The 53,088-nt window shown below is 72.6% G+C and carries 50 protein-coding genes and 4 pseudogenes (1 of these 54 running past the window's edge); 30 read left to right on the forward strand and 24 right to left on the reverse strand.

Annotation, left to right across the window (positions count from 1 at the left end; genetic code table 11):
* Together RM590_RS06215 and RM590_RS06220 are read right to left on the reverse strand one after the other, a co-directional pair.
* Positions 1 to 260, reverse strand: partial view of a VOC family protein gene (locus RM590_RS06215; RefSeq protein ID WP_311703347.1) — the 5' portion only. The gene continues 145 nt to the left of window position 1, outside the view; the window shows 260 of its 405 coding nt (coding positions 1-260); it begins with the start codon at positions 258 to 260; the stop codon falls past the left edge of the window.
* Between the two features lie 42 nt (positions 261 to 302).
* On the reverse strand, positions 303 to 992 hold the full coding sequence (locus tag RM590_RS06220) for an HAD family hydrolase (protein WP_311703348.1): 690 nt from the start codon (positions 990 to 992) through the stop codon (positions 303 to 305).
* Positions 993 to 1,253: 261 nt separating this feature from the next.
* Here RM590_RS06220 and RM590_RS06225 point away from each other — a divergent pair, with 261 nt between their 5' ends.
* On the forward strand, positions 1,254 to 1,478 hold the full coding sequence (locus tag RM590_RS06225; RefSeq protein ID WP_311703349.1) for a hypothetical protein: 225 nt from the start codon (positions 1,254 to 1,256) through the stop codon (positions 1,476 to 1,478).
* A 12-nt stretch (positions 1,479 to 1,490) separates the two neighbouring features.
* Here RM590_RS06225 and paaN read toward each other — a convergent pair whose 3' ends face one another.
* Positions 1,491 to 3,134 carry a phenylacetic acid degradation protein PaaN gene (gene paaN, locus RM590_RS06230; RefSeq protein ID WP_311703350.1) on the reverse strand — a complete coding sequence of 548 codons (1,644 nt, stop codon included), beginning with the start codon at positions 3,132 to 3,134 and terminating at the stop codon, positions 1,491 to 1,493.
* A 67-nt stretch (positions 3,135 to 3,201) separates the two neighbouring features.
* Between paaN and RM590_RS06235 the strand changes: the two are divergent.
* Together RM590_RS06235 and RM590_RS06240 are read left to right on the forward strand one after the other, a co-directional pair.
* A pseudogene (locus RM590_RS06235) lies at positions 3,202 to 3,783 on the forward strand (TetR/AcrR family transcriptional regulator); the annotation flags it as partial.
* Between the two features lie 125 nt (positions 3,784 to 3,908).
* A complete protein-coding gene (locus RM590_RS06240; RefSeq protein ID WP_311703351.1) occupies positions 3,909 to 5,078 on the forward strand; it encodes a nitric oxide synthase oxygenase in 1,170 nt (389 codons plus the stop codon).
* Here RM590_RS06240 and RM590_RS06245 read toward each other — a convergent pair.
* Positions 5,062 to 5,679: a dihydrofolate reductase family protein gene (locus RM590_RS06245; RefSeq protein ID WP_311703352.1), complete on the reverse strand. Its 618-nt coding sequence runs from the start codon at positions 5,677 to 5,679 to the stop codon at positions 5,062 to 5,064. The two genes, RM590_RS06240 and RM590_RS06245, sit on opposite strands and share 17 nt — an antisense overlap.
* Positions 5,680 to 5,764: 85 nt before the next feature.
* The gene (locus tag RM590_RS06250) at positions 5,765 to 6,250 is read right to left on the reverse strand and encodes an Lrp/AsnC family transcriptional regulator (RefSeq protein WP_311703418.1); all 486 of its coding nucleotides are present in this window, start codon (positions 6,248 to 6,250) and stop codon (positions 5,765 to 5,767) included.
* A gap of 140 nt (positions 6,251 to 6,390) precedes the next feature.
* Between RM590_RS06250 and RM590_RS06255 the strand changes: the two genes are divergently transcribed.
* The 8 genes from RM590_RS06255 to RM590_RS06290 are packed head-to-tail and all read left to right on the forward strand — an operon-like array spanning position 6,391 to position 14,110.
* Complete coding sequence (locus tag RM590_RS06255) at positions 6,391 to 7,461, forward strand: thiamine pyrophosphate-dependent dehydrogenase E1 component subunit alpha (protein WP_394813796.1); 1,071 nt, start codon at positions 6,391 to 6,393, stop codon at positions 7,459 to 7,461.
* A 5-nt stretch (positions 7,462 to 7,466) separates the two neighbouring features.
* Positions 7,467 to 8,426, forward strand: a complete 960-nt coding sequence (locus tag RM590_RS06260) for an alpha-ketoacid dehydrogenase subunit beta (RefSeq protein ID WP_311703419.1) — start codon at positions 7,467 to 7,469, stop codon at positions 8,424 to 8,426.
* Positions 8,423 to 9,601, forward strand: a complete 1,179-nt coding sequence (locus tag RM590_RS06265) for a dihydrolipoamide acetyltransferase family protein (RefSeq protein WP_311703354.1) — start codon at positions 8,423 to 8,425, stop codon at positions 9,599 to 9,601. Before RM590_RS06260 ends, RM590_RS06265 begins: the two co-directional genes overlap by 4 nt.
* A gap of 53 nt (positions 9,602 to 9,654) precedes the next feature.
* On the forward strand, positions 9,655 to 10,494 hold the full coding sequence (locus tag RM590_RS06270; RefSeq protein WP_311703355.1) for an NTP transferase domain-containing protein: 840 nt from the start codon (positions 9,655 to 9,657) through the stop codon (positions 10,492 to 10,494).
* Positions 10,491 to 11,777: a molybdopterin molybdotransferase MoeA gene (locus tag RM590_RS06275; protein WP_311703356.1), complete on the forward strand. Its 1,287-nt coding sequence runs from the start codon at positions 10,491 to 10,493 to the stop codon at positions 11,775 to 11,777. The genes RM590_RS06270 and RM590_RS06275 overlap by 4 nt, the downstream gene beginning before the upstream one ends.
* Positions 11,774 to 12,892, forward strand: coding sequence for a potassium channel family protein (locus tag RM590_RS06280; protein ID WP_311703357.1), 1,119 nt, complete (start codon positions 11,774 to 11,776; stop codon positions 12,890 to 12,892). The genes RM590_RS06275 and RM590_RS06280 overlap by 4 nt, the downstream gene beginning before the upstream one ends.
* A 4-nt stretch (positions 12,893 to 12,896) precedes the next feature.
* Entirely contained in the window at positions 12,897 to 13,766 is an 870-nt protein-coding gene (locus RM590_RS06285) for a phosphotransferase family protein (protein WP_311703358.1), read from the forward strand.
* Between the two features lie 38 nt (positions 13,767 to 13,804).
* The gene (locus tag RM590_RS06290) at positions 13,805 to 14,110 is read left to right on the forward strand and encodes a TFIIB-type zinc ribbon-containing protein (RefSeq protein ID WP_311703359.1); all 306 of its coding nucleotides are present in this window, start codon (positions 13,805 to 13,807) and stop codon (positions 14,108 to 14,110) included.
* 86 nt (positions 14,111 to 14,196) lie between these two features.
* Here the strand turns inward: RM590_RS06290 and RM590_RS06295 are convergent, their stop codons facing one another.
* Both RM590_RS06295 and RM590_RS06300 read right to left on the reverse strand, forming a co-directional pair.
* Positions 14,197 to 14,421: a DUF397 domain-containing protein gene (locus RM590_RS06295; protein WP_311703360.1), complete on the reverse strand. Its 225-nt coding sequence runs from the start codon at positions 14,419 to 14,421 to the stop codon at positions 14,197 to 14,199.
* Complete coding sequence (locus RM590_RS06300; protein ID WP_311703361.1) at positions 14,418 to 15,242, reverse strand: helix-turn-helix domain-containing protein; 825 nt, start codon at positions 15,240 to 15,242, stop codon at positions 14,418 to 14,420. The genes RM590_RS06295 and RM590_RS06300 overlap by 4 nt, the downstream gene beginning before the upstream one ends.
* A gap of 208 nt (positions 15,243 to 15,450) precedes the next feature.
* Between RM590_RS06300 and RM590_RS06305 the strand changes: the two genes are divergently transcribed.
* The 7 genes from RM590_RS06305 (at position 15,451) to RM590_RS06335 (ending at position 22,393) form a co-directional block, all read left to right on the forward strand.
* The gene (locus RM590_RS06305) at positions 15,451 to 15,798 is read left to right on the forward strand and encodes a hypothetical protein (protein WP_311703362.1); all 348 of its coding nucleotides are present in this window, start codon (positions 15,451 to 15,453) and stop codon (positions 15,796 to 15,798) included.
* 31 nt (positions 15,799 to 15,829) lie between these two features.
* The gene (locus RM590_RS06310; protein ID WP_311703363.1) at positions 15,830 to 16,792 is read left to right on the forward strand and encodes an NAD(P)H-quinone oxidoreductase; all 963 of its coding nucleotides are present in this window, start codon (positions 15,830 to 15,832) and stop codon (positions 16,790 to 16,792) included.
* 110 nt (positions 16,793 to 16,902) lie between these two features.
* Positions 16,903 to 17,277 (forward strand): hypothetical protein, encoded by a 375-nt coding sequence (locus RM590_RS06315; protein WP_311703364.1) that lies wholly within the window; start codon positions 16,903 to 16,905, stop codon positions 17,275 to 17,277.
* Between the two features lie 211 nt (positions 17,278 to 17,488).
* Positions 17,489 to 18,106: a PadR family transcriptional regulator gene (locus tag RM590_RS06320; protein WP_311703365.1), complete on the forward strand. Its 618-nt coding sequence runs from the start codon at positions 17,489 to 17,491 to the stop codon at positions 18,104 to 18,106.
* Complete coding sequence (locus RM590_RS06325) at positions 18,103 to 18,837, forward strand: ABC transporter ATP-binding protein (RefSeq protein ID WP_311703366.1); 735 nt, start codon at positions 18,103 to 18,105, stop codon at positions 18,835 to 18,837. The genes RM590_RS06320 and RM590_RS06325 overlap by 4 nt, the downstream gene beginning before the upstream one ends.
* 115 nt (positions 18,838 to 18,952) lie before the next feature.
* On the forward strand, positions 18,953 to 21,805 hold the full coding sequence (locus tag RM590_RS06330; protein WP_311703367.1) for an ABC transporter permease: 2,853 nt from the start codon (positions 18,953 to 18,955) through the stop codon (positions 21,803 to 21,805).
* Between the two features lie 21 nt (positions 21,806 to 21,826).
* Positions 21,827 to 22,393, forward strand: coding sequence for a bacterial proteasome activator family protein (locus RM590_RS06335; protein WP_311703368.1), 567 nt, complete (start codon positions 21,827 to 21,829; stop codon positions 22,391 to 22,393).
* A gap of 107 nt (positions 22,394 to 22,500) precedes the next feature.
* Here RM590_RS06335 and RM590_RS06340 read toward each other — a convergent pair whose 3' ends face one another.
* The 3 genes from RM590_RS06340 to pdhA are packed head-to-tail and all read right to left on the reverse strand — an operon-like array spanning position 22,501 to position 26,064.
* Complete coding sequence (locus tag RM590_RS06340) at positions 22,501 to 23,886, reverse strand: dihydrolipoamide acetyltransferase family protein (protein WP_311703369.1); 1,386 nt, start codon at positions 23,884 to 23,886, stop codon at positions 22,501 to 22,503.
* Positions 23,887 to 23,912: 26 nt separating this feature from the next.
* Complete coding sequence (locus tag RM590_RS06345) at positions 23,913 to 24,893, reverse strand: alpha-ketoacid dehydrogenase subunit beta (protein ID WP_311703370.1); 981 nt, start codon at positions 24,891 to 24,893, stop codon at positions 23,913 to 23,915.
* A 1-nt stretch (position 24,894) separates the two neighbouring features.
* Positions 24,895 to 26,064, reverse strand: coding sequence for a pyruvate dehydrogenase (acetyl-transferring) E1 component subunit alpha (gene pdhA / locus RM590_RS06350; protein WP_311703371.1), 1,170 nt, complete (start codon positions 26,062 to 26,064; stop codon positions 24,895 to 24,897).
* A 378-nt stretch (positions 26,065 to 26,442) separates the two neighbouring features.
* Here pdhA and RM590_RS06355 point away from each other — a divergent pair, with 378 nt between their 5' ends.
* Positions 26,443 to 27,114: a response regulator transcription factor gene (locus RM590_RS06355; protein WP_311703372.1), complete on the forward strand. Its 672-nt coding sequence runs from the start codon at positions 26,443 to 26,445 to the stop codon at positions 27,112 to 27,114.
* A gap of 86 nt (positions 27,115 to 27,200) precedes the next feature.
* Positions 27,201 to 27,506 carry a pyridoxamine 5'-phosphate oxidase family protein gene (locus RM590_RS06360; RefSeq protein WP_311703373.1) on the forward strand — a complete coding sequence of 102 codons (306 nt, stop codon included), beginning with the start codon at positions 27,201 to 27,203 and terminating at the stop codon, positions 27,504 to 27,506.
* Between the two features lie 224 nt (positions 27,507 to 27,730).
* Here the strand turns inward: RM590_RS06360 and RM590_RS06365 are convergent, their stop codons facing one another.
* Both RM590_RS06365 and RM590_RS06370 read right to left on the reverse strand, forming a co-directional pair.
* Positions 27,731 to 28,777, reverse strand: coding sequence for a phosphotransferase (locus RM590_RS06365; protein WP_311703374.1), 1,047 nt, complete (start codon positions 28,775 to 28,777; stop codon positions 27,731 to 27,733).
* Complete coding sequence (locus RM590_RS06370) at positions 28,761 to 30,404, reverse strand: protein kinase domain-containing protein (protein ID WP_311703375.1); 1,644 nt, start codon at positions 30,402 to 30,404, stop codon at positions 28,761 to 28,763. Before RM590_RS06370 ends, RM590_RS06365 begins: the two co-directional genes overlap by 17 nt.
* 224 nt (positions 30,405 to 30,628) lie before the next feature.
* On the opposite strand from RM590_RS06370, the gene RM590_RS06375 reads away from it, so the two are divergent.
* On the forward strand, positions 30,629 to 32,296 hold the full coding sequence (locus tag RM590_RS06375; RefSeq protein WP_311703376.1) for a protein kinase domain-containing protein: 1,668 nt from the start codon (positions 30,629 to 30,631) through the stop codon (positions 32,294 to 32,296).
* Positions 32,297 to 32,345: 49 nt separating this feature from the next.
* On the opposite strand, the gene RM590_RS06380 is transcribed toward RM590_RS06375, so the two are convergent.
* The 7 genes from RM590_RS06380 to RM590_RS06410 form a co-directional block, all read right to left on the reverse strand.
* Positions 32,346 to 33,170 (reverse strand): maleylpyruvate isomerase family mycothiol-dependent enzyme, encoded by an 825-nt coding sequence (locus tag RM590_RS06380; RefSeq protein ID WP_311703377.1) that lies wholly within the window; start codon positions 33,168 to 33,170, stop codon positions 32,346 to 32,348.
* A 250-nt stretch (positions 33,171 to 33,420) separates the two neighbouring features.
* Positions 33,421 to 34,701 carry a M18 family aminopeptidase gene (locus RM590_RS06385; protein WP_311703378.1) on the reverse strand — a complete coding sequence of 427 codons (1,281 nt, stop codon included), beginning with the start codon at positions 34,699 to 34,701 and terminating at the stop codon, positions 33,421 to 33,423.
* Positions 34,702 to 34,723: 22 nt separating this feature from the next.
* Positions 34,724 to 35,578: a tetratricopeptide repeat protein gene (locus RM590_RS06390; protein ID WP_311703379.1), complete on the reverse strand. Its 855-nt coding sequence runs from the start codon at positions 35,576 to 35,578 to the stop codon at positions 34,724 to 34,726.
* Entirely contained in the window at positions 35,505 to 37,112 is a 1,608-nt protein-coding gene (locus tag RM590_RS06395; RefSeq protein ID WP_311703380.1) for an ATP-binding protein, read from the reverse strand. Before RM590_RS06395 ends, RM590_RS06390 begins: the two co-directional genes overlap by 74 nt.
* Positions 37,113 to 37,742: a DUF6879 family protein gene (locus RM590_RS06400; RefSeq protein WP_311703381.1), complete on the reverse strand. Its 630-nt coding sequence runs from the start codon at positions 37,740 to 37,742 to the stop codon at positions 37,113 to 37,115.
* Positions 37,735 to 38,004 carry a hypothetical protein gene (locus RM590_RS06405; protein ID WP_311703420.1) on the reverse strand — a complete coding sequence of 90 codons (270 nt, stop codon included), beginning with the start codon at positions 38,002 to 38,004 and terminating at the stop codon, positions 37,735 to 37,737. The genes RM590_RS06400 and RM590_RS06405 overlap by 8 nt, the downstream gene beginning before the upstream one ends.
* Before the next feature lie 169 nt (positions 38,005 to 38,173).
* On the reverse strand, positions 38,174 to 40,003 hold the full coding sequence (locus RM590_RS06410; protein WP_311703421.1) for an acyl-CoA dehydrogenase: 1,830 nt from the start codon (positions 40,001 to 40,003) through the stop codon (positions 38,174 to 38,176).
* Between the two features lie 112 nt (positions 40,004 to 40,115).
* Here RM590_RS06410 and RM590_RS06415 point away from each other — a divergent pair, with 112 nt between their 5' ends.
* Positions 40,116 to 40,613: an SseB family protein gene (locus RM590_RS06415; protein ID WP_311703382.1), complete on the forward strand. Its 498-nt coding sequence runs from the start codon at positions 40,116 to 40,118 to the stop codon at positions 40,611 to 40,613.
* Positions 40,614 to 40,685: 72 nt separating this feature from the next.
* Positions 40,686 to 41,642 (forward strand): pirin family protein, encoded by a 957-nt coding sequence (locus tag RM590_RS06420; protein WP_311703383.1) that lies wholly within the window; start codon positions 40,686 to 40,688, stop codon positions 41,640 to 41,642.
* Between the two features lie 19 nt (positions 41,643 to 41,661).
* On the opposite strand, the gene RM590_RS06425 is transcribed toward RM590_RS06420, so the two are convergent.
* Positions 41,662 to 43,758 (reverse strand): SpoIIE family protein phosphatase, encoded by a 2,097-nt coding sequence (locus RM590_RS06425; protein ID WP_311703384.1) that lies wholly within the window; start codon positions 43,756 to 43,758, stop codon positions 41,662 to 41,664.
* A 103-nt stretch (positions 43,759 to 43,861) separates the two neighbouring features.
* Here RM590_RS06425 and aspS point away from each other — a divergent pair, with 103 nt between their 5' ends.
* A complete protein-coding gene (gene aspS / locus RM590_RS06430) occupies positions 43,862 to 45,637 on the forward strand; it encodes an aspartate--tRNA ligase (RefSeq protein WP_311703385.1) in 1,776 nt (591 codons plus the stop codon).
* Positions 45,638 to 45,649: 12 nt separating this feature from the next.
* On the opposite strand, the gene RM590_RS06435 is transcribed toward aspS, so the two are convergent.
* Positions 45,650 to 46,498, reverse strand: a complete 849-nt coding sequence (locus RM590_RS06435) for an NAD(P)H-binding protein (RefSeq protein WP_311703386.1) — start codon at positions 46,496 to 46,498, stop codon at positions 45,650 to 45,652.
* Positions 46,499 to 46,579: 81 nt separating this feature from the next.
* Here RM590_RS06435 and RM590_RS06440 point away from each other — a divergent pair, with 81 nt between their 5' ends.
* A complete protein-coding gene (locus tag RM590_RS06440; RefSeq protein WP_311703387.1) occupies positions 46,580 to 47,497 on the forward strand; it encodes an AraC family transcriptional regulator in 918 nt (305 codons plus the stop codon).
* A gap of 362 nt (positions 47,498 to 47,859) precedes the next feature.
* Here the strand turns inward: RM590_RS06440 and RM590_RS06445 are convergent, their stop codons facing one another.
* Positions 47,860 to 48,381 (reverse strand): SgcJ/EcaC family oxidoreductase, encoded by a 522-nt coding sequence (locus tag RM590_RS06445; protein ID WP_311703388.1) that lies wholly within the window; start codon positions 48,379 to 48,381, stop codon positions 47,860 to 47,862.
* 90 nt (positions 48,382 to 48,471) lie between these two features.
* Positions 48,472 to 49,011, reverse strand: a complete 540-nt coding sequence (locus RM590_RS06450; RefSeq protein WP_311703389.1) for a tellurite resistance TerB family protein — start codon at positions 49,009 to 49,011, stop codon at positions 48,472 to 48,474.
* Between the two features lie 201 nt (positions 49,012 to 49,212).
* Between RM590_RS06450 and RM590_RS06455 the strand changes: the two genes are divergently transcribed.
* Positions 49,213 to 49,992 carry a class I SAM-dependent methyltransferase gene (locus tag RM590_RS06455; protein ID WP_311703390.1) on the forward strand — a complete coding sequence of 260 codons (780 nt, stop codon included), beginning with the start codon at positions 49,213 to 49,215 and terminating at the stop codon, positions 49,990 to 49,992.
* Here the strand turns inward: RM590_RS06455 and RM590_RS06460 are convergent.
* Positions 49,991 to 50,422, reverse strand: a pseudogene (locus RM590_RS06460) (protein kinase domain-containing protein); the annotation flags it as partial. The gene RM590_RS06455 and the pseudogene RM590_RS06460 sit on opposite strands and share 2 nt — an antisense overlap.
* Positions 50,423 to 50,561: 139 nt before the next feature.
* Between RM590_RS06460 and RM590_RS06465 the strand changes: the two are divergent.
* From RM590_RS06465 to RM590_RS36215, 4 genes and pseudogenes are all read left to right on the forward strand, one after another.
* On the forward strand, positions 50,562 to 50,786 hold the full coding sequence (locus RM590_RS06465) for a FitA-like ribbon-helix-helix domain-containing protein (protein WP_311703391.1): 225 nt from the start codon (positions 50,562 to 50,564) through the stop codon (positions 50,784 to 50,786).
* Entirely contained in the window at positions 50,783 to 51,181 is a 399-nt protein-coding gene (locus RM590_RS06470; protein WP_311703392.1) for a type II toxin-antitoxin system VapC family toxin, read from the forward strand. Before RM590_RS06465 ends, RM590_RS06470 begins: the two co-directional genes overlap by 4 nt.
* A 160-nt stretch (positions 51,182 to 51,341) precedes the next feature.
* Positions 51,342 to 51,860 (forward strand): annotated as a pseudogene (locus tag RM590_RS06475) (IS701 family transposase); the annotation flags it as partial.
* A gap of 522 nt (positions 51,861 to 52,382) precedes the next feature.
* Positions 52,383 to 52,823 (forward strand): annotated as a pseudogene (locus RM590_RS36215) (transposase); the annotation flags it as partial.
* Positions 52,824 to 53,088 lie beyond the last annotated feature (265 nt).

A 53,088-nucleotide genomic window follows, 5' to 3' on the forward strand; every position in this document is an offset into this window, starting at 1 on the left:
TCCTCGCCGAGGTAGACGACGAGCAGGTCCTCCGGGGTGGGGGCGGGCTCGGTCGGGTGGGCGCCCTCGGCCACCAGCTCCAGATGCCAGCCGGCGTCCGGCCAGCCGACCATCAGCAGCGCGTGCTCGCCGGGGGTGCCGTCCCAGTCGTGCCGGTAGAGCACGGTGAGGCCCAGCCCGCCGACCCAGAACCGCTCGGCGGCGGCCAGGTCGCGCGACGGCCGGGCGATGCGGATGTGTGCCTTGCTGTCCGCGGGCATGTGAAGCTCCCCTCGACGCGGTGTTCTCGTCGGTCGCTCAACTCACCGGACCGGCGCGGAATTCCCCGGCCGGCCCTCCGCCGCGTTCAGCTCCTCGACGCGGTCCGGGAGCTGCCGCAGCCCGTCGATCACCAGCGTGGGCAGCGCCGCGGCGTCCGGGGCGTTGTCCTGGATCAGCGCCCAGGGGCCGCGCCGGATGAGCGCGGTGCGCAGGCCCACGGCGGCGGCGGGCCGGATGTCGGTGTCCAGCCGGTCGCCCACGTACAGGATCTCCTGCGGCGCCAGGCCGACCAGTTCCACCAGCAGCTCGAAGAACCGCGGGTCCGGCTTCTCCACTCCCCAGTCGTACGAGGTCGCGACCACGTCGAGATAGCCCGTGAACTGGGTGCGCAGGATCTTCGTGGTGGCCTTCGACTGGTTGGCCGCGATGCCCAGCGTCAGGCCCGCGTCGCGCAGCAGCTTGATGGTGATCCGCACGTCGGGGTACAGGTCGTTCTCGCCGAACCACTCCGGATCGCCGATGTCGTCCCGCTTCTCGCGCTCCGCGTCGTGGTCGAAGCTGCCGTGGAAGAGGTGGAAGATCTCGTAGGGGTCGCGCCCCTGGGCGATCAGCGCGCCGAACCGCGCCGAGAACGTGTGCCGGGGCACGCCCAGCCAGTCCGCCCAGCCGCCCCACTCGCGGCTCTCGTCCACCAGACACTCGCCCACGTCGAACATGACGGCTCGAATCATGCGCGGCAGCGTAGGACGCGGCCCGGGGTCCGCGCCGCCCGCCGTCCCCGGTACGGGCGACGCGCGGGCAAAACGGGGACAGCGGCCCGGCCGGTGCGGCATAGTGCCCCAACGCGCTCGAACGGATGCGCCTTTCTCACCGCCGCGGCGTCCCCCGATTGAGTTTTTCGTTGCGCAATGCGGTGGAAACACGCGACCGGCCGACATCGGGACCCTCCACAGTGGTGTCCGAGAAGACGGACGGACTTCGAGGGAGCCGTGATGTCCTGGGCCGACGGCGCGTGCGTGGTCGATACGCGGACCGGCAGGGTGGGCAGGGTCGGGGGGCGGACGGGCCCCCGGCTCCATCTGCGTCCGCTCGGCGGCGGCCGGCCGTGGGACTGCCCGCACGAGGCGGTGCGCGCCGCCACCGAGTGGGAGCAGCGCAACGCGGACGTGCTGGAGGCGACCCGGCGGTTCTGGCGGCCGCCCGCCCGCCGGGCCTGAGCCGGAAGCGGTCTACGCCGGCCGGCGGATCTCCACCGTGGTGAAGCGGGGCGCGACATAGGCGGCGTCCACGAGCGCCGCGTTGGCCGCCGGGTTGCCGCCGGAGCCGTGCAGGTCGGCGAAGGCCGCGGTCTGGTTGATGTAGACGCCGCCCGTGAGGTTGAGCGAGAGCTGTGCGCTGGTGTCGAGGCAGACCTCGGTCAGCTCGGCCGCGACCGACGGCGACGTCGTGTGGCCCAGCACGGTCATCGCGCCCCGTTCGGTCAGGGTGCGGCGCAGCACCGCCAGGGCCTCGGCGGTGGAGTCCACCGCCAGGGCGTAACTCACCGGCCCGAAGCACTCGCCCCGCCACACCGGCGCGGTCGCCGGGTCGGCGGCGTCCAGCCGGACGATCAGCGGGGTGCGGACGGTGGCCCCGGGGAACTCGGGGTGCGGCAGCGACCGGGAGGCGAGCGCGATCTCGCCGGACCGCTCGGCGGCGGCCAGTCGGTCCAGCACGCCGGGGTTCACGATGGCGCCCAGCAGCGCCACGGCCCGCTTCTCGTCGGCCAGCAGCCGGGTCACGGCGGCGGCAAGGTCGGCGACGACCTCGTCGAAGGACCGGTGCCCGGTGTCGGTCTCGATCCCGCCGCGCGGGATCAGCAGGTTCTGCGGGGTGGTGCACATCTGCCCGCTGTAGAGCGAGAGGGAGAACGCCAGGTTGGCGAGCATCCCGGCGTAGTCGTCGGTGGAGTCGACGAGGACCGTGTTGACGCCGGACTTCTCGGTGAAGACCCGCGCCTGCCGGGCGTGCGTCTCCAGCCAGTCGCCGAACGCGGCGGAGCCGGTGTAGTCGATGAGGCGGATCTCCTCGCGCAGCGCCAGGGTGCGCGCGATGCCCTCGCCGTCCCGTTCGGCGGCCAGCGCCACCAGGTTGGGGTCGAAGCCGGCCTCGGCCAGCGTCTCGCGCGCGACGCGCACGGTCAGCGCGAGCGGCAGCACGGCGCGCGGGTGGGGCTTGACCAGCACCGGGTTGCCGGTGGCCAGGGAGGCGAAGAGGCCGGGGTAGCCGTTCCAGGTGGGGAAGGTGTTGCAGCCGATGAGCAACGAGATCCCGCGCGGCACCGGCACGAACTCCAGGGCCAGCCGCAGCGGTTCGCGCTTGCCCTGGGGCTTGGTCCACTCCGCGCGCGCCGGCGTGCGCGTCTGCTCCGCGTAGGCGTGCGCCACGGCCTCCAGCGCCCGGTCCTGCGCGTGCGGCCCGCCCGCCTGGAACGCCATCCCGTACGCCTGCCCCGTCGTGTGCATCACGGCCCGCGCGAACTCCGGGCTGCGCGCGTTGATCCGGCGCAGGATCTCCAGACAGGTCAACGCCCGCGTCTCGGCGCCGGCCGCCCGCCAGCCCGGCAGCGCCGCGCGCATCGCGGGCAGCAGCACGTCGGGGTCCGCGTGCGGGTAGTCGATGCCGAGGGGGAAGCCGTAGGGCGAGACCTCGCCGCCCGTCCGGCCGTCGGTGCCGGGCTGGTCGAGCTCGAAGGGGCGGTCGCGCAGCGCCGCGAACGCGGCCTCGCCGTCGTCCTCGTAGGCCCGGGGGAGTTCGGGGTGGGGAGACCAGTACGCCCGGCTGCGGATGGTCCGGACGGCGGTGTCCAGCGTTTCGCGGTGCGATGTGACCATGGCACGATAGTGCTGCCGAACGAACGGTCGGTGCAAGACCGCCGCAGACACGCACGGAACGGGGACCATGGCAGGCAAACGGGACGCCTACACGCCGGAGAGCCTGCTGGCGGTGGCGGTCGAGGTGTTCAACGAACGCGGCTACGACGGCACGTCGATGGAGCACCTGGCCCGGGCCGCGGGCATCTCCAAGTCCTCCATCTACCACCATGTGCCCGGCAAGGAGGACCTGTTGCGGCGCGCCGTCAGCCACGCGCTGGACGGCCTGTCGGCGGTGCTGGCAGAGCCCGCCGCGGTCAGCGGCCCGGCCGTCGCGCGGCTGGAGCACGTCGTGCGGCGCACCGCCGAGGTGCTGATGGAGCGGCTGCCCTATGTGACCCTGCTGCTGCGCGTGCGCGGCAACACCGACACGGAACGCTGGGCGCTGCGCCGCCGCCGGGAGTTCGACCACCGGGTGGCCGCGCTGGTGGGCGACGCGGTCGCCGAGGGCGATCTGCGGCCGGGCGTGGATCCCCGGCTGGCGACCCGGCTGCTGTTCGGCATGATCAACTCGCTGGTGGAGTGGTATCGGCCACAGCCCGGCGGCCCCCGGGTCTCGGCCGAGGTGGTCGAAGCCGTGCTTTCCACCGCATTCGACGGGCTGCGCGTCCCGGGCCGGTCCCCGGCGGCCCCGGGGCCGGTGCCGTCATCAACTACCCTGACCCGCAGTGGGGGTGACTCAGCAGCGCGAGAAACGCACGAGACGCAAGCGAGCACGTAGACCCCGGGATGCCCATGAACCCCCACCGATCCACCCCCGGTACCCGCCCGACGACTCGCTGGCGGCCGCCCGACTGGGGTGAGGCGGAGGCGTTCATCCGGCAGTTCCACGCCGAACAGCCCGACCAGCCCGTCCCGTTGACGACCCGGCTGCGGCAGATCCGGGAGCACCTGGAGCACACCGGCACCTACCGGCACACCACCGCCGAGCTGGAGTTCGGCGCCCGGGTGGCCTGGCGCAACTCCAGCCGCTGCATAGGCCGGCTGTACTGGAAGAGCCTGCGCGTCCTGGACCGGCGCACGGCCGTCACCGCCGACGAGATCCACGGCCACCTCTGCGACCATCTGCGGCTGGCCACCAACTCCGGCCGCATCCGCCCGGTGATCTCCGTCTTCGCCCCGGCCACCCCGTACCGCGACGCGCCCCGGGTGTGGAACAGCCAGCTCATCCGCTACGCCGGCTACCGCGCCCTGGACGGCACCCCGATCGGCGACCAGGGCCAGCTCGGGTTCACCGACGCGGTGCGCCGCCTGGGCTGGCAGGCGCCGGGCGGGTGGTTCGACGTCCTGCCGCTGGTCATCCAGACGCACGGCGACAAGCCGCAGCTCTACGACGTGCCGCGCGACCTCGTGCTCGAAGTGCCGCTCAGCCACCCGAACGAGCCGCGCTTCGCCGCGCTCGGCCTGCGCTGGCACGCCGTGCCCGCCATCTCCCAGATGCGGCTCACCATCGGCGGCATCGACTACCCGCTGGCCCCGTTCAACGGCTGGTACATGGGCACCGAGATCGGCGCCCGCAACCTCGTGGACCCCGGCCGCTACCACCTGCTGCCGCTGATCGCCGAGCTGCTGGGCCTGGACACCAGCAGCGAGACGACGCTGTGGCGGGACCGCGCGCTGGTCGAGCTCAACGTCGCGGTGCTGCACTCGTTCCAGGCGGCGGGCGTCAAGATCAGCGACCACCACACCGAGTCCCGCCGCTTCCTCACGCATCTGGCCCGGGAAAAAGAGCAGGGGCGGATCGTCCCCGCCGACTGGAGCTGGATCGTGCCGCCCGTCTCCGGCGGGCTGACCCCGGTCTACCACCGGTACTACGACGAGGCCGACCTGCGCCCCAACTTCTACCTCGACGAGGACGCCCGGGCGCTGGGCGAGGGGCGCTGCCCGGTCAGCCGGGCTCCGTGAACGAGCCGTGCCCCGGCTTGCCCGCCGGCTCGTACACATGCACAACGACGCCCGAGGCGGTCGTCGCGGTGTCCGTCAGCCGCAGCGCCACGTCCGTGCCGCCCTCCGGGAACAGCTTTTTGCCGCCGCCCAGCACCACGGGGTGGATCAGCAGCCGCAGCTCGTCGATGAGGCCGTGCCCCAGCAGGGACTGCGCCAGCGTCCCGCTGCCGTGGATCTGGAGCTCCCGCCCCGGCCGCCGCTTCAGCTCGGCGACGGCCGCCGGCACGTCCTCGCCCAGCACCGTCGTGTTCGCCCAGTCCGGCTTGTCGAGCGTCCGGGAGGCCACGTACTTCGGCAGCGAGTTGAGCGGGCCGGCGATCGGGTCCTCCGGGTCGGTGACGCGCGGCCAGTACCCCGCGAAGATGTCATACGTCCGGCGGCCCAGCAGGAACGCGTCCGCCCGCTCGAACCAGCCCGCCACCAGGCGGCCGAAGTCGTCGTCCGCGTAGGGGAACACCCAGCCGCCGTGCGCGAACCCGCCACTGGTGTCCTCGTCCGGCGCGCCGGGGCCCTGCACGACCCCGTCCAGCGACAGGAACTCCGTCAGCGTCAGCCTCATGATCCGTCTCCCGTTCCGCGCGCTTCCGTGCGCGTTGTCCCGAATCCCCCGGTACGCCAGTGCCGACCGGACCGGGCGCGGAAACTCATCGGTCCGGCGGCAGATCCCGTTCCTCGAAGACCAGCAGGGTGCGGGTGCTCAGGACCTCCGGCATCCCCTGGATCCGGGTCAGCACCAGCTCCCGCAGCGCCCGGTTGTCGGCGGTGTGGACCAGCAGCAGAACGTCGAAGTCCCCGCTGACCAGGGCGATATGGGCCGCCCCCGGCAGCGCCTCCAGCTTGGCGCGCACCGTGCGCCAACTGTCCTGCACGATCTTCAGCGTGATGTACGCCGACGCCCCCTGGCCGGCCCGCTCGTGGTCCACCCGGGCGGTGAAGCCGCGGATCACGCCCTCCTCGATCAGCCGGTTGATCCGGGCGTAGGCGTTGGCCCGGGATATGTGCACCTGTTCGGCCACCGAACGGATCGACGCGCGGCCGTCCGCGCGCAGCAGCCGCAGAATCGCGGCGTCTATCGGATCGAGCGGCCGAACGGGCTGCGCCGGGCGCGAAGTCAACTGGTCCTCCGGCATGGGCGACAACCTCCCCTCCCTGGACATCCTGCCCCCATATCACGGCAAATCAGACCACCTGTCCACAGGCTCGCGCGACCCGTAGCCAAGCTGCGCCATCAACCGAACAATCGGTAGGGAGCCCGCTCGCCCGCGAGGAGGTGCCCGCCGTGACCGTGTCGCAGTTGTCGGTCGACCCCGCCGTCGCCCTGCTGCCGGAGCCCGAGCCGCACCGGCTGCTGGGCTCGGTGCCCCCCGATCCGGTGCTCTGGCCCCGGCTCCACCGCGAACTGGTGCGCGGGCGCCGCTACAACGCCCAGGCCACCGCGCTCACCCGGCAGGGCCGGCTCGCCGTCTACCCGTCCTCCACCGGCCAGGAGGCGTGCCAGGTCGCCGCCGGCCTCGCGCTCGGCCCGCGCGACTGGCTCTTCCCCAGCTACCGCGACACCCTCGCCGCCGTCGTCCGCGGCCTGCCACCGGCCGCCGCCCTCGGCCTGCTGCGCGGCGACTGGCACACCGGCTACGACCCGCGCGCCCACCGCGTCGCCCCGCTGTGCACCCCGCTGGCCACCCAGCTCCCGCACGCCGTCGGCCTCGCCCACGCCGCCCGGCTGCGCGGCGACGACGTCGCCGTCCTCGGCCTCGTCGGCGACGGCGGGACCTCCGAGGGCGACTTCCACGAGGCGCTGAACTTCGCCGCCGTCTGGCGCGCCCCCGTCGTCTTCCTGGTGCAGAACAACGGCTACGCCATCTCCGTACCACTCGCCAAGCAGACCGCCGCCCCCACCCTCGCCCACAAGGCCATCGGCTACGGCATGCCCGGGCGGCTCGTGGACGGCCAGGACGCGCCCGCCGTCCACGACGTGCTGACCCGGGCGCTGGCGCGGGCCCGGGCCGGCGAGGGCCCCACCCTGGTGGAGGCCGTCACCTACCGCCTCGACGCGCACACCAACGCCGACGACGCGACCCGTTACCGCGCCGAGGACGAGGTCGCCGCCTGGCGCGCCCGCGACCCGCTGGACCTGCTGGAACGGGAGCTGCGCCGGGCCGGCCTGCTCACCGACGAGGGCGCCGCCGACGCCCGCGCCGAGGCCGAACGCACCGCCGCCGAGCTGCGCGAGGCCCTGGGCGCCGACCCCGCGCTGCGCCCCGCCGACCTGTTCGCCCATGTCTACGCCACCCCCACCCCGCAACTCGCCGAGCAGGCCAGGCAGTTCGGGGAGGCGCCGTGATCACCATGGCCCAGGCCCTCAACCGCGCGCTGCGCGACGCGCTCACCGAGGACCCCGCCGTCCACCTGCTCGGCGAGGACATCGGCGCGCTCGGCGGCGTCTTCCGCGTCACCGACGGGCTGGCCGCCGAGTTCGGCGAGGAGCGCTGCACCGACACCCCGCTGGCCGAGGCCGGCATCCTGGGCACCGCCACCGGCATGGCGATGTACGGACTGCGGCCGGTCGTCGAGATGCAGTTCGACGCGTTCGCCTACCCCGCGTTCGAGCAACTTGTCTCCCACGTCGCGCGCATGCGCAACCGCACCCGCGGCACCCTGCCCATGCCGCTCACCGTCCGCATCCCCTACGGCGGCGGCATCGGCGGCGTCGAGCACCACAGCGACTCCTCCGAGACGTACTACATGGCCACCCCCGGGCTGCACGTGGTCGCCCCGGCCACCGTCGCCGACGCCTACGGCCTGCTGCGGCAGGCCATCGCCTCCGACGACCCGGTCGTCTTCCTCGAACCCAAGCGCCTGTACTGGAGCAAGGGCGAACCGGCCGCCGAAGTACCGCCGTTGGGGCGGGCGGTGGTCGTCAGGCCGGGCGCCGACGCCACCCTCATCACCTATGGCCCCGCCGTGCCGGTCTGCCTCGCCGCGGCCGACGCCGCCCGTTCGGCCGGCTACGACCTGGGCGTCGTCGACCTGCGCGGTCTGGTCCCGTTCGACGACGCGACGGTCTGCTCGGAGGTGCGCCGCACCGGGCGCGCCGTCGTCGTCCACGAGGCGGCCGGCTTCGCCGGGCCCGGCGCCGAGATCGCCGCCCGCGTCACCGAGCGCTGCTTCCACTACCTGCGCGCCCCCGTGCTGCGCGTGACCGGCTTCGACATCCCCTATCCGCCGCCGCTGCTCGAACAGCACCATCTGCCCGACGCGGACCGCGTCCTGGCCGCGGTCTCCCGGCTCCAGTGGGACCTCGTATGACGACCGCGCGCGAATTCAGGCTGCCCGACCTCGGCGAGGGACTGACCGGGGCGGAGATCGTCCGCTGGCTGGTCAAGGTCGGCGACTCCGTGGCCGTGGACCAGCCCGTCGTGGAGGTGGAGACCGCCAAGGCGCAGGTCGAGGTGCCCTGCCCGTGGGCGGGCACCGTCGCCGCCCGGTTCGGCGCCCCCGGCGAGGAGATCCCCGTCGGCGGCCCGTTGATCCACATCGCCACCGAGGCGGACGCGAACACCGCCACGCCCGTTCTGGTGGGCTACGGCCCGTCCCCCGAACCCCGGCCCCCGGCGCTTTCCCCCACCCGCGAGGACACGGTCGCCCCCTCGCGCGCGGCGCCGGGGACCGGCCCCTCCCCCGACGAGCCGGTCCCCGTGGCCTCCCCGCTCGTGCGGCGGCTGGCCCGGGAACGCGGCGTCGACCCCCGCCGGATCACCGGCACCGGCCCCGGCGGGCTGGTGAGCCGCGCGGACGTCGAACGGGCCGCCGCCGCCGACCGCGTTCCGCTCACGGGCGTCCCGGCCGCCATGGCCGACAACGTGACCCGCGCCCACGCCGAGATCCCCGCCGCCACCTGCTGGGTGGACGCCGACGCCACCGAACTCCTGGCCGCCCGCCGCGCCACCGGGCTGCCCCTGCTGGCCCTCCTCGCCCGCGTCTGCCTCGCCGCGCTCACCCAACACCCCGGGCTCAACGCCTCGCTGGACGCCGACGCCCGGGAGATCGTCCGGCACCGCGCCGTGCACCTCGGGCTCGCCACCCAGACCGACCGCGGCACGCTCGTTCCCGTGCTGCGCGACGCCGGGTCGCTGCCCGGCCACCGGCTCGCCGAGGAGCTGACCCGGCTCACCGAGCGGGCCCGCGCCGCCGCCCTGCCGCCCGCCGACCTCACCGGCGCCACGTTCACCCTCAACAACTACGGGGTCTTCGGCGTGGACGGCTCCACCCCGCTGCTCCAGCCGCCCGGCGGCGCCATGCTCGGCGTCGGCCGCGTCACCGAGAAGCCCTGGGCCCACGACGGCCGGCTCGCGCTGCGGCACGTCGTCCAGCTCTCGCTCACCTTCGACCACCGTGTCTGCGACGGCGGCACCGCCGGCGGCTACCTGCGCGACGTCGTCGACCGTGTCGAACAGCCACTCCTCCTGCTCCGCGATCTTTAGCACCCCTACCGGGACGGCCTGTGCCGGTGCCTCCGGGCGGGTACCGTTCCCGCATGGCAGACTTCGACGCCGTCGTCCTGGCCGGCGGCGCCGCCCGGCGCCTCGGCGGGGCCGACAAGCCCGCCGTGCGCGTCGGCGCCCGCACCCTGCTCGACCGGGTGCTCGCCGCGTGTCCCGACGCCGCCACCACCGTGGTCGTCGGCCCGCGCCGGCCCACCGCCCGGCCCGTTTCCTGGACCGCCGAGGACCCGCCCGGCGGCGGCCCGCTGGCCGCCCTCGACGCGGGCATGCGGCACACCTCCCGCCCCCTGGTCGCGGTGCTCGCCGCCGACCTGCCGTTCCTCACACCCGGCGCGCTGCACCGCCTGCTGGCCGTGCCGCCCGGCGCCGACGGCGCGCTCCTGCACGACGACGAGGGCCGCGACCAGCCGCTCACCGCCGTCTACCGGGCCGAGCCGCTGCGCCGTGAACTCGCCCTGCTCACCGCCGAGTACGGCACCCTCGCCGGACTCCCCCTGAAACTGCTGCTCGGTGACCTGACCCTGCACCGGCTGCCCGCCCCCCGCGGCCTGGACTGCGACACCTGGGCGGACATCGCCGCGGCCCGTGCCCGGATCAGGGACCATGGGGGGGTGTTGGATGAATGGATTGCCGCGGTCAAGACCGAACTGGGCGTCGACCCCGACGTGGACACCGGCGTGCTGCTCGACGCCGCCCGCGACGCCGCGCACGCGGTGGCCCGCCCGGCGGCCCCGCTGACCACGTTCCTCATCGGATACGCGGCGGCCCTGCACGACATGTCCCCCGCCGAGGCCGCCCGCAGGATCTCCGCCCTCGCGGAGGCCTGGCGGCAGGAGGAACAACCGGCGGAGCAACGGGACGAGCCGGCATGATCGACGAGTTCGACGACGCGCTCGCCCTGGCCAACGGCCCCCAGCCCACCGCCCCCCGCGACCCCGCACCGGCGGCCCCCGCCCCCCGCCCCGCGCCGCCCGTGCAGGCCGCGCACATCGCCCCCGACTGGGACACCGCCCGCGCCACCGCGCACCGCGCCGTCCGGCCGCTCGCCCCGCGCCGGCTGCCGCTGGACCTGGCCCTCGGCCACACCCTCGCCGCGCCGCTGACCGCCCTCACCGACCTGCCGGCGTTCGACACCTCCGCCATGGACGGCTGGGCCGTGGCCGGCCCCGGCCCCTGGCGGCTGGCCGACGACGGCCCCGGCGCGCTGGCCGGCCGCCCCGCCGCCCGCCCGCTGACCGACGGCGAGGCGGTGCCCATCGCCACCGGCGCCCGCGTCCCCGAGGGCGCCACCGCCGTGCTGCGCGCCGAACGCGGCACGTCCGCCGGCCGCCGCCTCACCGGGCCCAACCCGCAGCCCGGCGCCGACATCCGGCCCCGCGGCCAGGAGTGCCGCACCGGCACCGAGTTGCTGCCCGCGCGCACCCCGCTGACCCCCGTCACGCTCGGCCTGGCCGCCGCCGCGGGCTACGACCAGCTCCCCGTCCGCCCCCGGCCGCGCGCCGAGGTGCTGATCCTCGGCGACGAGCTGCTGTTCCGCGGCCTGCCCCACGACGGCCGCATCCGCGACGCGCTCGGCCCCATGACCGGCCCCTGGCTGACCGCGCTCGGCGCCCAGGTCATGGTCACCCGCCGGCTCGGCGACGACGCCGAGGCGCTGTACGAGGCCATGAGCACCACCCGCGCCGACCTGCTCGTCACCACCGGGTCCACCGCCGCCGGGCCCATGGACCATCTGCGCGCCGTGCTCGACCGGTTGGGCGCGCGCCTGCTGATCAGCGGCGTCGCCGTCCGCCCCGGCCACCCCATGCTCCTGGCCGAACTCCCGGACGGCAGGCCCTTGGTGGGCCTCCCGGGCAACCCACTGGCCGCCGTTTCCGGGCTGTTGACCCTGGCCCAGCCGCTGCTGCGCGCGCTGGGCGACCGGCCCGCCCCGGCCGAGGCGGAGGCCGCCCTGACCGACGCGGTGCGCGGCCACCCCCGGGACACCAGGCTGGTCCCGGTCGCGGCCCCGGAGCCCGGCCTGGTCCGCCCGCTGAGCTACGCCGGCCCGGCCATGCTGCGTGGCATCGCCGCCGCGTCCGCGCTCGCGGTCATCCCGCCCGGCGGCGCGGAGGCCGGGGCGCCCGTCCGCCTCCTCGACCTTCCCGACGCATGAGATTTCCCGCCACCTCCCCCAAGCGCTCCGACCTCGACGACCAGTCGCACGGCGTTCAGCTCCCGCGCTACGTCGCCGGCCCGTTGATCCAGGTCATCCGGCGGCTGGTCATGGCCACGGCCGTGCTCGCGCTGGCCGTGATCCTCGTCTACGCCGACCGCGGCGGCTACCACGACAACCACGACGGCACCGTCGACTTTTCCGATGTCCTGTACTACGTGACGGTGTCGCTCTCCACCACCGGGTACGGCGACGTCGTCCCGGCCTCGGACGGGGCGCGGCTGATCACGACGTTCCTGATCACCCCGCTCCGCGTCCTGTTCCTCATCATCCTGGTCGGCACGACACTGGAAGTGCTGACCGAGCGCACCCGCGATCAGTGGCGGCTGGCCCACTGGAGGAGAACCTTGCGCGACCACACCGTCATCGTCGGCTTCGGCACCAAGGGCCGGTCCGCGGCGGAAACGCTGATGACCACCGGGCTCGGCCAGGACCAGATCGTCGTCGTGGACCCCAGCGCCGCGGTGGTCGAGCAGGCCAACGCGGACGGCTACGCGGGCGTGGTCGGCGACGCCACCCGGTCCAGCGTGCTGGTGCGGGCCCGCGCGGACCGCGCCAAGCAGGTCGTCATCTCCACGCAGCGCGACGACACCGCGGTGCTGGTGGCGCTCACCGTCCGGCAGTTGAGCAAGTCCGTGCGGATCGTGGCCTCGGTCCGGGAGGAGGAGAACGTGCCGCTGCTGCGGCAGTCCGGCGCCGACTCCGTGATCACCAGCGCCAGCGCGGTCGGCCGGCTGCTCGGCCTGTCGATGATCAGCCCCAGCTCGGGCGCGGTGATGGAGGATTTGATCCAGCACGGCGAGGGCCTGAGCCTGCGCGAGCGGCCGGTCACCAAGGCGGAGGCGGGCCGTTCGCCCCGGGACTGCGAGGACCTGGTCGTCTCCGTCATACGCGGCCACCGGCTGCTGCCGTTCGACGACCCGGACGCCGCCACGCTGGAGCTGACCGACCGCCTGGTGGTCATCCACCGGGTCCACCCCGCCGAGTCCAAGGCCCTCGCGAGCAAACGCGACCGCGAACGGGGTCCCGGCTCCTGGCGCATTCCGCGCCGTTAGAACGATGAGCACCTTCGCGGGGGAGCTGCGCCGGCTGGCCGGGAGTGCCGGCGACCTGGTCGTCCTCGCCGACCGCGCCGACGGGACCGTGATCCGCGTCGGCGACGCCGTCGCCAAGGCGCACGCCGAGGACACCGACGCGGCGGCGCTCGCCCACCGGGTCCGGACCGCCGCGCACCCCGCGCTGGCGGGCATCCTGCTGCCGCCGCTGCCGCCCGGCGGCGTGACCCGGCTGCACGACGGGCGGCCCGCCACCCTCTGGCCGTACGGCGCCCCCGTCGATCCCGACGCGGTGCCCTGGGAGGCGGCCGGCACGCTGCTGGCCCGGCTGCACGCGGTGCCGCCCGCCGCGCTGGGCATCGCCCTGCCGGACGGGGGCGGCCCGGCCCGCGCGGCGCGCGCCCTGGCCCGGCTGCGCGCCACGGCGACCGACCCGGCGCACGCCGCCGCGCGAAGCGCCGTGGAACGCATCCTGGCCGCCGCCCCCCGCGCGCCCCGGCGCACGGCGCTGTGCCATGGCGACTTCCACCTGGGCCAGCTCGTCCGGCACCCGGCGGCCGGCGGCTCCTGGCACCTCATCGACGTGGACGACCTGGGCGTGGGCGACCCGGCCTGGGATCTGGCCCGGCCCGCCGCCTGGTACGCGGCGGGGCTGCTGGCTCCGGAGGACTGGCGGCGCCTGCTGGGCGCCTACCAGGCGGCGGCCGGCCTCACGGGCCATGATCCCTGGCCCGAACTCGACGTTCCCGCCCGGGTGTTGACCGCGCAGTCCGCCGCGCTCGCGCTCGTGCGCGCCGCCGCGACGGGCCGCGCGCCGAGCGAGGAAGATGAGGCTCTTCTCATCTCCTGCCTCCGCATCGCCGCCCTGCCGTAGGGTGATATGGCCACCAGCGAATCGACCATGGAGCCGAGATGCAGTGTCCCAAGTGCGGTGCGGCCATGCACACGTTCACCAGAAGCGGGGTCCAGATAGAGCAGTGCAGCGGCTGCCGGGGGATCTTCCTCGACTACGGCGAGCTTGAGCACATCACCCAGCTCGAGGCCCAGTGGGCCCCGCAGGCGGCTCCGCCGCCGCCCCCCGCGCAGCCCTACCCGTCCGGTGGCCCGGCCTGGGGCGCCCCGCAGCAGGGGCACGGCCACCACGGCGGCCACCACGGGGGTCACCACTACCCGCACCGCCGCAAGGGCGGTCTGTCGGGCCTGTTCTTCTCCTCCTGAGCCTTTCCTGGGCTTTTCGCACGCGCGGGGCCCCCGGTCGCACGTCATCGGGCGACCGGGGGCCCCGGCAGGTACGGGCGGGGGGTCTAGTGGGCGACCAGGTCCCCGTCGCGCAGGGCGGAAACGAAGCCGGTCCAGCCGCCGGTGGAGAAGGCGAGCACCGGTCCGGTCAGGTCCTTGGAGTCACGAACCGGGACCACCCCGGACGTGACGGCGATGTTCCGCGCGTATTCGACACAGGCGCCGCCGTTGCCGCTGCTGTGGCTGGACTTGACCCATTCCGCGCCGGAGAGGTCGATCGTGCTCTTCATCGGGAGTACTCCTCCAACATCACCTTTTTGATGAGCGCCCGCGAATCGTCAGGCGACATGGCGTCGGCCCGCAGCCGGTCGTAAGCCGCCGATGCCGCCGCCACTTGCGCGGACGAGTCAATCACATGGCCGCCGCTCCAGGATTCCTCATAGAGCAGGGGAGGGTCTTCCGCGAAGGTGAGAAGGATGAAACTTTCCGCCGCCGGAGCGGCCCCGGTGGAGAACGGCAGGACTTGAAGGGTGATCTGCGGAGATTCCGCCTCTCCCAGCAGATGCCCCAACTGCTCCCGCATGACTTGCGTTCCACCGATTCGGCGGTGCAGACACGACTCGTCCAAAATCACCCACAAGAGTGGTGGGTTGGGACGGTCCAGCGCCTCGCGCCGCCGTAGCCGCGCCTCCACCTTCCGCTTCACCCACTGCTCCGACGAAGTCGGGTGTGCGTGGCGGTAGATGGCGTAGGCGTAGTCCTCCGTCTGGAGAATTCCGGTGACGAGATTCGCGCTGTAGTCCAGAATGCTCTCGGCCTGCGCCTCCCACTTGACATACGGCTCGAACCAGGACGGATGTTCACGCCTGTTGATTCGTTCGCGCATGCGCGCGAAAAAGCCCGAGGTGTTGAACACGCGATCGCAGGCCGCCGCGAACTGGGCGCTGCCGAGGAGAAGTCCGTTCTCCACCTTGCTGATGTAGGGCGGCTGGTAGTGCGTCTCGTCGGCCAACCCCTTCTGCGTCAGCTTGGCATGCAGTCGTGCTTCCTTGACCTCAAGCCCGAAATACGCGTAGCCGTCGATGGGTTCGCCGCCGCTGAACTCGTTCACCTGTTTGTCTTCCTGACTTTCCGAGCCGGTGGGAAACATCGCGCCGGGTGTTTCCGGGGCGCCGGAGGGTGATGATGGGAGTACGCATGGTGAATACCCATGAGCGATGGAGCGGTCACATGGCGGGGAGCCATCTCATGACAAAACTAAATCCGATTTCCAGTACGAGACTTCACACCGGGGCGGCGGCCGGACCGGGGTGCGCGGCATGAGCGTCAGGCTGAACGTGGCCCTGCGCGGCATCGCGTTCTCCGGAGTGAGCGGCTGGCCGCTGCCGCAGCGCGCGCCCGACGGCAACCAGTGGGTGACCGGCCGCTGCTGGCTCTACTGCCGCCGGGAGAACGTCAGCGTGCTGTGGATCGGCCCGGTGCGCACGCCGTCGGTGGAGGGCGAGCTGTACGCCTGCGGCCAGTGCATCGCCGAACTGGTCTGCATGGCCCGCGAGGAGCAGCGCCGCAAGGACCTGCCCGCGCACCGGGTGTGCGAGCACCGGGAGTTGGAGAAGCGGGAAGGAAAAACGTTCTGCCGGGGGTGTGCGCGGCAGATCTACCTGTGAGCCGTCGCCTGCCCTGGCATAGCGTCGGGGCATGCATGCGATCACGATTGCCGAGCCGGGCGGGCCCGAGGCGCTGGTGTGGGCCGAGGTGGCCGATCCGGTGGCCGGCCCCGGGGAGATCCTCATCGATGTGGCCGCCGCCGGGGTCAATCGCGCCGATGTGCTCCAGCGGCAGGGGTTGTACGACCCGCCGCCCGGCGCGTCGCCGTATCCGGGGCTGGAGTGCGCGGGGCGCGTGGCGGCGGTGGGGGACGGCGCCGGCGACTGGCGGGTCGGGGACGAGGTGTGCGCGCTGCTGGCCGGCGGAGGTTACGCCGAGCGCGTCGCCGTCCCGGTCGGCCAGGTGCTGCCGGTGCCGGCGGGGCTCGACCCGCTGACCGCCGCCGCGCTGCCCGAGGTGGCCTGCACGGTGTGGTCCAACATCGTCATGAGCGCCGGGCTGCGGTCCGGCGAGACGCTGCTCGTGCACGGCGGCGGCAGCGGCATCGGCACCATGGCGGTGCAGATCGGCAAGGCGCTGGGCGCGCGGGTGGCGGTGACCGCGGGCAGCGCGGAGAAGCTGGCGCGCTGCCGGGAGCTGGGCGCCGACGTGCTGATCAACTACCGCGAGCAGGATTTCGCCGAGGAGCTGGCGGGCTCCGCCGACGTCATCCTCGACATCGTCGGCGCGCGGTACCTCGCACGGAACGTGCGGGCCCTGGCGCAGGGCGGGCGGCTGGTCGTCATCGGGCTCCAGGGCGGCGCCCGGGCGGAGCTGGACCTGCGCAAGCTGCTCGCCAAACGGGCCTCGGTGATGGCGACTTCACTGCGCGCCCGGCCACCGGCCGAGAAGGCCGCGATCGTGGCGGCGGTGCGGGAGCACGTCTGGCCGATGCTGGCCGACGGCCGGCTGCGCCCGGTGGTGGACCGGCACCTGCCGATGAGGGAGGCGGCGGAGGCCCACCGGGTGATGGAGGCGAGCGACCACACGGGAAAGATCGTGCTGCTTACCTAGGCCCCTGTTTGGCGCCTCCATCCCGCCCGAGATGCCGGATTCGTCCCTCTATGTGACGCTGGATACATCATCCGAGTGTGCGTGAAGGGTCGGGACCTGTGAGGTTGTGGGTGGGAATCGCGATGGCCACGGCGGCCGTCATAGCCCTGTTCGTCCCGTCGGCCGTCGCCGGCGATCCGCCGTCGAACCGGGACCGGGTGGCGCATCTCGCGCCGGGGCACGGGGGGCACCCCCGGACCGAGTCCGGGGGAGAACGCGGGGGAGGAGCCGAACGGCCCACCGCCAGCTGGGCCTCGATCTCCGACGGCGTTCCGGCCGTCCGGCCGGAGTCCGCCGAGCGGGATGCCCCCCGCCCGGCCAAGGAGCCGACGACCTTCGCGGCCCGCCCCGGCGGTGAGGTCCTGCCGGTGCTGCCCCTGGGGGCCGGGCTGGCCTCGCTGGGGACGGGGCTAGGCATCTTGGGCCTGCGCCTGCGTCGCGTCTAGGCCGCCCACGCGGCGGGGCCGCCCCTGGGCGCGGCCCCGCGCCCCTTGCGGGGTGCCCACCCCCCTGGCGTGAACAAGCTGCGGGCCGTCCGTGGTTGATCGCGCCCACGCGGCGGAGCCGCTCCATGTCACGGCCCCGCGCCCCTTGTGGGGCGCCCACCGTGGGTCGAACAGTTGCGAGCTCGGGACTTACTGGGTATACATACGCGGTATGTCAATCCGCTTCGGGCTACTCGCCCTCCTGGAGAGCGGGCCCCGGTATGGGTCGCAGCTCCGGGCCGAGTTCGAAACGCGCACCGGCGCCACCTGGCCGCTCAACATCGGGCAGGTCTACACGACCCTCGGCCGTCTCGAACGGGACGGCCTGATCGTTCCGGAGGGCGGCGGGGACGCCAAGCAGCAGCTCTACGCCATCACCGACGCCGGCCGGCAGGAGCTCACCGACTGGTACGCCCGGCCCGTCGACCGCACGCATCCCTCCCGGGACGAGCTGGCGATCAAGCTGGCGATGGCCGTGGGGTCGCCGGGCGTGGACATCCGGGAGATCATCCAGGGCCAGCGCCGCCACACCCTGAAGGCGATGCAGGACTACACCCGCCTGAAGGCCCGGGCCCTGGCCAACGGCGCCGACTCCCGCGACGACGTCGCCTGGCTGCTCGTGCTGGAGCAGCTCATCTTCTACGCCGAGGCGGAGAGCCGCTGGCTGGACCACTGCGAATCCCGGCTCACCCGGCTCGCGGCCGGCCGCCCGCAGCCGCAGGCGGCGCGTCCGCGGACGCCCTCGGCACCCGCCGAATCCACATCGGCCCGAGGGGGGGCCTCATCATGACCACCACCACCAAGCCCGTGCTGGAACTGCGCGGGCTGACGCGCGTGCACGGCACCGGCGTGGCCGCCGTGCACGCGCTGACCGGCGTCGATCTGTCCGTCTTCGCCGGGGAGTTCATCGCCATCATGGGCCCGTCCGGGTCCGGCAAGTCCACCCTGCTGACGCTGGCCGGCGGGCTGGACACCGCCACCGAGGGCAAGGTCCTCGTGGAGGACCACGACCTGGGCTCCCTGAGCCGCGCCCAGTTGGCCAAGGTGCGGCGCACCAGCATCGGCTACGTCTTCCAGGACTACAACCTGATCCCCGCCCTGACCGCGGCGGAGAACATCGCGCTGCCGCGCGAACTGGACGGCGTCTCCGCGCGGGTCGCCCGCCGCGAGGCGCAGGCCGCGCTCGCCGAGATCGGCCTGCCGGAGGTGTCCGACCGTTTCCCGGACGAGATGTCCGGCGGGCAGCAGCAGCGCGTGGCCATAGCCCGCGCGCTGGTCGGCGACCGCCGCCTGGTGCTGGCCGACGAGCCGACCGGCGCCCTGGACTCCGAGACCGGCGAGGGCGTGCTCGCCCTGCTGCGCAAGCGCTGCGACGAGGGGGCAGCGGTTGTGCTGGTCACCCATGAGCCGCGGTACGCGGCCTGGGCGGACCGGGTGGTGTTCCTGCGCGACGGCACGATCGTGGACGAGTCCGTGTCGCACACGGCGGAATCGCTGCTGGCGGGCGAGGGCGCCCGGTGAGCGACGGAGGTGCGGCTGCCCAGCCGCGGATGACGACGGTGCGCTCGCGGTGCCGCGCGGCCGGAGATGGGGGTCCCCCCGGGCGGAGCCTGGGGGAGAACGAGGGGGAACAACAGTGAGCGGACGGCTGGCCACCTGGCGGGTGGCCCTGCGCATCGCCCGGCGGGACGCGTTGCGTGCCAAGGGACGCAGCGCGCTCGTGGTGGCCATGATCGCGCTGCCCATCCTGGGGGTGACCGCCGCCGATCTGGCCCTCCGCAGCGGTGACCTGTCCCGGTCCGAGGAGCTGACCCGCGACTTCGGCCGGGCCGACGCGCGCTACCAAGTGGAGACCAATGGCTCCCCGGTCCAGCAGTCGCCCACCGGCAACGAGCTGCACTACCTGGACGAGTCGTCCTGGGAGGAGACCCCGGACCGGACGGCCGAGGAGGTCGCCGCCGAACTGGGCGGCATGCTGCCCGCCGGCACCGAGATCCTCACCGACCGGTCCACCCACGGTGTCGTGCACAGCCGGACCGGGCTGCTGACCACCGAAATCCGCGAGCTGGACGCGGCCAGCCCGCTCACCGAGGGCATGCTCACGCTGCTGCGCGGCCACTTTCCCGAGGGGCCGGACGAGGTCGCGGCGACCCAGGCGTTCCTCGACGAGAGCGGGCTGTACGTCGGCTCCGAACTGCGCGTGAAGGACGACGACCGGACCTATCGCATCACCGGCGCCTACGAGCTGCCCGGCGAGCTCAACAACCAGCAGATCGTCGCGCTGCCCGGCGCCGTGCTGCCGCTGCCCGAGTCCGCCTCCGGCGGCGACGGCTGGCTGGACACCCGCGTCAGCGCGCTGGTGGGCGTGCCGGACGGTCCGGTGACCTGGGACATGGTCATGGCGGCGAACGAACGGGGCCTGAGCGTCGACTCCCGCGCGGTGATCCTCGACCCGCCGCCGGACTCCGAGGTCCCGCTGTACCAGGACGGCATGTCCATGGGCGACTACTCCTCCGAGGCCGACCCCATGGTCGTCGCCGGCGCCGTCACCGCCGTCTCGCTGATCATCCTGGAGATCTGCCTGCTGGCCGGCCCGGCGTTCGCCGTCGGCGCGCGCCGCTCCCGCCGTCAGCTCGGACTCGTCGGGTCCAACGGCGGCGACCGCCGGCATCTGCGGGCCATCATGCTGGCCAGCGGCGTTGTGCTGGGCGCGGTCGCGGCCGTGATCGGCGTGGTCGGCGGCCTCGTGCTGACGCTGCTCGCGCATCCGCTCATCGAGAACCAGAGCGGCAGCCGGTTCGGCCCCTGGGACTTCCGCGTGCTGGAGCTGGTCGGCATCGCCGTGCTCGCCGTGCTGGTCGGGCTGTGCGCGGCGCTGGTGCCCGCGTTCAGCGCCGCCCGCAGCAGCGTTCTGGACTCGCTCACCGGCCGCCGGGGCGTGCGCCGCAGTGGGCGCGTGCTCCCCGTCATCGGCGTCTGCGCCCTGGTGCTGGGCGCCGCGCTGGCCATCGTCGGCGGGCTGACCATGAACAGCTCGGTCGTTGTCGCGGCCGGTTCGATCATGGCCGAGCTGGGCCTCGTCGCGCTCACCCCGCTGCTGGTCGGCGTGTTCGGCAGGCTGGCGCGGTGGCTCCCGCTGGCCGGGCGCCTGGCGCTGCGCGACGCCGCCCGCAACCGGGGCCGCACGGCCCCCGCCGTGGCCGCCGTGCTGGCGGCCGTCGCCGGCACGGTCGCGGTGGCCACCGCGCTGGCCAGCGACGACGCCGAGCACCGCGCCGACTACCGGCCGATGCTGCCCGAGGGCACGGTGTCGATCGGTAGCTGGGACTTTGCGGAGAACCAGCTCGACCGGGCCGGCGCGATCGCCGAGGACTCGCTGCCCGTCGACGTCCGCGCCGATGCGTACCGGATCCGGGTCGGTGCCGAGGGCTGCGACCCGTACGACTTCGACCCCGCGAACGCCTGCGGCCTCGCGGAGGCAGTGGTGCCCCCGGAGCGGCTGTGCCCGCTGTGGCAGCCGGAGGCCGAGTCCCTGACCGTCGCGGAGCGGCGCGAGCTGAACGACGACCCGCGCTGCGCGGAGGGCGACCAGGGGTGGGCGATCGAGGGCAGCGCCCTGACCGTCGCCGGCCCCGAGCTGCTGACCGTGCTCGGCGTGGACCCCGCGCAGGCCGAGGAGGCCGCCCGCGCCCTGGAACGCGGCGAGGCCGTCGCCTTCAACGACCGCACCGTGGACGACGAGGGCCGCATCACCGTTCAGGTCTACGAGACCCAGCCCGAGAACTGGAACGAGGACGGGAGCCCGGCCGAGGAGCCGGACGCGGTCGCCACGTTCACCGCGCACCGCGTGGACGCGAAGGGCTACGGCTTCCCGCCGATCATCTCGCCCACCGCCGCCGAGGCGCAGGGGCTGGACACCGAGCTGGCCGAGATCTACTACTCGACCACCCGTGTGCCGACCGGCGCCGAGGAACAGGCGTTCGACGCGATGCTGGCCGAGGAGCTCGGGACGCCGCCGTCCACCTACATCGAGGACGGTTACGAGAGCGAGGCGGCCATGGGCCTGCTGATCCTGGGGCTGGCCGCCATGGTCATCACGCTGGGCGCGGCCGGGATCGCCACCGGACTGGCGCAGGCGGACTCCGAGGCGGACCTCGCCACGCTGGCCGCCGTGGGCGCGGCGCCCCGGGTCCGGCGCACCCTCTCCGGACTTCAGTGCGGGCTGATCGCCGCGATGGGCGTCCTGCTCGGCGCGGTCTCCGGCCTGATACCGGCGATGGGGCTGCGGCTGGCCGAGCACCGTTCGGAGGTCGCGTCCTGGGAGGACAGCGTCGACCAGGGGTGGGGGTCCGGGCCCCGGCCCGAGCTCTTCATCGAACTGCCGTGGGCCACGTTCGCGCAGCTCATCGTGGTGGTGCCGCTGGTCGCCTGCCTGCTCGCGGCGCTCCTGACGCGCTCGCGGATGCACCTCGCGCGGCGGGCTGGGTGATCCCCGTTGCATGATGGGGGTATGACTCAGCCGAGGAACGAACCACCGCAAGAGAACTCGCAGATCCTGGTCGTCGGCCCGGACGGCATGGCTCTCTCCGGCGCCGCGCCCCGAGGGAACGGCGAGGGCGAAGAGGGGCAGCCCGAGACTCCTGTGACCGAGATGGTGGAACAGCCGGCGAAGGTCATGCGAATCGGCAGCATGATCAAGCAGCTCCTGGAGGAGGTCAAGGCGGCACCGCTCGACGAGGCCAGCCGGGCCCGGCTCAAGGAGATCCACGCCAGCTCGGTCAAGGAGCTGGAGGAGGGCCTGGCGCCGGAGCTGGTCGATGAGCTGGGGCGGCTGTCGCTGCCGTTCACCGAGGGCAGCGTGCCGACGGACGCGGAGCTGCGGATCGCGCAGGCCCAGCTCGTCGGCTGGCTGGAAGGGCTCTTCCACGGCATTCAGACGGCGCTCTTCGCCCAGCAGATGGCGGCCCGCGCGCAACTGGAGCAGATGCGGCGCGCGCTGCCGCCCGGCGCGCTGGGCGAGGAGGGCGGCGAGCCGGACGAGTCGCGCGGCGGCTCCCGGTCCGGGCCGTATCTCTAGCCCGTATCTCTGGCGGACCCCGGCAACGGAACGGAGGGCGGCACCCGGCTCGGGTGCCGCCCTCCGCCGCTCGCCCTCGGCTATAGGCGCTCAGCTCCAGGTACTCCTCAGCTCCAAGTGATGAGCCGCTGCGGGTGCTCCAGGACCGCGGCCACGTCCGCCAGTACACGGGAGCCCAACTCGCCGTCCACCAGCCGGTGGTCGAACGAGAGCGCCAGCGTGGTGACGTGCCGGGGCTTGATCTTCCCCTTGTGCACCCAGGCCTGTTCCCTGATCGCGCCCAGCGCGAGGATCGCGGACTCGCCCGGGGTGAGGATCGGGGTCCCGGTGTCGATGCCGAAGACCCCGATGTTCGTGATCGTCACCGTGCCGTCGCGCATGTCGGCCAGCGACGTCTTGCCCTCCCGGGCCGTGGTGACCAGCTCGCCCAGCGCCCTGGCCAGCTCGGGCAGGGTCTTGGCGCCCGCGTCCTTGATGTTCGGCACGATCAGGCCGCGGGGGGTGGCCGCGGCGATGCCGAGGTTGACGTAGTCCTTGTAGACGATCTCCTGGTTCTCCTCGTCCCAGGCGGCGTTGACCTCCGGGTTGCGGCGGATCGCGACCAGCAGCGCCTTCATGACCAGCAGCAGCGGGTTGACGCGCAGGCCGGCCATGTCCGGGTCCTGCTTCAGCCGCTCCACCAGCCGGACGGTGCGGGTGACGTCGACCGTGACGAACTCCGTGACGTGCGGCGCGGTGAACGCGCTGCTCACCATGGCCTGCGCGGTCGCCTTCCGCACGCCCTTGACCGGCACGCGCCGTTCCCGGATGGCGGCCAGCGACTGCGGCTCGACCGCCGGCACCGGGGCCGTCGCCGACACGGGCGGCGCCGGGGGCGCGGCGGCGGCGTGCACGTCGTCGCGCGTGACGATCCCGCCCGGCCCGGTCGGCACGACGGCGGCCAGATCGACCCCCAGGTCCTTGGCCAGCTTCCGCACCGGAGGCTTGGCCAGCGGCCGGGTCTCGGCGGCCTGACCCGGCAGGGGCGCCGGCTCCGGCCGCGCGGGCGGCGGGGGTGGAGCCGGCGGCGCGGGCGGCTTGGCCCCGGCGGGCCGGGCCGGCTCCTGCCCCGCCGGGGGCTTGCGGGGGCGGCGCTTCGTCGCCTGTGTCGAGACCCCGTAGCCGACGAGCACCGGCTGGCGCTCCTTCGGGGCCGCGCCGTCCGCCTCGGGCTCACCGGGCGGCTCGGCCGCGCCCGGCTCGGTGTCGACCGTGATGATCGGGGTGCCGACGTCGACGGTCGTGCCCTCCTCGAAGAGGATCTCCCGCACCTGGCCGTCGTACGGGATCGGCAGCTCGACCGCGGCCTTCGCGGTCTCGACCTCCACCACGACCTGGCCGTCGCTCACCGTGTCGCCGGGCCGGACCAGCCACTTGAGGATCTCGGCCTCGGTGAGTCCCTCACCCACGTCCGGCATTCTGAATTCGCGGTAGCGCTGTGCCTCAGCAGCCATCGTCACGACTCTCCTCAGCCTCTCCCTCAATACGCCAAGGCGCGGTCGACGCTGTCCAGCACCCTGTCCAGCCCGGGGAGGTACTCCTCCTCGAGCCGCGCCGGCGGATACGGCGCGTGGAACCCGCCGACCCGCAGCACCGGAGCCTCTAGATGGTAGAAGCACCGCTCGGTGACGCGCGCCGCGATCTCCGCGCCGGCCCCGAAGAACACCGGCGCCTCGTGCACGACGACCAGCCGGCCGGTCTTCTCCACCGACCGCTGGATCGCGTCGAAGTCCACCGGGGACACCGACCGCAGGTCCAGGACCTCCAGCGAGAGCCCCTCGTCCTCCGCCGCCGCGGCGGCGGCCAGGGCCGTCTTCACCGTGGGGCCGTACGCGGCCAGCGTCAGGTCACTGCCGGGCCTCGCGACCCGCGCGGCGTGCAGCGGGCCCGGAATGCCCGCCGTGTCCACCTCGCCCTTGTCCCAGTACCGCGCCTTCGGCTCGAAGAAGATCACCGGGTCGTCGCACTCGATGGCCTGCTGGAGCATCCAGTACGCGTCGGACGCGTCGGACGGCGTGACGATCTTCAGCCCCGCCACATGCGCGAACAGCGCCTCGGGCGACTCGCTGTGGTGCTCCACCGCGCCGATGCCGCCGCCGTACGGGATGCGGATGACGACCGGCAGCTTGACCGTGCCAAGCGACCGGGCGTGCATCTTGGCGAGCTGCGTGACGATCTGGTCGTAGGCGGGGAAGACGAAGCCGTCGAACTGGATCTCCGCGACCGGCCGGTAACCCCGCAGCGCCAGCCCGATCGCGGTGCCGATGATGCCGGACTCGGCGAGCGGGGTGTCGATGACCCGGTCCTCGCCGAAGTCCTTCTGGAGCCCGTCGGTGACGCGGAAGACGCCGCCGAGCTTGCCGACGTCCTCGCCCATGACGACGACCTTCGGGTCGGTCTCCAGGGCCTTGCGCAGCGAGGAGTTGAGCGCCTTGGCGATCGCCATCTTCTCGTGGGCCATCTCAGTTCTCCTCGTGGTCGGCGAACGACGCCAGATAGGTGGCGTACTGGGCCCGCTCCTCGTCCACCAGCGCGTGGCCATCGGCGTAGGAGTGCTCGAAGACGGCCATGCCGTCCGGGTCCGGCATGGTGCGGATGGCCTCCCGGACGCGCCGGGCCAGCGCGTCGCTCTCCTCCTCCAGCTCGCCGAAGAACGCCTCGTCCGCCGCGTTCTCCCGCTCCAGCAGGCGGCGCAGCCGCAGGATCGGGTCCTTGCCCTCCCAGGCCTCCAGCTCCTCCTTGGGGCGGTAACGGGTCGGGTCGTCCGAGGTGGTGTGCGCGCCCATCCGGTAGGTGAACGCCTCGACCAGGATCGGCCCCTGCCCGGTGCGGGCGTGCTCCGCGGCGGCGCGGGTGACGGCGAGGACCGCCAGCACGTCGTTGCCGTCGACGCGGACGCCGGGGAAGCCGTAGCCCGCCGCCCGCTGGTACAGCGGAACGCGGGTCTGCCGCTCGGTGGGCTCGGAGATGGCCCACTGGTTGTTCTGGCAGAAGAAGACCACCGGCGCGTTGTAGACGGCGGCGAACGTGAACGCCTCCGCCACGTCGCCCTGGCTGGAGGCGCCGTCCCCGAAGTACGCCAGCACGGCCATGTCGGCGCCGTCCTTGGCCACGCCCATCGCGTAGCCGGTGGCGTGCAGCGCCTGGGAGCCGATGACGATGGTGTAGAGGTGGAAGTTGTTGCTGTTCGGGTCCCAGCCGCCGTGGTTCACCCCGCGGAACATGCCGAGCAGCAGCGTCGGGTCCACGCCGCGGCACCAGGCGACGCCGTGCTCGCGGTAGGTGGGGAAGACGTAGTCGGTGTCGGCGAGCGCGCGCCCGGACCCGATCTGGGCGGCCTCCTGGCCGAGCAGCGACGGCCACAGGCCCAGCTCGCCCTGCCGTTGCAGCGCGGTGGCCTCGGCGTCGAAGCGGCGGGTCAGCACCATGTCCCGGTACAGGCCACGCAACTGTTCGGGGGTGGTCTCCAGGGCGTAGTCCGGGTGTTCGACCCGCTCGCCCTCGGGGGTCAGCAACTGCACCATGTCGGGGCGTGCGGGCTGGTCGGGCCGGGGCTGCCGTTTCCTCGCGGTGCTCTTCTGGGCCGCGGCGCGGCGGGACTTGCCGCGCGCGGCGGTGCTTTCCACGGTCACTCGTGCTCCTCCGTCGGTCCGGCCCCCGGGGTCCGCCGGGCGGCCAGTGCGGCCCGCCCGGGCCCGTACGGCGCACGGGGGTGTGTGCGGCGCGGACGGAACCGAGCGGTTCTGTGCCGTTCTCGTCCCGTACGACGGGCCCCATAAGAGCACGGTATCCAGTGGGTCCACAACCCGTGAAAGCGGCCCTGACCTGCGGATTTACCTGGAAGTCCAAGTAGTGGGCGGCGGATGGCGGAACGGCACTGGTCCAAGCCTCGCAAGGCCCTGGGACACCTGCACGTTAACCCGCCCACACGGGTCGCGGGAAGACTGAGGAGGACTATGCCGGACTGGCCCGAACGGGCGCGTCCCGGACTCCTGTGGAACACTGGCCGGGTGGCCGAAGACGGAAAAATCACTGTATTCCTCCTCGACGACCACGAGGTCGTCCGCCGCGGAGTGCACGAGCTGCTGGCCACGGAGCCGGACATCGAGGTGGTCGGCGAGGCCGGCACCGCCGCGGAGGCCCTGACGCGGATCCCGGCCGCCCGCCCGGACGTGGCCGTGCTCGACGTCCGCCTCCCGGACGGCAGCGGCGTCGAGGTCTGCCGCGACATCCGCTCCCACGACGACTCGGTGCGCGCCTTGATGCTCACCTCCTACGCGGACGACGAGGCCCTGTTCGACGCGATCATGGCGGGCGCCTCCGGCTATGTCCTCAAGGCCATCCGGGGAACGGAGCTGCTGGCCGCCGTCCGCGACGTGGCCGCGGGCAAGTCGCTGCTCGACCCCGACGCCACCCGGCGCGTCCTGGACCGGCTGCGCGGCGGCGGCGAGGGCGAGGGCGACGACCGGCTGGCCCGGCTCACCGACCAGGAGCGCCGCATCCTCGCCCTGATCGGCGACGGCCTCACCAACCGGGCCATCGGCGAGGAGCTGCACCTCGCCGAGAAGACCATCAAGAACTACGTCTCCAGCCTGCTCTCCAAGCTCGGCATGGAACGCCGCTCGCAGGCCGCCGCGTATGTGGCCCGCCGCCAGGCGGAGAAGGAGAAACGCCGCGAGTAGCCCGCCCCGACGCGGGACCAACGGCCCCGGGCTTCGGGACCTTTCCCCCTGAACTCCGGCGCGCGCCGCCCGGCAGGGTGGAGGACATGGCGACCCCGGCCCCCTCCGACCCCGACCTGGCGCGCGCCCTGCGGCTGCTCGCGCGCGCCTCGCACGGCCGCGCCGCCGTGACCCTGCGCGCGCTGCCCCGCGTCCTGCCCGCCAGCCACCTGGTGACCGGCGACGAACTGCTGCTACGCGTGCCCGCGGCCCGCGCGGCCGACGCCCGCGCCCTGGACGGCTCGGTGGTGGCCTACGAGGCAAACGGCACCGAGGTGATCGGCACCGTGACGGTCACGGACCCCAACGCCGAGCCAATCTCCCTACGCCTAACCCCCCGCCTGGCCCCGTGAGGGGCGCGAGCCCCTAAGGGGCGCGGGGCTGTGCTATCGAGCGGCTCCGCCGCGTGGGCGCGATCAACCACAACGCTCCGCAACTGTCCGCGCCGACGGAGGCGCCCCAAAGGGGCGCGGGGCTCTATTCTCGGGCGGCTCCGCCGCGTGGGCGCGACAAGCCACGACGGGCCCGCACGTTCCGGACCAGCTTCCGATCAGGGGCGGCTGAGCCAGCGGAGCGCCTAATCGCAGAATGCGTCTCGCACAGCCCGCCCATTCCGCGTCCACCACGGCACCAGCGCCGCCGCGGCCGGAAACTGGTGGTCCGCCCGGTGGTCACCGCGCTCGTAGTGCCAGCGCAGCATCCAGAAGTCGTTCAGCCGCTCCCACCACACCCGGTGCACCGCCGCCGCCAGCTCGGCCGGGGAGGCCCCCGCCGCACGGCGGTACGCGCGGGCGTACGCCCGCACCTTCGGCAGTTCCAGGCTGCCGTCGGGCCGGAGATAGAAGATCGCGGCGGCGCGCACCGCCTCCTCGGCCCGGGGCCGGACCCCCAGCCGGTCCCAGTCCACGATGGCCACCGGCTCCACCGGCCCCTCGGCGCGGTAGATCAGGTTCAGCGGGTGGAAGTCGCCGTGCACCCAGCCCTCGGCGGGCACCTGGTCGCGGTCCGGCCGCTGGTGGGCGTGGTCGCGGACCAGCAGGCGCCGCTCCAGCAGCCGCTGCTCCGCCAGCTCGTCGAACGCCGTGCGGCGGGCCCGGGCGCGGATCCGGCCCAGCAACTGGTCGATCAGCACATACGTATCGGCGGGCGCGACCGCCTCCCGCTCCGGCGAGCGGGGCTGCGGCGCACGCCCTATCACCCGCTCCAGCGCCCGGTGGACCCCGCCGAGCAGCGTGCCCAGGCGGCGGCTCTGGCCCCGGCTGAGCTGCCCGCCGTGCCGGTGCCGCCCCTCCACCCACGGGTGCAGGGCGTAGCAACGGCTGCGGTGCACGGCAACGGTCCGCCCCTCCCGGTCGGCCAGCGGCGGCACGACGGGCAGGCCGTAGGCGGCCAGCGCCGCGGTGGCGCGGTGCCGGCCCGGCAGGGGTATCACCGCCTCGGGGTCGCCGCCGAGGTGGTGCTTCAGGAAGAACCGGCCACGGGTGGTGGCCAGCCGGTAGCCGCGGTTGAGCAGCCCTTCGGCGACGCGTTCACAGGCGACGGGCTCCCCCGCGTCGTACCGGCGCAGCAGTGCGGTCAGCGTGCGGTGAGTGAGGCCCGTCCCGGGATCAGGGGTTGGAGGCACCGGCGTCGGTGCCCCCCTGATCGGTGCCCTCGAGCGCGCCCTGATCGGTGCCCTGGTCGGTGCCGCCCTCGTCCGTGCCGGTGCCGCCCTCCTCCTCGCCGCCGCCCTCCGTGGTGCCCTCGGTGTCCTCGGGCGGCGTCGTCTCCTCCTCCGGGGGCGGAGTCGTCTCCTCCTCCGTCGGCGGCGTGGTCTGCGGCTCCGTCGGGGTGCTCGACTCCGACTCGGTCGGCGTGCTCGACTCCGTCTCGGTCCAGTCGTCGCCGCTGTCCGTCGGCGAGAAGTCGTCGTCCTCCGACGGCTCCTCCTCGTCGTCCTCGTCGTCCTCGCTGGGCGACTGCCGGCCCGTTTCCCGGTCCTGCGTCTCGGTCGGTCCGGTGGGGCCCGTGTCCGCGGGGGTGTTGCCCGGGTCCTCCTCGCCGCCGCCCAGGTTCGCCGCGATGAGCACGCCCGTGCCGATGGCGACCAGCGCCAGCAGGGCGACCAGGATCATCCGGCCCCGCTGCCCGTTGCCCGAGGGGCGCCGCTCATCGTCGTCGTCGCCGGCCCCGTTGCCCATCAGCATGGGCGCCGCGTACTGGCTGGTGGGCGCGTCCCGGCGGGCCCCGGGAACGGCCACCGTCTGGGTGCCCATCGGCGGGGTGCCGCCGCCGGCGACCGAGCCGGTGTTCCACAGGCCGCCGGTGTGGCCGCCGTGCTCCTGGAGCATGCGCAGCGCGTACTGCACCAGGCCGCGCATCTCCTCCGCGGACTGGAAACGGTCGTCCGGGTCCTTGGCCAGCGAACGCATCACCAGGCCGTCCAGCTCCGGCGGCGCCGCGGCGGCCAGCTCGGAGGGCAGCCGGGGCATGTCCTGGACGTGCTGGTAGACCACGGCCAGCGGCGTCTCGCCGATGAACGGCGGGCGCAGCGTGAGCAGTTCGAAGAGGAGACAGCCGACGGCGTACAGGTCGGAGCGCGTGTCGATGGGCTTGCCCAGCGCCTGCTCCGGGGAGAGGTACTGCGGGGTGCCCATGACCATGCCGGTCTGCGTCATCGTCTGCGCGGCGCCGTGCAGCGCGCGGGCGATGCCGAAATCCATGACCTTCACCGCGCCGGTGTCGGTGATGATCACGTTCGCCGGCTTGATGTCGCGGTGGACGATGCCGTGGTGGTGGCTGTAGGCCAGCGCCTCCAGCACGCCGGAGACGATGATCAGCGCCTGCTCGGCGGGCGGCGCCTCCGAGTCGATCAACAGCTCGCGGATGGTCTTGCCGTTGACCAGCTCCATCACGATGTACGGCACCATGTTGGGCCCGACCGGCTCCTCGCCGGAGTCGTACACCGCGACGACCGCGTGGTGGTTCAGCCCGGCGACCGACTGTGCTTCGCGTGTGAAACGGGCCTTGGAGACCGGATCCTGGGCGAGGTCGGCGCGCAGCAGCTTGACGGCCACCGTCCGGCCGAGCCGCACGTCCTCGGCGGCGAAGACCTCCGCCATGCCGCCCCGGCCGAGGCGGTGCGTGAGGCGATAACGACCGTCTCCCACCAGGCCGTTGTTGCCCCACATCTCCGGCGTGTCGGGCACCTCGCGGCCACCGGCTCCGGGCTCTTCCTCGCCGGAGCCCGCGGCGCCTTGCTCCTGTGCCATCAGTCCTCGCCGTAGTCGCCTGGGTCCCCGGCCATCAAACCCGTTCCGGGGTGGCGCTGACAAGTTGAGCCCTGCCGCTGCGGTCACGGAACGGACAACGAGCTTGACGTGCCTGGACGCTACGGCAGACTGGGGCGGTCAGCCGGGGTCCGTATCATGCGCGGCGGAGAGACCGTCTTCACAACAGCGCACGGACGTCCACGCCGCCTAGGGGGAACAGTCAGATGAGTGACCACGCGCAGCCGCCTGGGGACTACAGGGGCCGTTCCGTGGGCGGTGGCCGCTACGAGCTGCGCGACCTGCTCGGCACGGGCGGCATGGCCTCGGTGCATCTGGCGTGGGACACGGTGCTGGAGCGGCAGGTCGCGATCAAGACCATGCACACCGAGCTGGGCCGGGAGGACGCCTTCCGGGAGCGGTTCAAGCGCGAGGCGCTGGCCGTGGCCAAGCTCGCGCACACCAATATCGTCTCCGTCTTCGACACCGGCGAGGACCGCATCGACGGCGCCCCGGTGCCCTACATCGTCATGGAGTACGTGGAGGGCCGGCCGCTGCGCGACGAGCTGGAGCGCGACATCGCCCAGTACGGCGCGATGCCCGCCGAGAAGGCGCTGCGCATCACGGCCGACGTGCTGGCGGCGCTGGACATCAGCCACGAGATGGGCCTGGTCCACCGGGACATCAAGCCGGGCAACGTCATGCTCACCCGGCGCAATGTGGTGAAGGTCATGGACTTCGGCATCGCGCGTGCCATGCAGTCCGGGGTCACTGCCATGACGCAGACCGGCATGGTGGTCGGCACCCCGCAGTACCTCTCGCCCGAGCAGGCGCTGGGCCGCGGCGTGGACGCCCGTTCCGACCTCTACTCGGTGGGCGTCATGCTCTTCGAGCTGCTCACCGGGCGGCTGGTTTTCGACGCCGACTCGGCGCTGGCCATCGCCTACGCGCACGTCCAGGAGGAGCCGCCCGCGCCCTCCTCGATCAACGCCTCGGTGCCGCCCGCGGTGGACGCGCTCGTCGCGCGGGCGCTCCAGAAGAACCCCAACGACCGTTTCCCCTCCGCCGAGGTGTTCGCCGCCGAGTGCCTGCGGGTCGTCGGCGATCTGACCGGCGCCGCCCCGCAGATCGTGCCGGGCGCGCACTCCCCGGGGAACAGCGGCGCGGCCGTCTCGAACGCGGTGTTCCCGCAGTTCGGCAGCCCCACGTCGCCGACCGGCCCGATCGTCTCCCCGTACGCGCCCACTCCGGCGCCGGGCGGCGGTTACGGATACCCGCAGGTCTCGCCCAGCACCCCGCCGCCGTACAACGTGGTGCCGCCCGGTCCCGGCCGGACCCCGGAGCCGGCCACCACCATCGGTGGCGGTGGCGGGGGCGGCGGCGAGCGCAACAGCACCTTCATGGTGATGACCGCGGCCGTGGTCGCGATCGCCCTGGTGGCGGCCGTGGCCATCTTCGTCGTGGTCAACAGCGGCGGCGGCGACTCGGACCAGGCGGGCGACTCCTCGGGCCAGTCGGGCAGCCCCGGCGGGGAGGACCCGTCGGAGGAGCCCAGCGCGGAGGAGACCGAGCGCGAGCCCCGGTACAACCCGGGCAACCCCGAGCAGGTCATCGAGTCCACGGAGTGCCAGGGCGCCATCGACTACTACGACCAGGAGCAGTACCCCGGCGCCATCTCCATGCCGGATTTCTACGACTACCACATCGACTCGGTGAAGTCCTGCATACGTGACGCCGGTTGGAGCTACGACGAGGACCTGACCTACGAGGACGAGGTCCTCAAGGGCGACGGCATGGTGACCGGTCAGTCCCCGAGGCCCGGCGAGCCGTACATCCCCGGCGAGAGCGACCCGATCGAGCTCACCGTCTCCACCGGCAACGAGCCGACCAACTAACTGGCCGCCGCGAGCGCCCCGTTCCCGCCCGGGGCCGACCGCGGCCGGCTCAGTGCGCGACCGGGAAGCTCGCGAGGATGCGGTCGGCGAGGGCCGCTTCGCCCTCGACCTTCAGCTTGTCGGCGACCTTCTTCGCCCGCACCCGGCCGCCCACCAGCCGGGAGAACGTCTCCCAGTCCGTGGTGAACGTGACGATCGGGCCCAGTGAAGGGCTGCTGTCCACCGTGCCGTTGCCGTTCTCGTCGACGCGCACGGTCCGCAGGAACTCCACGGGGCCGCTCACGTCGAAGACCACCGCCGACTTCTTGGGCGCGCCCGCGTCCTCCGCGATGACCTTGGGCAGCCGCTCCAGCAGCACGTCGCGCGCGATGTGGGCGGCCGGCGAGTCGAGCCCGCCCGGCCGGCGCAGCGCGCGGCGGATGTCCTGCTCGTGCGTCCAGATGTCGAAGACGCGCACGTCGAGGAAGTCGGCGAGCGTCATCTTGCCGTACAGCGGATGGGAGATGACGTCCTCGGGCTTGCGGCGCTCGTTCCGCAACTGGCGGGCGCGCCGGATGATCGTGTACTCCAGCTCGCTGGTCATCTCGGGCCCGGTGTGGTGCCGCCGCACATCGACCTGGACCTCCAGGTACCGGGTGGTCTCGTCGGTGACGTGGTAGAGGTCGCGCGGCAGCGTGTGGATCGGCCGCGGGTCGCCCAGCGCCTCGCACTCGCCGCCGATGACGTGGGAGACCACGTCGCGCACCGACCAGCCGGGGCACTCGGTGGGGCGGTTCCACTCCCCGTCCACCAGTGACGAGACCAGCTCGGATATCGCCTCGATGGTCTGCGTCCAGGCATCGATAGACGGCTGCAAGCTTGGGTGCACGGTCACGGGACCCCTCGTGGCGGTTCGTCGCTGGCTGGGTGTTCACACGTTACGCCGCGCGGGCGTGGCCGGTGAATGGTTTCCGGAGACGAATCCTAGGGGTCCGGGGTGGTGCGCAGCCACCGGACGGGCAATGCGGGACCGGGCGGTACCGCCGTGCAGTGCGATGCCGCCCGACCCCGTGACCACCAGGATTACGGGCGCGTTTCACGACTTCGTGACGGGGCGTCGTCAGAGTTGTGTCAGGGAGGTTGTGTCAGGGCAGCAGGAACGCGGTCATCGCGTTGGCGAGCAGATACGGGTCGGCGGCGCCGCACAGCTCGCGCGCCGAGTGCATGGACAGGATCGCGACGCCGACGTCCACGGTGGCGATGCCGTGCCGCGCCGCGGTGATCGGGCCGATGGTGGTGCCGCAGGGCACCGAGTTGTGCGACACGAACGACTGCCAGGGCACCCCGGCCCGTTCGCAGGCGGCCGCGAAGACCGCTCGGCCGGTGCCGTCGGTGGCGTAGCGCTGGTTGACGTTCACCTTGAGGATGGGGCCCTCGCCGGCCAGCGGACGGTGCGTCGGGTCGTGCCGCTCCGGGTAGTTGGGGTGCACGGAGTGCCCGGTGTCGGACGACAGGCAGAACGACCCCGCCAGCGCCCGGGCCCGCTCCTCGTAGCCGCCGCCGCGCGTGTGCACGGACCGCTTGAGCACGCTGCCCAGCAACGGGCCCTGCGCGCCGGTGTCGGACGTGCTGCCGTTCTCCTCGTGGTCGAACGCGGCCAGCACCGGGATGAACTCCGGCTCACGGCCGGCCGCGGCGGCGAGCGCGGCGGTGGCGGCGTGCACGGACAGCAGGTTGTCCAGGCGGGGGCCGGCCAGCAGCTCGCGGTCCTTGCCCAGATAGGCGGGCGGCTCGACGCTGTGCACCATCAGGTCGAAGCCGATGACATCGCCGGGCGCCACCCCTGTCTCGCCCGCCAGGAACTCGATCAGCTCGCCCTCCCGGGGGCTGCCGATCCCCCACAGCGGCATCATGTGCTGCTGGCGGTCGAGCTTGAGCCCGTCGTTGACCGACCGGTCGAGGTGCACGGCGAGCTGCGGCACGCGCAGCAGCGGCCGGTCGACGTTGACCAGCACCGCGGAGCCGTCGCGCAGCGACAGCCGCCCGGCGAGCCCGAGGTCGCGGTCCAGCCAGGTGTTGAGCAGCGTCCCGCCGTAGATCTCCACGGCGATCTGCTTCCACCCGGCCCGGCCGGTGTCCGGGAGAGGCTTGACGCGCAGGTTCGGCGAGTCGGTGTGCGCGCCCAGGATCCGGAACGGCGTCGCGGGCGAGGCCCCCTCCGGCACATACCAGGCGACGAGCGCGCCCCCACGCGTCACATACCGCCCCCCGGCCCCCCCATCCCACGCGGCGGTCTCCTCCACCTGCCGAAACCCGGCCTTCTCCAGCCGCTGAACGGCGCTCGCCACCGCGTGGTACGGGGTGGGGGAGGCCGCGAGGAAGCCCATGAGGTCATCAGTGTGGGCACGGTCGAACGGTGCAGTCATGCTCCTCAGCATACGAACCGGTTTACCGGTTGGCGCTCCGGTGGCCGGGGCCCGCGTCGATGCGGTCGCGCAGCGCCGCCGCACGGGCGTCGTCATAGGCGCCGAGGAGGCGCAGGGCCGCGGCGCGGTGGTCGGGGGCCCGGTCCGGGTCCGTGGCGGCGAGGCCGTCGAGGGCGATCGCCTGATGCCAGTCGTCACCGAGCTCACGGAAGACGGCGGCGGCCCGGCGGTGGAACGCGGCGGCTTCTTGGTTCCGCCCCAGCTGTCGGTAGGTCTCTCCCGCGCCGTGCCAGGCCAGCGCCTCTCGCCCGCGGTTGCCGGCGCGGCGGTGCAGGACCGCCGAGCGCTGATAGGCGACCAGGGCGTCCCCGAACTGGCCGTTGTCCTGCTGGGCGTTGCCGAGGGTGATCAGCCAGTAGCCCTCTCCAACGGGGTAACGGAGGTCCACGGCGATGTCCACGGCGGCACGGGCGGAACGCAGGGCTTCGTCCAACTCCCCGCGCTCGCGCTGGATTTCGCTCAGGATGCGGAGGGCATTGCCCTCGCTGCGGCGATTGCCCAGGGAACGGTGGGTGTCCAGGGCACGGCCGATGTCGTCCCCGGCCCGGGCCACGTTTCCCGCCTCGTAGTGAGCGAGACCGAGGTTGGAGAGGGCGTTCGCCGCGCCGTTCGTGGCTCCGAGCTCCTCGAAGATGCCGATGGCCTGGGCAAACCGCTCCTCGGCCGCCGCGAATTGTCGCCGGTGCAGGTGACTGAGGCCAACCAGGTTCAGGGATGACGCTTCTCCGTGGCGATCACCCAGCTCACGCCGGATTCCCAGCGCCTTCTGGTGGCATTCCAGGCTTTCGGTCAGCCGGTTGGCCCGGGTGTAGCTCATACCGAGCCCGGACAGCAGCTCGGCCTCCGCCGCGCGGTCGCCGAGCCGGCGGGCGGCGCGCAGTCCGCTCTCGCCTGCGGGCAGCCAGTCCGTGACGGACGCGGAGCGGGCTTCCGCGTTGCGCTGGACGGCTGCCAACCGCCACACATACGCGGCGAGTCCGGCTTTCTCGGCGGCATGGGTGGCACTCAGCAGATTGGCATGCTCGCGCTCGGCCCAGTCCACGGCCGTGTCGTAGTCGGGGAACGACAGCGGTGCGACGCCATCCTCCGGGGGGGGCGAGTGGGAGGTGATCCCTGATCGGGCTCATCCAGGTCTGGGCGGCGTCGGCAGTGTGCACGTACCAGTCGAGAACGCGCCGCAGCGCGGCCGTCCGCTCCTCGGCGGGCTCGTCGCGCTGGACCTGGTCGGACGCGTAGGCGCGCAGCAGGTCGTGGAACTCGTAACGGTCGGGCATGGTCTGCTGCAACAGATGAGCTTCCACAAGCGAGTTCAGCAACTGCCGGGTCTTTCCCGTGCCGACTCCGGCCAGAGCCGCGGCGGCCGGTAGGCCGAACTCCGGGCCCGGGTGCAGACCAAGCAGCCGGAACAGCCGGGCGGCCTGGTCGGACAGGGCACGGTAGGACCAGGCGAACACCGTCCGCACCGCGTCCGCGTCCTCGCCGTCTCCGGCGCTGAGGGCGTCCCAGAGCGACGACTCGTCGCGCAGCTCGGCGATCAGGTCGTCGAGGCGCAAGTGGGGGTAGCCCGCGGCCCTTTCGGCGGCGATGCGCAGGGCGAGCGGGAGGCGGGCACACAGCCGGGCCAGCTCGGCGAGCTTGTCGGCGTCGTCCTCGGGCCGGTAGCCGGCGGTGACGGCGCGCAGCAGGGCGATGGCCTCGGACTCCGGCAGGGTGCCGAGGGTGAGCCGGTGGGCGCCGTCCCTTATGGCGAGTCCCGGCAGGCGGCTGCGGCTGGTGACGATGACCAGACAGCCGGCGGAGCCGGGCAGCAGCGGGCGGACCTGCGCCACCGAAGCGGCGTTGTCGAGCACGATCAACATGCGCCGTCCGGCCAGCAGGGAACGGAACAACGCCGCGCTGGCGTCGACATCGGCGGGAATCGCCGGTGCCGGCACGCCCAGTGCGGTGAGGAAACGGTGCAACGCCTCCTGCGCGGTGACCGGCTCGCCGGGGTCGTAGCCGCGCAGGTTGACGTAGAGCTGGCCGTCCGGGAAGCGCTCCTCGATCCGGTGCGCCCAGCGGATGGCCAACGACGTCTTGCCCGCCCCCGCCGTGCCCGCGATGACGCAGACCGACACGACGACGGGATCCCCGCCGCCATCGGTCAGGACGGCGTTCAGCTGCTCAAGCTCCGCGGTCCTGTTGACGAAGCCCCTGACGTCGCCCGGGAGTTGGCGCGGCGTCGGAGTATCTCCCGGGACGGGACCGTGGAAGTGGATCCCCCCGCTGACCTGCCCGGCCTGGACCACATCGCGGGACGTCCCCGACAGCTCGGCGTGCGTGCCGCCGGGGCGCTCCTCCTCGCCGCCCACCTACTCCGCCCCCACCTGCGGCGCCGGCAGGTGCGCGACCTCGCGCTCGACGTAGGGGATCAGGTCCTCGCCGTCCTCGTAGAGCTCCTTGATGAAACGCGTCCACCGTTCTACAAGATCCGGATCGGTGTACCGGATCGCGCCCTCCAGAACTCCAGCGTCCGTATATCGGACGTTGTAGAGGGTCCGGCTGCCCAGGGAGACCATCTCCGGCAGCGGTCCGGCTGCCTCCAGATGACGGACCTTCTCGCCTTCGATGACCCGGATCGGCATCCCGCTTTCGGCGCGCACCCGCAGCGAGTTGAGCTCCCACTGGAGGTAGGGCGTCAGCGGCTGCTCGACCACGCGCACACGGTGGAAGACACTGCCCCGGTTCCGGTCTGCCTGCACGAGGCTGCGTACCTCGGCGCGCTTGTCCGCCAGGAGCCGCAGGGCTTCGTCCCACTCCCCACGGTGGAACGCGTCCCAGCTCGGGTTGTTCAGCTCCATGAAGTGCTGCTGTCGTTCGAGCTTCCAGGAGTCGAGCTTCTGGACCTCGCCTCTGCGCTGCCGGAAGTCCTGCTTGTAGTCGGCGACATCGAGCCTGTGCCCCTGGGCGGGATCGAGGGCAAGGGCCTGGAGATCAAGCATCGGGGATATCCGTCTTCGCCGCGCTGAGCATCTTCCCCGGGATGACAACCAGCCGCTCGTCGGCGGCGAGCGTGACACCTGCCGGGAGCTGGGAGCGATAGTCGGCCGTCAGATCACGGCCGATCACCGCGATGTCGCCGTTGCTGAGCTGCCAGATGTCCGGACATCCGTCCTCGTCGTCGGTTACCTGCAATTCCTGCGGCGACTTCCCCAGCCGTCGCGCGAATAACGCCGATGGATCGGCGTCCCAGGAACGAGTCATCTCCGCCTCCACGCCCACTCGTTGACACTCCGTCGCCAAGTGTATGACGCTCCGTCACGGTGGGCAACGGAGTCACGTCGCCCGGCCGCCCGCATATGCCTCGGCCCGGCACTGTGTCGCGCAGTGCCGGGCCGAGGTGGTGGCGTGGGGACGGGGTCCGGGGGGTGGGTCAGAACGCCGCCTCGTCGAGGTCCATCAGGGACAGGTCCGTGTTCTCGGCGACCGCGCGGGAGACGGCCACCGTGGGCAGGACCGTGGACGCGAAGTGGCGGGCCGCGGCGATCTTGCCCGCGTAGAACGCCTGGTCCTTGCCGGTGGCGTCCGGCAGCTTGGCCGCCGCCACCGCCGCGCCGCGCAGCAGCAGGTAGCCGACGACCACATCGCCGGAGGCCAGCAGGAAGGACGTGGTGTTGAGCCCGACCTTGTACAGCGAGCGGACGTCCTTCTCGGTGGCCGCCAGGTCCGTCAGCAGGACGCCGACCGTGCCCTCCAGGTCACCGACGGCGCGGGAGAGGCGGTCGCGCGCGGCGGCCAGCTCCTCGCCGCCGGGGGCCTCCGCGAGGAACTTCTTGATCTCCTCGGCGAGGGAGGTCAGGGCCACGCCCTGGTTGCGGACGATCTTGCGGAAGAAGAAGTCCTGGCCCTGGATCGCGGTGGTGCCCTCGTAGAGGGTGTCGATCTTGGCGTCCCGGATGTACTGCTCGATCGGGTACTCCTGGAGGTACCCGGAGCCGCCCAGGGTCTGGAGGGACTCGGCGAGCTGCGCGTAGGACCGCTCGGAGCCGTAACCCTTGACGATCGGCAGCAGCAGGTCGTTCAGCGCCTCGGCGGCGGCCGTGTCCTCGCCGGCGGCGCGCTTGACGAGGATGTCGTCCTGGACGCTCGCGGTGTAGAGGGCGAGGGCGCGCATGCCCTCCGCGTACGCCTTCTGCGTCATCAGCGAACGCCGCACATCGGGGTGGTGGGTGATCGTGACGCGCGGCGCGCTCTTGTCCGCGAACTGGGTCAGGTCCGGTCCCTGCACCCGCTCCTTGGCGTAGGCCAGGGCGTTGAGGTAGCCGGTGGAGAGGGTGGCGATGGCCTTGGTGCCGACCATCATCCGCGCGAATTCGATGATCTTGAACATCTGGCGGATGCCGTCGTGCTTCTCGCCCAGCAGCCAGCCCTTGGCCGGGCGGCCGTGCGCGCCGAACGTCATCTCGCAGGTGTTGGAGATCTTCAGGCCCATCTTGTGCTCGACGTTGGTGGCGTAGACGCCGTTGCGCTCGCCGAGCTCGCCGCTGTCCCAGTCGAAGTCGAACTTGGGCACGATGAACAGCGACAGGCCCTTGGTGCCCGGGCCGTGGCCCTCGGGGCGGGCCAGCACGAAGTGGATGATGTTCTCGCTGAGGTCGTGCTCGCCGGAGGTGATGAACCGCTTGACGCCCTCGATGTGCCACGAGCCGTCGTCCTGCCGGACCGCCTTCGCCCGGCCGGCGCCCACGTCCGAGCCGGCGTCCGGCTCGGTGAGCACCATGGTGGAGCCCCAGCGCCGGTCCACCATGAGCTGGGCGATCTTCTTCTGCTCCTCCGTGGCCTCGTCGTAGAGCACGCGCCCGAACGTCGGTCCGGAGGCGTACATCCAGATCGCCGGGTTGGCACCCAGCACGTTCTCCCCGGCGGCCCAGATCAGCGAGCGCGGCGCGGTGAGGCCGCCCAGCTCCTCGCCGATGCTCAGCCGCCACCACTCGGCGTCCATGTAGGCGTCGTAGCTCTTCTTGAACGTCTCGGGCAGCGGCGCGGTGTGGGTGGCGGGGTCGAAGACCGGCGGGTTGCGGTCGCCCTCCTCGTAGGAGGCGGCCAGTTCGTTCTCGGCGAGCCGGGTGATCTCGGCCAGCATGGTCCTGGCGGTCTCGGGATCCGTCTCACCGAACGGTCCCGTGCCGTACACCGCGTCGCGGCCGAGGACCTCGAACAGGTTGAACTCGATGTCGCGGAGATTCGACTTGTAGTGCCCCATGGCGAACGACTCCGTAGATGGCAGGTACCGGGAAGTAGCATCCATGATGCTACCCACCGGTAATAAGAAGCAAGCGGAATCCGGACAACTCCGGGTCAGTACTCTTTCTCACATGTACAGCTACGACCAGTCCGGCTACCCCGGGCAGCAGCCCTACGGCGTCCAGCAGCAGCCCGCCGCCGCCGGGTACGGCGGTCAGCAGCTCTACCCGGAGGCGGCCCCCCAGTCGGCCGCCCCCGCCGCCCCGCCCGCGCCCCCCTCCCTCGTCGACGCGCTGCGGGCGTACACCTCCGGCGCGATGTCCAGCGAGGAGTTCCACGACGTCTTCCTCGGCGCCAAGATCTACTGCCCGCGCGGCGAGAACCCCGGCTTCCTGGCGCTGCACAACACCCAGCAGCCGGTGATCCCGCTCTTCACCTCGCTGAAGGAGCTGCGTCGCTACGCCGGCAAGGAGTCGCGGTACTTCACCGTGACCGGCGGCGAGGTGCTGGACCTGCTGCCCGCGGGGTACGGGTTCGCGCTGGACATGGAGGGCGAGCACCGCATCGTTCTCGACGCCAAGTCCGTCGAGGAGATGGTGGATTACACGATGCGCCGGATGTACGGCTGACCGGGAACACCCGCCCCTCGACTACTGTTCACCATTCAACTAATCTGTTGGCAGTCGCCGAGGAGGTCTGTCATGCCTGCGATCACTGTGGAAAACCCGCTGACCCTGCCGCGGGTCACCACGCCCACGCCGTCCGCCGCCGACCGGCCGGTGCGCGCCGTGGTCACCGCGCCGTCCGGCTTCGAGGGCGAGGGCTTCCCGGTCCGCCGGGCCTTCGCCGGGATCCATCACCGGAACCTGGACCCGTTCATCATGATGGACCAGATGGGCGAGGTGGAGTACGCGCCGGGCGAGCCGAAAGGGACCCCCTGGCACCCGCACCGCGGCTTCGAGACCGTGACCTATCTGATCGACGGCACCTTCGTGCACCAGGACTCCGAGGGCGGCGGCGGCGTCATCAACGACGGCGACACCCAGTGGATGACCGCCGGTTCCGGGCTGCTGCACATCGAGGCGCCGCCGGAGTCGCTGGTCGTCTCCGGCGGGCTCTTCCACGGCATCCAGCTCTGGGTCAACCTCCCCGCCCGCAGCAAGATGGCCACCCCCCGCTACCAGGACATCGGCGGCGGCAACGTCCGGCTGCTGACCACCGAGGACGGCGGCGCGCTGCTGCGGCTGATCGCGGGCGAGCTGGACGGGCACTCCGGGCCGGGCGTGACCCACACCCCGATCACCCTGATCCACGCCACCGTCGCGCCGGGCGCGCAGATCACCCTGCCCTGGCGCACGGACTTCAACGCGCTCGCCTACGTGCTGGCCGGGCGCGGCTCCGCGGGCACCGGCGGGCGCCCGGTCGAGCTGGGCCAGGCCGTGGTCTTCGGCGCCGGCGACACCGTCACGGTCCGGGCCGACGCCGCCCAGGACTCCCACACGCCGTCCCTGGAGATCATGCTGCTCGGCGGCCTGCCCATCCGTGAACCGGTCGCGCACTACGGGCCGTTCGTCATGAACACCCACGCCGAGCTCGCCCAGGCGTTCGAGGACTTCAAGGCCGGCCGCCTCGGCCGGATCCCCGCCGTCCACGACTAGGGCCCTTCGAAGACGGGCCCTACGGTTCGACCTCCGGCTGCTCCCCGGGCTCCGGCACCTCGGCCAGCTCGTACCAGGTCGTCTTGCCCCGGCCCCGGGGCGCGCAGCCCCAGGCGTCGGCGAGGGTGTCCATCAGCAGCAGGCCGCGGCCGGAGGACGCCAGCTCGCCCGGCTGGCGGCGGTGCGGCAGTTCGTCGCTGGGGTCGCTGACCTCCACGCGCAGCAGCCGGCCGCCCGCCCGGCCGCTGATCTCGGCGACCATGTACGCGTCGCCCTCGGTGTGCCGCAGCACGTTCCCCAGCACCTCGGTCAGCATCAGCGCCGCGCCGAACACCCGGTCCGGGTCCGGCCAGTCGTGCAGCAGCGCCGAGAGCTGGCCGCGCGCGTCGGCGATCCGGGCCGGCTCCGCCTGCGCGATCGTGAGCACCATCCGGCGCACCGGGGCGGCGCCCGCCGCCTCCGGGGCGACCGGGCGGCGCAGGAGCAGCAGCGCGATGTCGTCCCGGTCCGCCGCGCCCAGCGGTGACTCGGCCGAGGGCGGCGCGGCCCGCACGGTCTCGATCAGGGTGTCCGCGACATCGCTCAGGCTCATCTCGCTCAGGCCCTCGACGGCCTTGCGCACGCGCGCCCACCCCGTGTCCATGTCCCGGTCGCCGGCCTCCAGCAGCCCGTCCGTGCACAGCAGCAGCGTCTCGCCCGGCTGGAGGATCAGCCGGGTGGTGGGGTAGTCGCTGCCCGGCAGGACGCCCAGCGGCAGGCTGCCCGCGGTGGGCCGGATCACCACCGTGCCGTCCTCCATCACCATCGCCGGGTCCAGGTGCCCGGCGCGGGCGATGTCGAGGGTGCCCGAGCGCGGGTCCACCTCCACGTACAGGCAGGTGGCGAAGCGCGGGTCCTCCTCCTCGGCGGTGAGCGCGGACAGGAAGCGGGAGGCGCGGGAGAGGATCGCGTCCGGGTGGTGCCCCTCCGTGGCGTAGGCGCGCAGCGCGATCCGCAACTGGGCCATCACCGCCGCGGCCCGCACGTCGTGCCCCTGCACGTCGCCGATGACCAGCGCCGTGCGGCCGGACGGCAGCGGGATCACGTCGTACCAGTCGCCGCCGACCTGGAGCCCGCCGCCGGTGGGCACGTAACGCGTGGCCATCTGCATACCGGGCACCTGCGGCGCGGGCGAGGGGCGCATGGTGTGCTGGAGGTCCGCGGTCAGTTCGCGCTCGGTGTCCTGGAGGAGCGTGCGGGACAGGGCGTGCGCGATCAGCCGGGCCATGGCGGAGAGCAGCGCGCGTTCCTCGACGGTGAAGTCGACGTGGTAGTCGAACGCCGACAGCCAGCAGCCGATCGTGCGGCCCGCGACGATCAGCGGCAGGAAGGCCCAGGACTCGCGGTTCAGGATGGCGATCGCCGGCCATGCCTCGGGGTACCGCCCCTCGTACTCGGCCGGGGTGGACAGGTAGATGGCCCGCCCGGTGCGCAGCACCTCGGCCCCCGGGTAGTCGGCGTCCAGCGGCATCGGGAAGCGCAGCCGGCTGAAGTCCGCCTCCCGGCCGTGGTACTCCAGCATCTGGACCTGGCCGCCCTCCCGGCCGAAGACCGCGACGCCGTCGGGCGTGAAGCCCGGCATGCCCAGCGCCATGATCACCCGCATGACCTCGGCCACGGTGCTGGCCTCGGACAGGGCCTGCCCGGTCTCCAGCAGGAACGCCTCCCGGCCGCGCCGCTGGTCCCAGTCCTCCGGCGAGGGCCGCGGCGGGTGGGCGGGCACCTCGAAGGTCATGCCCAGCAGGCTGGCCGGGGGCTCGCCCTCGCCGGTGGCCGGCCCGGCCACCGGGCGGAACCGCAGCCGCACGGTGCGCACGACCGTGCCCTCCCGGGTGACCACGCGCAGATCGGCCTCGCCGATCCTGGACTCCGTGGCGGACAACTGGATGACGCGGTGGGCCGCGACATAGTCCTCGACGTGGAAGCACGAGCGCAGCGTGGCCTCGGTGATGGTGACCTCGCGGCGGGGCAGGCCGAGGAGCTGGGCCGCGATCGCGTCCAGGGAGACCACTCCCCGGTCGTCGTCCCACCACCACGTGCCCGCCTCGCAGGCGGCCAGCACATCCTCGGTGCGCATATGTTGCACCGTATGCCGGTATGCCCGGCCGCGGCGAGCGGGGAGGGCCAGGACGGTAGTCTGAGGGCCCCATCTCAGAACGTTGCGACGACTTGGATGAACGATGCATCGGTACCGGTCCCACACCTGCGGCGAGCTGCGTTCCGCGGACATCGGCAAGGATGTCCGGCTGTCCGGTTGGCTGCACAATCGCCGGAACCTGGGCGGCATCCTCTTCATCGACCTGCGTGATCACCACGGCATCGTGCAGCTCGTCGTCCACCCCGAGTCGCCGGGCAGCGAGGCCGTCAACGAGCGGCTGAGCTCGCTGTCCAAGGAGACCGTCGTCCGCGTGGACGGGCGGGTCGTGGGCCGCGGCGCGGAGAACGTCAACCCCGAGCTGGCCACCGGCGAGATCGAGGTCGAGGTCGGCGAGGTCGAGGTGCTGGGCGCGGCGGACCAGATCCCGTTCACGATCAACACCGAGGACGGCGTCAACGAGGAGCTCCGCCTGGAGTACCGCTTCCTCGACCTGCGCCGCGAGCGGATGCACCGCAACATCATGCTGCGCTCCTCCGTGATCTCCACGCTCCGGCAGAAGATGTCGGCCCTCGGCTTCAACGAGCTGGCCACCCCGATCCTGTCCGCCACCTCGCCCGAGGGCGCGCGCGACTTCCTGGTGCCCTCCCGGCTGCACCCCGGCACGTTCTACGCGCTGCCGCAGGCGCCCCAGCAGTTCAAGCAGCTCCTGATGATCGCCGGCTTCGACCGGTACTTCCAGATCGCGCCCTGCTTCCGCGACGAGGACGCCCGCGCGGACCGGTCGCCGGGCGAGTTCTACCAGCTCGACATGGAGATGAGCTTCGTCGAGCAGGAGGACGTCTTCGAGGTCATCGAGAAGGTGATGACGGAGCTGTTCACGGAGTTCGGCGGCGGCCGGCCGGTCACCTCGCCGTTCCCGCGCATCCCGTTCCGCGAGGCGATGCTCAAGTACGGCTCGGACAAGCCGGATCTGCGGGCCCGACTGGAGCTCACCGACGTGTCGGACGTCTTCGCCGGGTCCGGCTTCAAGGCGTTCGCCGGCAAGCACGTGCGGGCGCTGGCCGTGCCGGACACGGCGGGGCAGCCGCGGCGGTTCTTCGACCAGCTCGGCGAGTTCGCCGTGGCGCAGGGCGCCGCGGGCCTGGCCTGGGTGCGGGTCGGCGACGACCTGAAGCTGACCGGGCCGATCGCCAAGTTCCTCACCGAGCAGGACGTCGCCGCGCTGCTGGAGCGGCTGGACGCCGGCCCGGGCACCGCCGTCTTCTTCGGCGCCGGGGAGTTCGACGAGGTGTCCCGCATCATGGGCGCCGTCCGGGTGGAGGCCGCCCGCCGCGCCGGGCACTTCGAGGAGAACGTCTTCCGCTTCTGCTGGATCGTCGACTTCCCGATGTTCGAGCGGAACGAGGACACCGGCGCGATCGAGTTCTCGCACAACCCGTTCTCCATGCCGCAGGGCGGGCTCGCCGCGCTGGAGGGCAAGGACCCGCTGGACGTGCTGGCCTGGCAGTACGACATCGTGTGCAACGGCACCGAGCTGTCCTCCGGCGCCATCCGGAACCACGAGCCGGAGATCATGTACAAGGCGTTCGCGATCGCCGGGTACTCGCGGGAGGACGTCGAGCGCGAATTCGGCGGCATGCTGCGCGCGTTCCGCTTCGGCGCCCCGCCGCACGGCGGCATCGCCCCGGGCATCGACCGCATCGTGATGCTGCTGGCCGACGAGCCGAACCTGCGCGAGACGATCGCGTTCCCGCTCAACGGCAACGCCCAGGACCTGCTGATGGGCGCGCCCAGCGAGGTGGAGGAGGCCCGGCTGAAGGAGCTGCACCTCAGCATCCGCCGGCCCTCCTCCTCCTGACCGCCTGGCCGGTCAGTTCACTGGCCAAGCCCCGGCCGCCGTCGCCGACTTCACGAACTCGCCGAAGTCGCGCGGCGGCCGGCCGAGTGCCCGGCACACGCCGTCGGAGAGATGGGCGTCCAGGCCGCGCCGGAGCGCCCTCACCACCTCGGCGAAGTCCGCCGCGTCCGGCTCCGGCAAGCCCGCCGCCACCAGTTCGGCGATGTAGTCGCCCTCGGCCAGCGGCACATAACGCACCCGTCGGCCCGACGCCGCGGAGATCTCGGCGGCGGCCTCGGCCAGCGTCACGGCGCGCGGCCCGGACAGCTCGTAGGTCTGCCCGGCGTGGCCGTCCTCGGTGAGCGCCGCCACCGCGACGGCCGCGATGTCCTCGGCGTCCACGAACGAGGCGGCGCCGTCCCCGGCGGACAGCCGCAGCTCGCCCGCGGCCACCGCGTCCCGGAAGAAGCCCTCGGTGAAGTTCTGCGCGAACCAGCCCGGTCGCAGGATCGTCCAGTCGACGCCGCTGGTCCGCACCGCGTCCTCGCCGTCCACGTGCGTCTGCCCAATGACGTTGTCCGCCGGCCCGTAATCCGGCACGTCCACCCCGCGGGCCGACAGCAGCACCACGCGCCGCACGCCCAGCGCCACGGCGCGCGCCACGAACGGCCGGGTGAGCAGCGCGCCGTCGAGCGGCACCACGTACATCGCCTCGACGCCCGCCAGCGCCGCGTCCCAGGTGCCTCGGTCCTGCCAGTCGAAGCGGCGCTCGCCGGAACGGGACGCCGTCACCACCGGAACTCCCCGCGCGCGCAGGGCGGTTACCACGCGCCGACCGGTCGTGCCGGTGCCGCCCACTACCAGTGTGTTCTTCTCGCTCATGGGGCCAGTCAACTGCCGGGCGGCGAGACGGGCCATGGTCGAATGACTCGGACCGATGTTCCTGCGTCTAGGGTGGGGCGGGTGGACGTGCTCGCGAACGTGCTGGACGAGGTGCGGGCCCGCGGCGCGCTCTTCCGCCGGGCCCTGCTGGACCCGCCGTGGTCGCTGCGGTTCGAGACGGGCGCCCCGCTGACCCTGGTCTCGATGCTGCGCGGGCGGGCCTGGGTGGTGCCGCCCGCCGGTGAGCCGGCCCCGCTCGGCCCGGGCGATGTCGCGGTCCTCACCGGGCCCGCGCCGTACACGGTCGCCGACGACCCGGCCACCCCGCCCCGCCAGGTGGTCACCGTCGAGGACTACTGCGCCGAGTCCCGGGAAATGGTGCCGCTGGGGCCCCGGACCTGCGGGACGGCCCCGGACGCCGCCGCGCTGCTGCTCGGCGGCGCCTACGCGGGGCGGGCCGAGATCGGTGAACGGCTGCTGCGCGCGCTGCCGGGGCTGCTGGTCGTGCCCGCCGACGGCTTCCGCAGCCCGGCGCTCGACCTGGTGGCCGCCGAGGCGGCCGTCGAACGCCCCGGTCAACAGGTCGTCCTCGACCGGCTGCTGGACCTGATCCTGGTCGAGACGCTGCGCGCCTGGTTCGAACTGCGCCCCGGCCGCGCGCCCGTCTGGTACCGCTCGCCGGGCGACCCCGTCGTGGACCACGCGCTGCGGCTGCTCCACGAGGACCCGGCCCACCCCTGGACCGTGCGGGAGCTGGCCGCGGCGGCCGGGGTGTCGCGGGCCGCGTTCGCCCGGCGCTTCACCGCGCGGGTCGGCGAGCCGCCGATGACCTATCTCGCGGGCTGGCGCGTCGCGCTGGCCGCCGACCTGCTGCGGAGCACCGACGCCACCGTCGGCTCGATCGCCCGGCGGGTCGGCTACTCGGGCGCGTTCGCACTGAGCGTCGCGTTCAAGCGCCTGCGCGGTGTCTCGCCGACCGAGCACCGCGCAGGCACTTAGGCCCTGCCCGGCCGGTCTTGCCGGGCCCTTGACTCCCCCAGCTAACGCTGGGAGGTGCCCCCAGGGAGGTGCCCCCAGCCGAATCGCCCAAGTACGTCCCCCAGCCTGGCGGCTGGGAGGTGCCCCCATGCGTACGAGTGGCGATCCGGCGCCTTGCTGGGGGTACCTCCCAGGCCCCCGAGGGCCTGGGGGAGCACCGCGTCATGGGGGTACCTCCCAGGCCCCCGAGGGCCTGGGGGAGCACCGCGTCATGGGGGTACCTCCCAGGCCCCCGAGGGCCTGGGGGAGCCAAGGGCTGATCCTCCCCCAGACTCCGTCCGGGGGGACCCCCATCGACCGACCGGGCAGGACCTATGACCCGCTCAGCTCCGGCCCTCCGGCATCGCCGAGGAGTGGTGGTTGACGATCAGCCACTCGCCGCTGCGCGCGTCGCGCTCGTAGACGAACGTGTAGCGGGCGGCCACGTCGAACGGCTCGCCCGTCTGCGGGTTGGTGAGGTGGAAGGTGTAGGCCCCGGAGTCCACCGCGGCGTTCGGGCCCAGGATCTCCACATGGGACTCGTTGATCTCGCCGCTCGGGTCCTGGGCGAGGAAGTGCTCGAAGTAGTCGACTATGCCCTCGCGGTCGGTGCGTATCTGGTTGGACTGGGTCGGCTCCAGGACGGCGTCGGCCGCGTAGCGGTCGGCGACCTCCCCGGGGTCGCCGGTGAGCACGGCGTCGTTCCACTCGGTGAACAGGTCGCGGATCTCCGCCTCGGTGGGCCGGGGGCGCTGCCGCTCGCCCTGGTCGGGCGTGGCGGCGTGGACGCCGGCCGTCGCGGCGGTGATCAGAAGACCGGTGACGGCGGCGGCCGTCGAGGTGCGGGCTCGGAGTTGGATGCGCATGTCATCCAGGGTCTCCGGCCCCGGTCAAGCCCTCAGCAAGCGAGGGCAAAAGCAATGTCCGGGCCGGGCAAGGACATTGCCAACCACCCCTCACATATTGAACTCGGTGGGCGAGATTCCGAGGGTCGCGCACACCTCACGGATCACCTGCTGCTCGGCCTGCGCGAAGTACCCGTCCGCACCGGCGATCACGATGCCGGTCTGGATCACGGCGCGCGCCTCCATGGGCTTCTTCTGCACCTTGGCGATCTCCTGCATCACCGCGCCCTTGCCCACGTGGAAGTTCCCCACGAGCTGGTCCACGTGCTTGTTGAACCGCTGGCGCAGCGAGTCCGCCGGAAAGTTCTGCAGGACGTCGTTGGTCACGATCAGCGACTCCACGCGCTGCCGCTCGGCGCCGTCGACCGTGCCGTCCGCCGCCGCGACCAGGGCGCACATCGCCATGCTGGCATCCCGGAACGCGCCGCTCTTCAGCTCGGTCTTCATCGACGAGAGCTGGTTCTTGAACGCGCTCACCAGCGCGGAGCCGCCACCCCCGCCGCCGCGCGAGCCACCCGGGCCGCCCGCGCCCGGGCGCGCGCCGCCGGCCCGCGTCTTGGCCTGATCCTTGATCCGGTCCCACATGGACATGGACTGTTCACCCCAGCCTGTCGTCGTTCAGTGCACCCGGTCAACGTATCCGGTCACCGGCATGGTTCCGGGCACCCCGGGCGCGGCGCCCCGTCCCCGCGTCAACGCCCGCGGACCCCGGTCACTGAGCCGTGGCCACCTGGACGGCGCCCGCTGCGCGCCTTCTGGTGACAACGCCGCATCTGCACCAAGCTGCCCCTCATGCAGACCAATCTCCGCAAACTGTCCGTGAACCGGGCGAGCATCGCCCACAAGATCCGTTACGCCGCCCGCAATCCCGCCCGCATCGCCCCCTACCTGCGGCGCACCGCCCGCGACACCTGGCTGCGGCTGAAGCACCGCGACCATGTCGCCTACTACCGCGCGGTGATGGCCTCGGACACCGGCCGCGACCCCGATCTGGCGGTCGGCAGCCGCAGCCGCGAGCGCTGGCTGGCGCTGGGCGAGATGCAGTTCGACTACCTGAAGGGGCACGGCCTGCGGCCCGGGCAGCGCATGCTGGACATCGGCTGCGGCAACCTCCGCGCGGGCTGGCGTTTCATCGACTACCTCGACGAGGGCCACTACTACGGCATCGACATCTCCCCCGACATCCTGATCAGCGCGAAGAAGACGCTGGCCGCGTACAAGCTCCAGGCGAAGCTGCCCCATCTGACGCTCACCTACGACCTGACCTTCGACTTCCTGCCCGAGGACCACTTCGACGTGATCCACGCGCACAGCGTCTTTTCGCACTCCCCGCTGCCGGTGATCGACGAGTGCCTGGCCCATGTCGGCCGCGTGCTGGCGCCCGGCGGCTTCTTCGACTTCACCTTCGACCGCACCGAGGGTCGCGAACACCACGTGCTGCGCGAGGACTTCTACTACCGCACCGAGACGCTGATCGGCCTGGCCGAGCGGCACGGCCTGCGCGCGGAGTTCATGGACGACTGGGAACTGCTGCCGCACGGCCAGTCCAAGATCCGCGTCAGCTCCCATTGACTCCCTCGGGCGCGGAGTCGAGCAGCGCCATCCCGGCCGCGTGGATCGCCTCCAGCGCCTCGGCCAGGCCCGCGCCCAGGGTGCGCACCGAGGGCGCGGCCCACGGTCCCAGCTCGGCGACCGCGTCGACGAGGGAGACGCCGGGCACATACACGGTGGCCAGCCACGCCGGGTCGCCGTCCGGCTCGGCGTCCGCCACGCTCGCGGTGAAGGCGCCGTTGACCCGCCGCGCCGCGGCCACCTCCCGGGCGAACCGCCGCCGGAACGTGCCGTCCTCGGCCAGCTCCGGCCGCACGACCTTGACGGCGACGGTCCGTGGCGACCGGCCCAGATACACCCGTCCCATGCCGCCCGCCCCGAGTCGCGCGACCAGCGCGTACGGCCCGACGCGCGCCGGATCCCCCGGCGCGAGCGCCTCGAACGATCGCAAGGTTGACCCTCGTTCCCCGTTTTTCGCAACATCATCCCTCAACGGGTGCGGGAACGTATCTGCGCGGGGCCATTCGTTGGTCAAACCCGCGACCGCCAGTGCGCTAGCACTCTGCATGCAATGCGACTAGACTTGTCGCATGGCCACACTTTACGTCCGGGATCTGTCCGACGACGTTCTTGCCGAGCTGAAGATAAGAGCCGCCCGGAACCGGCAGTCTCTCCAGGCGTATGCGCGGACGCTGCTGGAGCAGGAGGCGGCCACCCCGACCACCGAGGATGTCATCGCGCGCATCAGGGAGCGGGTGAGCGCGCGACTGTCCACGAGCGAGGTGCTGGCCGATATCGAGTCGGGACGCACGTGATCGTTGTCGACGCGGGTGCCGTCGTGCACCTTGTGGCGGACGCCGGCCCGGTGGGTGAAGCGGTGCGCAAGCGCGCCGAATCGGAGCGCCTGGCCGCGCCGTACTTGCTGGATGTCGAGGTCGCCTCGGCGCTGCGTGGCCGTCACTTCGGCGGGAAGCTGACCGACGCTCAACTCGACGCGGCTCGGGACTCCTTCGCCCTCCTGCCCATCAGGAGGATGGAGCACATGCCGGTGCTGCCGCGTGTTCGCGAGTTGTGGGGCAACCTGTCGCCGTACGACGCCACCTATGTGGCCCTGGCCGAGGGACTTGGGGTTCCGCTGATCACGAGCGACGCCAGAATCGGCCGCGCCGGCCGTGCCCGGTGCCCCGTCGAGATCTTCACCGTGTTCTAGTACTCCAGCCGTAGTTCGTGATCTTGCTGGTCGGGGGCGGTGCGGAGACGGTTGCGGCCACCGTTGATCATCGTGAGTTGTGTCGACAAACGAAGATCAGGCGGTGGCCGCGGGTCACAGCGTAGTGCCTGCCCGGTGGCGGGCGATGTTCGATCAGTTGATGGGCCGCGTCGTCGGCCGGTTCGCGCGGGTTGAACCCCGCCGCCGCGCAACGGCGTTGGTGCTGGGCCTGCTCGCGGACCTGCCAAGGAAGAACTGCTGGACCCTGGCCGAGCACGCGGGCGACGCCAGCCCGGACGGCATGCAGCACCTGCTCCACCGCGCGAAGTGGGACGCCGACGCGGTCCGCGACGACGTGCGCGCCTACGTGGTCGAGCACCTCGCCGACGACGCGGCGGTACTCGTGGTCGACGAGACCGGCGACCTGAAGAAGGGCACCGCGACGGTCGGCGTGCAGCGCCAGTACACCGGCACCGCCGGGCGGATCGAGAACTCCCAGGTCGCCGTCTACCTCGTCTACTCCGCCGCACGTGGCCATGCCGCGATCGACCGGGCCCTGTACGTGCCGCGCTCGTGGACCGACGACCCCGACCGGTGCCAGGCCGCCGGCATCCCCGACGACCTCACCTTCGCGACCAAGCCCCAACTGGCCACCGCGGAGGCCGCCAGCGCCCCGGACTGGCTGCGCCGCATCCCGGCCGTGATGGTGCTGCGCCGGGCCTGGGCCGAGCAGTACCACCGTGATGGGAAGGGGGTGCGCTGGCGGGAGGGCAAGGACCTCCCGCCCGGCAGAGCGCGTCTGGCCTCCCCCTATGACCTTGATGCCCGCTACGGCGTCAAGCGCGGGTCCGGCTGGATGGGCTACAAGGTCCACTTGACCGAGACCTGTGATACCGGTGCACCCCGTGTGATCACGAACGTGGAGACCACCGACGCGACGGTGGACGACTCCGAGATGACCTCGGCCATCCACCAGCGGCTGGACAAACGCCGGATGGCGCCGGGTGAGCACGTGGTGGATGCCGGCTACGTCACCGCCGCCCACATCCTCGCCGCCCGCGACGATCAGGGCATCACTCTGGTCGGGCCGGTCGGCGCCGACACCACCCACGCCCGGCGCACGGACGACCAGCGGACACCGGACCTGTCCCAGGCCGCCTTCCGCGTCGACTGGGACGCCAGGAAGGTCACCTGTCCCCAGGGAGCGGTCAGCGTCAGCTGGTCCGATCAGCGCAAACCCAGCGGCACCCCGATCACCCGGGTCCACTTCGCGCTCGCTGACTGTGACCCATGCCCACTGCGGGCCCACTGCACCAAGGCCGCGAACGGGAAGTGGGGTCGCAGCCTGACCATGTTGCCGTGAAAGCAGCAGGAGGTCCTGGCCCGGCAACGCGCCGAGCAGCAGACCCCGGAATGGAAGGCCCGCTACGACATCCGTGCCGGCATCGAGGCCACGATCTCCCAAGCCACCCGTCGCACCCGAATGCGCCGTTCTCCCTACCGCGGCCAGACCAGAACCCATCTCGCGAACGTCCTGTCCGCTACCGCCATCAACCTCGTCCGCATCGACGCCTGGCTGAACGGCACCTCGCTCGGCACCACCCGCGTCTCCCACCTCGCCCGCCTCGACCTCGCCGCATGACCACGCCAGGACACCCGAAACACGGATTTCCCAACGGAGTCCTTCAGCCCCGGGAGGAATGGCTTCCTTGGAGCGGAGCCGCGAAGCGGCGGAGTTCTCATCGTTGTGCTCTGACGGCAAGTTGATCTCCGATGGTCGGTCGTACTGGCGTGTTCTGCGTGAAGATCGTCGCGCAGGTGAAGTTGTTGCCCGCGTCCGCCCATGACGCGGACGCACTGGCGGCGACCCTGCGTGCCTGCAACCGGGCCGCGAACCATGCTTCTGA

The sequence above is a fragment of the Streptomyces litchfieldiae genome, assembly GCF_031845365.1.
Lineage (GTDB): Bacteria > Actinomycetota > Actinomycetes > Streptomycetales > Streptomycetaceae > Streptomyces > Streptomyces litchfieldiae.

Bases quoted from the DNA above. Each gene is read 5' to 3' on its own strand.
- RM590_RS06410 (WP_311703421.1), bottom strand. From the start codon at position 40,003: ATGGGGCACTACAAGTCGAATCTCCGCGACATCGAGTTCAACCTGTTC.
- RM590_RS06455 (WP_311703390.1), top strand. From the start codon at position 49,213: ATGCAGACCAATCTCCGCAAACTGTCCGTGAACCGGGCGAGCATCGCC.
- RM590_RS06335 (WP_311703368.1), top strand. From the start codon at position 21,827: ATGACTCAGCCGAGGAACGAACCACCGCAAGAGAACTCGCAGATCCTG.
- RM590_RS06305 (WP_311703362.1), top strand. From the start codon at position 15,451: ATGAGCGTCAGGCTGAACGTGGCCCTGCGCGGCATCGCGTTCTCCGGA.
- RM590_RS06465 (WP_311703391.1), top strand. From the start codon at position 50,562: ATGGCCACACTTTACGTCCGGGATCTGTCCGACGACGTTCTTGCCGAG.
- RM590_RS06415 (WP_311703382.1), top strand. From the start codon at position 40,116: ATGTACAGCTACGACCAGTCCGGCTACCCCGGGCAGCAGCCCTACGGC.
- RM590_RS06450 (WP_311703389.1), bottom strand. From the start codon at position 49,011: ATGTCCATGTGGGACCGGATCAAGGATCAGGCCAAGACGCGGGCCGGC.
- RM590_RS06425 (WP_311703384.1), bottom strand. From the start codon at position 43,758: ATGCGCACCGAGGATGTGCTGGCCGCCTGCGAGGCGGGCACGTGGTGG.
- RM590_RS06245 (WP_311703352.1), bottom strand. From the start codon at position 5,679: ATGAGGCTGACGCTGACGGAGTTCCTGTCGCTGGACGGGGTCGTGCAG.
- RM590_RS06340 (WP_311703369.1), bottom strand. From the start codon at position 23,886: ATGGCTGCTGAGGCACAGCGCTACCGCGAATTCAGAATGCCGGACGTG.
- RM590_RS06405 (WP_311703420.1), bottom strand. From the start codon at position 38,004: ATGACTCGTTCCTGGGACGCCGATCCATCGGCGTTATTCGCGCGACGG.
- paaN (WP_311703350.1), bottom strand. From the start codon at position 3,134: ATGGTCACATCGCACCGCGAAACGCTGGACACCGCCGTCCGGACCATC.
- RM590_RS06385 (WP_311703378.1), bottom strand. From the start codon at position 34,701: ATGACTGCACCGTTCGACCGTGCCCACACTGATGACCTCATGGGCTTC.
- RM590_RS06295 (WP_311703360.1), bottom strand. From the start codon at position 14,421: ATGAAGAGCACGATCGACCTCTCCGGCGCGGAATGGGTCAAGTCCAGC.
- RM590_RS06280 (WP_311703357.1), top strand. From the start codon at position 11,774: ATGAGATTTCCCGCCACCTCCCCCAAGCGCTCCGACCTCGACGACCAG.
- RM590_RS06435 (WP_311703386.1), bottom strand. From the start codon at position 46,498: ATGAGCGAGAAGAACACACTGGTAGTGGGCGGCACCGGCACGACCGGT.
- RM590_RS06390 (WP_311703379.1), bottom strand. From the start codon at position 35,578: ATGAGCTACACCCGGGCCAACCGGCTGACCGAAAGCCTGGAATGCCAC.
- RM590_RS06325 (WP_311703366.1), top strand. From the start codon at position 18,103: ATGACCACCACCACCAAGCCCGTGCTGGAACTGCGCGGGCTGACGCGC.
- RM590_RS06265 (WP_311703354.1), top strand. From the start codon at position 8,423: ATGACGACCGCGCGCGAATTCAGGCTGCCCGACCTCGGCGAGGGACTG.
- RM590_RS06290 (WP_311703359.1), top strand. From the start codon at position 13,805: ATGCAGTGTCCCAAGTGCGGTGCGGCCATGCACACGTTCACCAGAAGC.
- RM590_RS06420 (WP_311703383.1), top strand. From the start codon at position 40,686: ATGCCTGCGATCACTGTGGAAAACCCGCTGACCCTGCCGCGGGTCACC.
- RM590_RS06375 (WP_311703376.1), top strand. From the start codon at position 30,629: ATGAGTGACCACGCGCAGCCGCCTGGGGACTACAGGGGCCGTTCCGTG.
- RM590_RS06250 (WP_311703418.1), bottom strand. From the start codon at position 6,250: ATGCCGGAGGACCAGTTGACTTCGCGCCCGGCGCAGCCCGTTCGGCCG.
- RM590_RS06360 (WP_311703373.1), top strand. From the start codon at position 27,201: ATGGCGACCCCGGCCCCCTCCGACCCCGACCTGGCGCGCGCCCTGCGG.
- RM590_RS06320 (WP_311703365.1), top strand. From the start codon at position 17,489: ATGTCAATCCGCTTCGGGCTACTCGCCCTCCTGGAGAGCGGGCCCCGG.
- aspS (WP_311703385.1), top strand. From the start codon at position 43,862: ATGCATCGGTACCGGTCCCACACCTGCGGCGAGCTGCGTTCCGCGGAC.
- RM590_RS06275 (WP_311703356.1), top strand. From the start codon at position 10,491: ATGATCGACGAGTTCGACGACGCGCTCGCCCTGGCCAACGGCCCCCAG.
- RM590_RS06225 (WP_311703349.1), top strand. From the start codon at position 1,254: ATGTCCTGGGCCGACGGCGCGTGCGTGGTCGATACGCGGACCGGCAGG.
- RM590_RS06220 (WP_311703348.1), bottom strand. From the start codon at position 992: ATGATTCGAGCCGTCATGTTCGACGTGGGCGAGTGTCTGGTGGACGAG.
- RM590_RS06240 (WP_311703351.1), top strand. From the start codon at position 3,909: ATGAACCCCCACCGATCCACCCCCGGTACCCGCCCGACGACTCGCTGG.
- RM590_RS06310 (WP_311703363.1), top strand. From the start codon at position 15,830: ATGCATGCGATCACGATTGCCGAGCCGGGCGGGCCCGAGGCGCTGGTG.
- RM590_RS06345 (WP_311703370.1), bottom strand. From the start codon at position 24,893: ATGGCCCACGAGAAGATGGCGATCGCCAAGGCGCTCAACTCCTCGCTG.
- RM590_RS06370 (WP_311703375.1), bottom strand. From the start codon at position 30,404: ATGGCACAGGAGCAAGGCGCCGCGGGCTCCGGCGAGGAAGAGCCCGGA.
- RM590_RS06445 (WP_311703388.1), bottom strand. From the start codon at position 48,381: ATGCGCATCCAACTCCGAGCCCGCACCTCGACGGCCGCCGCCGTCACC.
- RM590_RS06400 (WP_311703381.1), bottom strand. From the start codon at position 37,742: ATGCTTGATCTCCAGGCCCTTGCCCTCGATCCCGCCCAGGGGCACAGG.
- RM590_RS06285 (WP_311703358.1), top strand. From the start codon at position 12,897: ATGAGCACCTTCGCGGGGGAGCTGCGCCGGCTGGCCGGGAGTGCCGGC.
- RM590_RS06270 (WP_311703355.1), top strand. From the start codon at position 9,655: ATGGCAGACTTCGACGCCGTCGTCCTGGCCGGCGGCGCCGCCCGGCGC.
- RM590_RS06260 (WP_311703419.1), top strand. From the start codon at position 7,467: ATGGCCCAGGCCCTCAACCGCGCGCTGCGCGACGCGCTCACCGAGGAC.